Source organism: Variovorax sp. P1_H2, assembly GCF_056405295.1.
The window spans coordinates 55409-113079 of sequence record NZ_JBFUCJ010000003.1 but is presented as its reverse complement, the minus strand read 5'-3'; the positions used below and the strand labels follow the sequence as shown (position 1 = coordinate 113079).

The following is a 57671-nucleotide window of genomic DNA, read 5'->3' as shown; positions in this document are numbered from 1 at the left end:
TGTAGTCGCGCAGCACTTCGCGCAGACGGGTTTTCAGGATCTTGCCGGTGGCGCCGATCGGAATCGCTTCCACGAACACCACGTCGTCGGGAATCTGCCACTTGGCAGTCTTGCCTTGATAGAAGGCGATCAGTTCGTCGCGCGAGACCTCGGCGCCGGGCTTCTTCACCACCACCACGATCGGCCGTTCGTCCCACTTGGGATGCGCCACGCCGATGCAGGCGGCCATCGCGATCGCCGGATGGGCGACCGCGATGTTCTCGATGTCGATCGAGCTGATCCATTCGCCGCCGGACTTGATCACGTCCTTGCTGCGGTCGGTGATCTGCAGGAAGCCGTCGGCGTCGATGGTCGCGACGTCGCCGGTCGGGAACCAGCCCCGGCCCTCGGCATCGGGCACCAGCGGGTCGCCGCCCTCGCCCTTGAAGTACGCCTTGACCACCCACGGCCCCTTGACCAGCAGGTCGCCGTAGGCCTTGCCGTCCCAGGGCAGTTCCTCGCCGTTGCCATCGACGATCTTCATGTCGACGCCGAAGATCGCGCGCCCCTGCTTCATGCGGATCGCGGTCTGCTGCTCGGGCGTCTGGGCCAGGTGCTTGTTCTTGAGCGTGCACAGTGTGCCCAGCGGCGACATCTCGGTCATGCCCCAGGCATGCAGCACGTCGACGCCGTAGAGCTCCTGGAAGGCGTGGATCATGGTCGGCGGGCAGGCCGAGCCGCCGATCACGGTGCGCTTCAGGGTCGAGAACTTGAGGCCGTTGGCCTGCAGGTGCCCCAGCAGCATCTGCCAGACGGTCGGCACGCCGGCGGCGAAGCTCACCTTCTCGGTCTCGATCAGTTCGTAGACCGACTTGCCGTCCAGCGCCGCGCCGGGAAACACCAGCTTGGCACCGACCAGCGCGGCCGAGTAAGGGATGCCCCAGGCGTTGACGTGGAACATCGGCACCACCGGCAGCACCGAATCGCGCGCCGAGATGCACATGACGTCGGGCAGCGCCGCGGCGTAGGCATGCAGCAAGGTCGAGCGGTGGCTGTACAGGGCCGCCTTGGGATTGCCCGTGGTGCCGCTCGTGTAGCACATGCTCGAGGCCGAGTTCTCGTCGAAGGACGGCCATGGGTAGACCTTCGAGCGCTGGCCCATCCAGGCCTCGTAGCTCACGAGGTTGGGGACGCCGCTGTCGGCCGGCAGCTTGTCGGCATCACACAGTGCAATCCATTTCCGGATCGTGGTGCATTTGGCATGGACCGCCTGCACCAGCGGCAGGAACGAGAGGTCGAAGCAGAGGATCTGGTCCTCGGCGTGGTTCGCGATCCAGGCGATCTGGTCGGGATGCAGCCGCGGGTTGAGGGTGTGCAGCACGCGGCCGGAGCCGCTCACGCCGTAGTAGAGCTCCAGGTGCCGATAGCCGTTCCAGGCCAGCGTGGCGACGCGGTCGCTGAAGAGCAGTTGCTCGTCGTCGAGCGCATTGGCGACTTGGCGCGACCGCGAGGCGATCTCGCGCCACGTCGTGCGGTGGATGTCGCCTTCGACCCGCCGCGAGACGATTTCGGCGTCGCCATGGTGGCGTTCGGCGAACTCGATCAGCGACGAGATCAGCAACGGTTGGTCCTGCATCAAACCCAGCATCTATCAGCTCCTTGCATAAACATTCTTGGTAATTCAGGGGGAAAGCCAATGTAACCACCGGCGGCCCGACGCCCCCGAGGTTCCCTCATGTTCGGGTTTGCGGGCAATGCCGCAAACCCGCAGTCGCTCGCCCAGGAGACCGACTGCGGGCGGCCGCCTACTGGGTCGAGATGCTGGCCGCGCTGGGCGTGGCGTCGAGCAGGAGCCGGGAGGGCCACGGCGCCCAGGCCGTGCCCAGGGCGGCCGTGTTCGGATCCCCGGTGCGCATGAAGGCGGCGATGCTGCCCATCATCGCGTCCGACAGCGCTTCCCTGCCCGGCCGATTGGCCGCGCTGTTGGTCGCATTCGAGAACAGCGACGGGCCGAAATTGCCGAATACGAAGCCCAGGTCGAAGGCATGCGCGGCGCCGTAGACCTCGTTCCATGGGGCCGGCAGCTGCGCCCAGTCGAACTGGTAGTGCCACAGATCCGACTGCTGCGTCTTCATCGTGTTCAGCAGGTTGTCGCGGCTCGGCACCATGAAGGCGTTGGTGATCCGCGCGGTCATGGCGTCGTAGCCGGTGACCGGCGTCGTCACCGGCAGGTAGACCGGGTCGATGATGTCGGCCGAGCTCAGGGTGGTGGCCACGTCGGGGTTGAAGTTCTGCATCATCGCGAAGCGCGTCGCATCGTCGATCTTGATGCCGGGCTTGGGGCCGCCGACCAGCGGCAGGAAGGGCGTGAAGAGCTTGCCCTCGTCGCGCGTGACGCCCACCACGGTCGGCACCTTCAGGTACCGGCCGGCCGCGATCGCTGCGATCGGGTCGGTCGGCAGCACGGTGCCGTCCGGGATCGGCCCCGAGCCGGTCAGGCCCTTGGCCAGCACGGTGCCGAGGATGGTCTTGGCGTCCTTGGCCCGCAGGTAGTCGGCGACATCGGCGCTGCTCAGCCCGGCGGCGTAGGTCGCGGCACCGGCCAGGTCGGCCGCCTTGCCGTCCGCCACCAGCAGGTTCAGCAGCAGGCCGTTGCCCTGCGCCAGGTAGGCCGAAGCCGGATTCAGCGTCGGCAGGCTGCCGGGCGGCAGGTTGCTCGCCAGCGAGATGCCGCCGGACAGCGGCATGGCCTTGTGGAACAGGCCCTTCGACATCGGCGACGCCATCAGTGCCAGCAGGTTGATCGCGCCCGCCGACTGTCCCATTACCGTGACATTGGCGGCGTCGCCGCCGAAGCCGGCGATGTTCTTCTGGATGTAGCGCAGCGCCGCCAGGTTGTCGAGCAGCGCGAAGTTGCCGGAGTCGTCGCCCTCGCTGCCGCCGACGTGCAGCTGCGGCAGGTTCAGGAAGCCCAGCACGCCCAGGCGGTAGTTGGCCGTGACGATCACTGCGTTGGCCTTCTTCGCCAGGTTCGCGCCGTCGTAGACCGGGTCGGCGGTGTAGCCCGAGATGTTGCTGCCGCCGTGGATGAACAGCATCACCGGCAGCTTCTCGTCGAGGGTCGCCGGACGCCAGATGTTGAGCGTCAGGCAGTCCTCGCTGCCGACCGGCGTGTTCAGCGTGCTGGCGATCGTGGCGTCGTAGGTGTTGTTGGCGCCGGGGCCGTAGATGCGGCCGATCTGCAGGCAGGGGTTGCCGAACTGCTTGGCCGGGCGGACGCCGGTCCAGGCTTGGGGCTCGGCCGGGGCCCGCCAGCGCAGCGCGCCGACCGGCGGCTGGGCGAAAGGCAGGCCCTTCCACCACCAGGTGCCCGTGCGGGCACTGTCGTCGATGCCCTCGACCTTGCCCTGGGCGGTGGCACGCACCGTGGGTGCATCGGGCGTCGGGGTCTCGGGAACGGCAGTCACGGGCGTCGGGTTCATGGTCGCAGGAGTGGCCGCCGCGGGCGGCAGAACGGGAAAGGAGGGATCGGACGATCCACCGCAGGCGGCGATCATGGCGCACAGTAGCACCATTCCCGCGCCCCATTTCCGGGTTGTCAGGGTCATGTTTGTCTCCTTGTCGGGTTATTCGGAATGCCCTCCGTCGGGGCCGGCCTCGATACTAGGAACGACCCCTCCCATGCCCGCTATCGCAAGCACGCCAAATCAGTGACTTCAGAGACGCAAGCACCTGAATCGGTGCGCCCTGCCCCATCGCCGGCCCCGCTGCGCACCAGTTCGGGCGCCTGGCTCCGAGGCGTGCTCGACATGTTCGCGGCCGAAGGGCTGGACGTGCCGGCGCTGCTGCGCGACTGCGGCTTCGATGCCACCGGGCTCGACCAGCCAGATGCCCGCTTTCCGGCCGACGACATCAGCCAGCTGTGGCAGCTGGCCGTGGCCCGCTCCGGCAAGGCCACGCTGGGGCTCTCGCGCGAACTGGCCGCGCGCCATGGCAACCTCGACATGCTGGGCCACGCGATGACCTGCAGCCCGCATCTGCACGCGGGCCTGGAGCGGCTGGCACGCTATCTGGCGGTGGTCTCGGATGCCGCCACCTTCGAACTCGAAGCCGACCCTCGCGGCCATTGGCTGGTGCTCGGCCATGTCGGCAGCCGCCGGCCGGTGCCGCGCCAGCGTGTCGAGTACGGGATGCTGACCATGCTGGTGCTGTGCGGCTGGCTGACGCGACGCGCGCTGCATCCGCTGGCGGTCGAGTTCGTCTTCGCGGCACCACCGAACGACGCGGCCCATCGGACCGCTTTCGGTTGCGCGATCCGCTTCGGCGCCCCGGCCAACCGGTTGCTGCTGGCCGAGGCCGACATGCGCGCGGCGATCCCTTCGCAGCATCCGGCGCTGGCGGCATTGCACGAGCGCCTGCTCGACGAACAGCTGAACCAGCTGGCCGACAGCACGATCAGCCGCCGGGTCTGCGCCGAGATCACGCGCCGCCTGCCCGGCGGCGAGCCGCGCCGGCAGGAGGTCGCGGCCGGCCTCGGCGTCACCGAGCGCACGCTGCAGCGCCGGCTGCAGGCCGAGGCCAGTTCCTACCAGTCACTGCTCGACCACACCCGCCGCGAGCTGGCCCAGCAGTATCTGGCCGACCGGCGCCACACGCTGACGGAGGTCGCCGACCTGCTGGGCTTCGTCGACAGCAGCAACTTCTTTCGCGCCTGCAAGCGCTGGTTCGGGCTGCCGCCGGCGCAGTACCGGATGCGGTTGTGGGAGAGCGGCAAGGTGCCCATGCCGACCGTGCCGGCCGCCCTCTGAATCCTCGCGCCTGCGTCAAAGACGCCCGCATCGCGAGCTCGATGGCCCCTCCCGCCCGGGGTCTCCGCCCGCTGCGGGACAATCGCCCCCATGAGCATGCTTGCAGACGAAGCGGACCAGGTCGACCTGGGTCTGCACTGGGCCCCCGGCTTCTCGGCGCTGGGTCCCGCCTTCTTCACCGAACTCCAACCCCGCCCCCTGCCCGATCCCTACTGGGTCGGCCGCAGCGCGCGCATGGCGGCCGAACTCGGACTGGATCCTTCCTGGCTGCATTCCGACGAAGGCCTGGCCGCTTTCATCGGCAACTCGCCCATCGCTGGAACGCGCCCGCTGGCCAGCGTCTACAGCGGCCATCAGTTCGGCGTCTGGGCCGGGCAGCTCGGCGACGGGCGCGCCATCCTGCTCGGGGAAACCGAGGGCGGCCTCGAAGTCCAGTTCAAGGGCACCGGCCAGACCCCCTATTCACGCATGGGCGACGGCCGCGCCGTGCTGCGCTCCAGCATCCGCGAGTTCCTCTGCAGCGAGGCCATGCACGGGCTGGGCATCCCGACCACGCGGGCCCTGTGCGTGACCGGCTCCGATGCCCGGGTGCGGCGCGAGGAGCTCGAAACTGCCGCCGTCGTGACCCGCGTCGCGCCCAGCTTCGTCCGCTTCGGCCACTTCGAGCATTTCGCCGCCAACCAGCGCGACGCCGAACTGCGCGCCCTGGCCGACTACGTGATCGGCCGCTACTACCCGGGCTGCCGCGCGAGCTCGCGCTTCGGCGGCAACGCCTACGCCGCGCTGCTCGAGGCGGTCAGCGAACGCACGGCGGCCCTGCTGGCCCAATGGCAAGCGGTCGGCTTCTGCCATGGCGTGATGAACACCGACAACATGAGCATCCTCGGGCTCACGATCGACTACGGGCCGTTCCAGTTCCTGGACGGCTTCGACCCGCGCCACATCTGCAACCACAGCGACACGGCCGGCCGCTACGCCTTCAACCAGCAGCCCAACGTCGCCTACTGGAACCTGTTCTGCCTGGCCCAGGCCCTGTTGCCGTTGATCGGCGACCAGGAAATCGCGGTCGCCGCGCTGGAGTCGTACAAGACCGTGTTTCCGAGCGCATTCGAGGCCCGCATGCGGGCCAAGCTCGGCCTCGGCGAGGCCGCCGATGGCGACCGCGCCCTGATCGAGGGCGTGCTCAAGCTGCTGGCGCAGGAGAAGGTCGACTACACGATCTTCTGGCGCCGGTTGTCGCACTGCGTGGCAAGCGGCAATGCCGAGCCGGTGCGCGACCTGCTCGTCGACCGCCCCGGGATCGACGCCTGGCTCGAGACCTACGCCGGGCGCCGTGGCGGCATGCCGGCCGAGACGGTCGCCGAGCGGATGTTCCGTAACAATCCCAAGTTCGTCCTGCGGAACCACCTGGGCCAGCAGGCGATCGAAGCCGCCGGGCAAAAGGACTTCTCCGGCGTCGCCACCTTGCTGAGCCTGCTCGAAACCCCATTTGAAGACCATCCCGGCCACGACGACGACGCCGGCTTCCCGCCCGACTGGGCCTCCACGATCGAAATCAGCTGCTCATCATGACTTCACCCGTCCAGAAAACCGACGCCGAATGGAAAGCCCTGCTGGCCGAGAAGGGCGCCGAGCGCGGCGCTTTCGAAATCACCCGGCACGCCGCCACCGAGCGCCCCTTCACCGGCAAGTACGAAGCCCACTGGGAAGACGGCAGCTACCACTGCATCTGCTGCGGCGCCAAGCTCTTCGACTCGGCCACCAAGTTCGACGCCGGCTGCGGCTGGCCCAGCTTCTCGCAGGAGGCCGTGCCCGGCGCGATCCGCAACATCGTCGACCRCTCGCATGGCATGGTGCGCACCGAGAACGTCTGCGCCAACTGCGGCGCGCACCTGGGCCATGTGTTTCCCGACGGGCCGACCGACACCGGGCTGCGCTACTGCATGAACTCGGCCTCGCTGGAGTTCCAGAAGAAAGAGACCGACTGAGCGCGCGCCATGAAATTCGTCCTCGATTTTTTCCCGATCCTGCTGTTCTTCGGCGCCTTCAAGTTCTACGACATCTACGTGGCGACCGGCGTGCTGATGGCCGCCACCACGCTGCAGATGGCGATCATCTGGTTCATGGAGCGCCGCCTGCAGCCGATCCAGAAGGCCACGCTGGTGCTGATCCTGCTGTTCGGCTCGCTGACGCTGGCGCTGCACGACGACCGCTTCATCAAGTGGAAGCCGACCGTGCTGTACGGCGCCATGGCCATCGCGCTGGGGGTCGCGCTGTGGGGCTACAAGAGGAACTTCCTGAAGATGCTGCTGGGCGCACAGCTGGAGCTGCCGGTGCAGGTCTGGGGCAAGCTCAATGTCGCCTGGATCGCCTACTGCCTCTTCATGGCCGTCCTCAACGGCTACGTCGCGGCCTATTTCACGACCGAGGCCTGGGTCGATTTCAAGCTCTGGGGCTACGTCTTCCCGATCGTGTTCCTGATCGCGCAGGGCCTCTACATCTCGCCCCATCTCAAATCGGACAAGCCCGCAGCATGAGCCTTCCGACCGCCCAGGACCTCGAAACGCGGCTGCGCGAGGTGCTCCAGCCGACCGAACTCGAGGTGATCGACGAAAGCGCGGCCCACGCCGGCCATGCGGGCGCCGGCGCCGAGGGCTACGGCACGCATTTCCGGGTCCGCATCGCCTCGCCGCTGTTCGCCGGCAAGCCGCGTGTGGCGCGCCATCGGCTTGTGTATGATGCGCTGCAACTTTTCATCGCACAGGGCCTCCACGCGCTTGCCATAGAGACGCTTTAGGGCGTCGATTCCATCACCCGCACGGTCGTGCGGCGACAACTCCTCTCCCTTATGAAGAAAAACATCCTGAAGGCCGTCGCGCTCGCCACCCTGGTCGGCGCCATTCCGTTCGCCGCCCTCGCGCAGAACGCCGCCATCGTGAATGGCAAGGCCGTGCCGAAGGCACGCATGGACGTGCTGGCCCAGCAACTGGCCGCGGCCGGCCGGCCGGTGACGCCCGAGATGCAAGGCCAGCTGCGCGAGGAAGTGATCGCGCGCGAGATCTTCATGCAGGAAGCCCAGAAGCAGGGCCTCGACGCCAGCGACGACTACAAGGCCCAGCTCGAGCTGGCGCGCCAGGCGATCCTGATCCGCCAGCTGTTCGAGAACTACCGCAAGACGAACCCGGTCACCGACGCCGAGGTGCAAGCCGAGTACGACAAGTTCGTCGCGGCCAATTCCGGCAAGGAATACAAGGCGCGCCACATCCTGGTCGAGACCGAGGACCAGGCCAACAAGATCCTGGCCGACCTCAAGAAGGGCGCCAAGTTCGAGGACATTGCCAAGAAGCAGAGCAAGGACCCGGGATCGGGCGCCAACGGCGGCGACCTCGACTGGGCGGCGCCGGCCAGCTTCGTGCCCGAGTTCTCGGAAGCGATGATCAAGCTCAAGAAGGGCGAGACCACGGCCGTGCCGGTCAAGTCGCAGTTCGGCTACCACATCATCCGGGTCGACGACGTCCGCCAGGCGCAACTGCCGAAGCTCGAGGAAGTCAAGCCGCAGGTCACGCAGCAGCTGCAGCAGCAACGGCTGCAGAAGTACCAGGAAGACCTGCGGGCGAAGGCGAAGGTCGAGTAATCGAGCCAGGCGAGACGCCTCGCCTGCAGACAAAAAAAGCGGCCCGCGGGCCGCTTTCTTGTTTCACAAAGGCGCCCCGACCTTCAATTGCGCATTGATTTGCGCCACTTCCCCGGTGTCCAGCGCCCCTGTCGCCGCCTTGAGGCGCAGCAGCGCGACCAGGGTTTCGTACCTGGCGCGCAGCAGGTCGCGCCGGCTTGCGTAGAGCGAATCGAAGGCCCGGAGCACGTCCACGCTCGTGCGGCTGCCCACCTTGTAGCCGATCTGGATGGCGGACAAGGACTCGGCCGAGGTTTTCACCAGGCCCGTCAACAGGTCGATCCGCTGCACGCCCCACTGGAAGCGCGAGAAGTTCTCGCGCGCCTCGGCTTCCGCCTGCCGGGACGCCGACCGCCACTTGCCTTCCGCCTGGTCCTCCAGCGCGAGCGATTCCTTGAGCCGTGCCGGCGCCGCGCCGCCCGTGAAGAGCGGCACGGTGACGCTCAGCATCGCCGTCGCCGTCGTGGTCGGCCTGGCATAGCCGGAAGCCGCGCCGGCAGGCGTATAGCCGGCCGTCAGGTTGACGACCGGATAGCGCTCTCCACGCACCTTGCTGACCTCGAGTTTGGCGATCTCCCATTCGATCTGCCCCAGCTGCACCGGATAGCCCTGCGCCCGCGCCTGCGTCGCCCAACCCTCCGCATCCTCGGGCACGACACGCGGCCGCACGGCGAGCTCCGACAGGCGCGAGAGCGAGGAGAAGCGCTGGCCGGTCAGTTGCTCGATCGCGCGGTACTTGAGCGCCAGGTCGTTGCGCGCATCCATCTTCTGCAACAGCGCCTGCTCGCCGAGCGTGTCGGCCTCGCGCAAATCGATCAGCGTGGCCTCTCCCGCCGCCTTGCGCAGGCGCAGTTCCTCGAGGTGGCTGGCGATCGCGGCCGCGTAGTCGGTGGCCCGTGCGCGCTCGTCCTCGGCGGCCAGCACATCGAAGTAGGCGCGCGCGGCGCGCACGATCAGCGCCTGCCGGGCGCCAGCCAGTTCGACCGCACCGCGCGCCGCGACGAAGTCGGCCTGCTGGTAGCTCGCCCACCGGCTCCAGTCGAACAGGGGCTGCGTCAGGTTGACGGTCCAGCCGTTCTGCCAGTAGCTGGTGGCGGGCGAGTTCTCGCTGGCGATCCGGTTGAAGGCGCGCCCCCAGCCGCCGTCGATCCTCGGCAGCAAGGCCGCACGCGCCTTGGGCAGCGCCTGCTGGGCCGCCTCGTAGCCGGCACGGGCCTGGCCGAGTTCGGCATCGTGTTCCACCGCCTGCGCGACCACCGTCATCAGGTCCGCCGTCTGCGCGCGACCCGCGTGCGCGACAAGGCCCAGCAGGATCCCCACCAGCAGGCGACGGCTATGCATGGAGAAGCACACCGGACGTGGGTTCATCGGTCGATGCCTCGCGCACCAGCCGGCCGTCGACCAACCGGTAGCGGGTCTCGAAGGCCGATGCCAAGAACATGTCGTGCGTGATGACGACCACCGTGCGGTCCAGGCGCGCGAGCAGCGCCGCGATGCGCCGCACCGACACCGGGTCCAGGTTGGAAGTCGGCTCGTCGAGCAGCAACAGCTCCCGCTTCTGATAGAGCGCACGGGCCAGCAGCAGGCGCTGCCGCTGGCCGGCCGAGATGTTGGCCATGGTGTCGCTGACCATGGTGCGCGTGCGCATCGGCAGCCGCATGATGTCCGCCAGCAGCCCCACCTCGTCGAGCAGCGCATGAATCCGCGCTTCGTCGGCGTTGGCCTCGAACAGCGAGACGTTGTCGGCAATCGAGCCGTGCAGGATGATGTCGCCCTGCCGCATGTGGACCGCATGGCGGCGAATCTCGTCGACCGTGAGATTCGGCCAGAGGATGCCGTTCAGGGCGATGCGGCCCTCCTGCAGCGGCTCGGCCGCCGCCAGCAGCTTGAACAGCGTCGATTTGCCGCTGCCGGACGGCCCGGTGATGGCGATCTTCTCGCCCCGGCGGATGTCGATGCTCGCCCCCTTGAAGACCGGCTGGTCGGAGACGCCATAGCGGAAGGTCACCTCGTGCATCTCGATGCGCTGGAACTCCCGCACCTCGACGGTCTTGAGGACGTCACCGAGCGGCGTATAGCGCTCTCCCTCGCCCTTGGCGATGTCGTCGACCCGGCTGACCGGCACGCTCAGCATGAAGTAGCCGAACGCCGAATTGATCGATCGGGCCAGCCGCTCGGACATCAAGGTCTTGTAGATCAGGAACGAATAGAAGACACCGACCGAGACCGTGCCGCTCAGCATCAACCGGGCCGCGAGCCAGGTGATGACGATCATGTCGGCATAGTCGATCAGCTTGAGGATCGCGTCGCGCAGGCTGCCCAGGCGGCTGCCTTGCAGCGAGGCGGCGATGAACGCCCGGTACTTCGCCATGAAGATCGCGCAACGCCGGGTCTCGCCCTGGGACAGCTTGATCAGCGACGCAGCGCGGATGGTTTCGATCAGCGCGTCGTCGCAACGCGCCGAGTGCTCCATCACCAGCGCATGGGTGTCACGCATGCGCGTGAACAAGGCGAACGAGACCGCCACGTAGAACATGAAGATCAACAGGGCCACCAGCGTGAGAAGCCCGCTTTGCACCCCCATCAGCGCCAGCGCCAGGACGGCCACCGACAGGTCGATGTACAGCGCGATCCGGGTGCGCGTGGCGAACGCGCTGATCTCGTCCTGCGCCTTGACCCGGGCGAACAGGTCGCCCACGTTGCGCTTCTCGAACCACGGCATGGGGCTGCGCAGCAGGTGGGCCAGCAGCCCTTCGGTCATGCGGGCCCGGGTCAGGCCATGCAGCAGCTCGACCAGGTAGCTCTGCACGTATTGGCTCAAGGCGCCGATGACGAAGATGCTGCCGAAGGTCAGCGCCAGGACATTCAACAGGTTCAGGTTGTCCGTGGCCACGACCTGATCGAGCACCAGGTTGCCCAGGTAGGGCATGGCCAGAATCGCGAACTGGCTGCCGATCGCGACGAACATGAGCTTCGCGATTTGCCCGCCGAGTTGCGGATTGCTCGCGCGCACGCGGGCCAGCGCCGCCGGCACGCCCGAGCGGGCCCGGATGCGCGGCATGCTCGGCGTCGGCGCGCATTCCAGCAGGTAGCCCGACACATTGCTCCTGAAGGTGTCCAGCGCCACGCGTCGGCGGCCCGACGCCGGATCGATGAGGTGGACATAGCCGCGGCGCACCTTCTCGAAGACGATGAAATGCGCCCCGCCGAAGTGAATGATCGATCCCCGCGCGATGCCCGACAGGTCGGCCGGATCGAAGCGATAGGCCTGCACCGACAGGCCGAATTCGACCGCCACGTCGTACAGGTCCATGAGCGACAGGCCGTTGGCCGAGATCGGGCGGTGGAGCGACAACTCGCGCACCTCGGTCGACCGGCCCAGGGACGACAGCACCATGGCCAGGCACGCATAGCCGCATTCGGCGACTTCGTTCTGATAGAGCACACGCATCGTCATCCCCGCACCATCCGGAACAACGGCGCCAGGATCCACTCGGCGATCGTCCGGCGCTCGACGGCGATGCTCGCGGTCGCGCGCATGCCGGGCAGGATCTTGAATGTCTGCCGCTCGAAGTGGAAGACATCGCCGCTCAGCGTCGCCCATGCCATGTAGTCGTCGCCGCCCTCCGGCGGCTTCTCCTTGTCCTTCGGGTCGGAGGCGGCCGGCGAGGACATCGGGGACTGGACCGTGGTGCCCGAAATCGAGTCGATGCGCGCCTCGTGGCTGCCGAAGCGCTCGTAGGGGAAGGCATCGAACTTCAGCCGCACGGTCTGCCCAAGGTGTACGAAGCCGCGCCGCCGCGACGGAATGCGCAAGGCGGCGCGCAACGGCCCGGCTTCGCCCGTGCCGATGACCAGGGCCACATCGCCCGGCTCCAGCGAATGCCCCTGCACCAGGTTCGAGAAGCTCACGACACCCGCCTTGGGCGCGGAGATGGTGAGGGTCTGCCGTTGCTGTTCGAAGCGCACGTCGAAGTCCTGGCGTTCGCGGGCGTGCTGCGAAGCAAGCGCCTCGATCTGTGTCTCGAGTTCGGTTTGCGTGCTCCGAACCGTGGCCAGTTCCCCGAGCAACTGCTGGCGCCGCGCCGCACTCTGCGCCACGGCCACCCTGCCCTGGCGCGTTTCGGCCCGCGCCTGCTCGATCCGGTCGGCCGGCAAGTAGTCGGAAATGGACTCCAGCCGCGAGAGCTTTTGCTCCGATTCATTCACCAGATGGCCGTTTTGCGCGCTCTGTTCGCCGAGCGCCGCCAGTTCGGCCTGCCGGGCTTTCTGCATCTGCCGCGCGGCCTCCAGCTGGGATTGCAATCCGCTCTTTCGCTGGCCGTACTGGAGCTCGATGGTCCGGATCTGGTCGCTGCGCATCTGCTCGTCGAACACCGGGCGCTGGCGGCCATCGCTGGAGAGCGACAGGTTCCGGTCGAGCGTGAACAGCGGCGTGCCGGGCTCGACCCGCTCCGATTCCTGGACATGGATCTTCGAAACCAGCCCGCTCAGGCCCTGGATCTTGACGTCGGAAGGAGAGATGACTTCGCCCTGCACGTCCTGCTTGAGTTCGATCTCGTGCACGAATGCGAAAGCCGTGGCGGCAATGACAACCGTCGATGTGGCATAGGCGATCCAGCGCCAGGAAACATCCTTGAAGTTCGGAAGATGGGTCGGTTCCATGAAAACAATGACGCCGATGCAGTCGGCGTTTCAAATTACTAATAAGGAATGGCCACGCCTATTCACGCTAAATTCAAAGGCCCGGACCACGACCGAATCCGGTCACTCCCTTGTCATTTGACGGAAGCGAAGGCATACATGGACGGATGCCCGGCGGGAAGCCAGCTTGAATAATTGCCGACCAGCGCGGTCTCGATGTGCTGCGCCAGTTGCTGCGGGGCATCGGCGTCGGCGAGCGACAAGGGGCTGAGCAGCTCGGCATCGAATCGCCCGTTCTCGAAGCGCAGATAGAAAGGGAGCAGCATGGCGTCCAGCGGCGCACCCAGGCGAAAGACGCCGTTATGGACGCGCGCATGGCGCCCGAACATCGAGACATTGACCGTCTGCATCGGGAAGCGCTGGAACGAAAATGGCGGCACATCGGAAAACAGCACGGCAACGCCATGGCGCTTCAGCGCCCGGGCCACGCGCAGGCCCAGGCGATTGCGTTCGACATCGCCATCGCCGAAGGTGTACAGCACCTTCACGCCGGGTATTTGCGCATCGTCGTTGCCATAGATGTTCCTCGGCACGCCGGACACCACGGCCATGGACTCGATGCCCAGCAGGGCTCTCAATTCATCGATGACGTAGATGTTCGCGTACTGGGACACATAGTGGAACGGCGACACAATGACCGGGCGCCCCGGCCATTCGGCCTTCAACCTGGAAATTTCATTGGCGAGCCGGCCAGCCACCGCCTGCAGGTCGGGCCAGGCTTCGCTGCCGCAGGCACGCCGGCCGAAATAGATTCGCTGATCGATCAGGCTTTCCAGCCGATCGACCGAACGCGCTCGCCGCGCTTGCGCTGGCGACACGCCCAACACCTCGCGGCCGATTTCAGCGCGCGCGACGCCTTCGGCCCGGATCCGTAGATTGAAGACACTACCGATCCGCCAACCGGCCACTGCCAGAGGCTCCAACAGCGCACGGGGGACGCGAGCCATCCATGCGCCGCGCAGGTGGTATTGGGCGATTCTCGCCCAGTTCAGCAGCGTCGCTTTGAATACTCGCATTGACAAATCTTCACGCTCAAATAAAAACGGACCTTGCGGTCCGTTTTGAAGCGATTTAGGCCTTGGGGACCGCGACGAGGGGCTCCGTAGGAGGCGTCACGGTAGGCTTGTCCGTCTTGCAGCAGCCGCCTGCGATCATCGACTTGGCCAGTTCGCTTCGTTCAATCTTTTGCATTTTCAATACTTCCAATTTTGAGTTTAAACAAACAGTCATCGAGTGACTGCGGAATTAATGTACCAGCGTCACGAACCGATTTAACGGTCAGATCCATTTTCGGAATTTTCTGATCACCGTTCCGTAATGATCCGAAGGTATTGCACCGCTTTACCCTGCTCGTGCTTTGGCTCCATCGTTATTTGTAGCTGAGGGTGAAAGTTGCCGTGCCGTCGGCGCGGCCCGGCGTCACGGTGCTGGCGGTCTGGTAATAGCGCGCGGTATAAGGCAGCACATAGGCGCCGTCCTTCGACGGCCCCACCAGCACATCGTCCCCGAACGGAACGGGCGTGGCGTCCTTGTCCAGTACCTGGATGCCGACGCCGCCCGCGATGTCCGTGCCGCCCGTGATCTTCAGCACACCCGGCGCGCTGGTTGCCGGATCTTGCGTCGCGTCCATCCGCAGATAGACGAGGTTCTGGGCGTTCTGGCCCGGTTGGCAGTTCAACTGGATCTTGAACGGCTTGTCGCCGGCGGTGGTCCCCATGCCCCCGAAGCGACTGAGCGCCACATTGCCGAGCGGCACTGAAATGTTGCGCGAGCCCGTGCCCACGGTGCATGAGGGCGTGATGATCGTGATGCCGTTGCCCGAAAGCACGGTGGTGATCAACGGCTTCACATCGTCACCGGAATACGTGGTGTAGGTGCCGCTGGACAACGGACCGTTGCCGGTGACGGGTCCTATCTTGATCAGTTCGACCCGGAAATACGAATTCGCATAAAACTTGGCGGTGGCGCCCGCACTGAAATGTTGCGTGTGCGGGTAATAGACGATGGTGCCGGTGGCGCCGCCGGTGGAGTCGGCGCCGCCGTCCGGAATGAAGCGCGACAACCGAATGCCGATGCCCGTCACATTCGTCGTAAAGATGTAGGTCTCGCCYGGCACCACCGTCCCCTGCCACACCACCCCATTCGCCTGGCCACCGCTGGCATCGCACAGGAGCCCGTACGCCTCGGCACCGAGCGGGAAGTCCCTCGTCGCAATGACAGAGTTCAGCGCCTGGTTCTGGGGAATGATGACGGTGCCCATGTCCATGTTGATGGTGCGAGGGACGAAGGCGGGGCTTGGGGGGGGACCGACGGAACCGGGAAAGATGTTGCAGTTCGCCATCGCGCCCTGCGCGCCACCCAGCAGGCACAGGGCCAGCAAGGCCGCGCGCGCGGGGCCGCGCGACAGGGTCTTGATCGTTGTGAATCGGTGGTTGCTCATGTCATTCCTTAGGTTTGGCTTCGCCCGAAGCGACAGGCGTGGCGAGTGCGCCCGGTGCGCCCGGTGCGTCCGGCGCGGCGCATTGGCCGTCCAGCTGGCGGATCGGCGGCGGCTGCTCTTCGTCACGCAGGCTGTAGGGCACGGTGCAATGCTCGCTGTCGCCATGCCCCCAGATCACCTTCAGCCGGCCTGAACTGGCGGCGCCGGTGACGAAGGCCTGGCCGTCCGGGCCGACGATGCCGACCTCCTGGCCCGCCTCGTTCTCGATCTTCGAGCCCAGGGGCAGCATCCTGCCGTCCGGGCCGGTCAGCGTCATCAGCAGGCGGAAGCCCACCGAGGTGTCGAACTTCGCCAGCACGACCGCGCCGCGCGTCGGCACCACGTCCATGGCCGCGTTCTTCACCTCCACCGTGTCGCCCAGGTCGCCGGTGCGAAGGGCGACGCGGTTGATGCGGTAGGGGCTCAGGTTGGCAATGACGGCCTGGCCCTGCCCGTCGGTCATCACGCCCGGCTGCGACTCGAGGCCGACGCCCTGCGCCTTGGGCACCCGCACCAGCGCCATGGTCTCGCCGAGCGGCTGCGACAGCGTGGCGCCGCCGCCATGCACCAGCAGGCCACCCGACATGCCGAAGGTGGTCTGGCCGTAGCCACGGCCCTGCGACTGGCCGAGGTCGAAGCGGCCCACCGGCGACAGGTAGCTGGCGCTCGCGCTGCCGTTGGCGCCTTGCTGGTTCGAGTCGCCGGCCATCACGTTGTAGGTCAGGCGGCTGTCGTCGAAGGCGGAGCCATAGAGGCCGGCCTGCTGGTTGACGCGGCCATTGTTGTCATGGGTCACCGAGTACTGCGCGTTGGCGCGCGTGCTGCCCAGCGGGATGCTCAGCATCACCGTGATCTGCCGGTTCGACGGCGCGTTCAGGTTGGTGCTGTAGTTGTAGAACACGCTGTAGCCGAACTGCTTGTAGTTGCCCGAGTAGCCGACCTGCACCAGGCGATCGGTGGCGCTGGTGCCCCAGTAGCTTTGCTGCCGGGCCGAAACGAACAGGCTGCCCTTGTCGGCGATCTGCTGCGACAGGTCCAGGCGCAGCTCGTTGCGGCGGCTGTTGAACGGGGCCGCGGGCAACAGGTCCTGCATCTGCACGGCTTCCTGGAAGGTGCGGTAGCCGCTGGTCGAATAGCGGTAGCCCGCGACCCGGAAGTTGGTGCCCGACGAGATGAACGACTTGGCATAGAGAAATCGCAGCGACTCCCCGGTGTGGCTGGCGTCGTTGCGATCGGTGGTGCGCGCGCTCGTCAGGTCGACCGACACGGCGCCGAAGTCGCGCAGGTTCTTGCCGACGCCGGCCAGCACCGCCTGGTACATGTTCGCGGCCGTCAGGCCGCCATAGAGCGAGAACTCGTTGCCCATGCCGCGCGCCAGCGTGCCCTGGGCGAAGTAAGGCTGCGACAGCGCCGGACGCGAGCCGCCGTACGAGGTGTCGAGGTAGCTGTAGCCGTTGCGGTACCTGCCCGCGGTGGCCGCATAGCGCCAGGTGCCTTCGCGCAGCAGCGTCGGCACGGCGGAAAAGGCCTGGATGTAGCGGGTCTGCCGGCCGTCGGCCTCGGTGATGGTCACCTCGAGGTCGCCGCTCGACGCGGTGGGATAGAGGTCGTCGAGCACGAAGGCCCCGGGTGCCACGAAGGTGCTGTAGACGACGTAGCCGTTCTGCCGCACGGTGACCCGCGCATTGGTCTGCGCCACGCCGCGAATCGTCGGCGCATAGCCTTGCATGCTGTCGGGCAGCATCGCGTCGTCGGACGCAATCTGCGCACCGCGAAACTGCACGCTGTCGAAGAAGTTGCCGGGCGTGGCGCCTTCACCGACCAGCAGCTGGCCCTTGATGGACGCCAGGTCGCGCTGGACGTAGGAGTTGATGGACTGCCAGCGGCCCTGGCCGGCGACGTTGCTGTTGTAGGTCGAGTAGTTGCGAAAGCGCCAGTCGCCGGCATTGAAGCCGGCGCGCAGGCCAGCGAAGAAGGTTTCGCGCTGGATCTGGCTGCCCGCCAGGTTGTTGTTGAGCGCCGCATTCCCATCGAGGATGTTCTGCTGCACCTGCAACTGCTGCTGGATCGACAGGTTGTTGTTGTAGTTGCTGCCGGTGTTGTGCCCGTAACTGAGCTGGTAGTCGAGCATGCCGGCGGTGATGCCCTTGTCCCACTTCTCCGGCCCCACGGCACCGCGTGCCGAGCGCTTCAGCGCGGCTTGCGGGATGCTGACATACAGCCGCTGCTTGCCGCCGTCGTAGCTCACCGCCGAGTCGGGAATGACGCTGCCCAGGTCGATGCAGGCCTCGTCCGGGGCGCTGGCGAGCGCCGGGAATACCGGCACGTTGACGCCCCAGGCTTCGAGCAGGCCGCGCGTCAGGCAAGGCACGGCGTCGTTCTTGCCTTCCTGCTCGACGAAGCGGACTTCGCTTTGCCCGACGCCGCGTTCGTTCAGCGTCACGTCGACCAGGTAGGTGCCGGCCGTCACGCGATTGCCGAAGGCGAACAGCGACAGGTCCGCGGTGGGCTGGTCGCCGCCGATGCCGAGAAACTCCTGGTTGAAGGTCGAGGCGGCAAATTTCTGCTGCGCATGGCCCGGCGCGCCCAGCGCCGCCAGCAGCGCGGCGCACAGCGTCAGCCGGAACGGCGCGCGGGACAAGGCGAATTGGTGGTGGTGCACGGTCCGGCCTCTCACGGCTTGGCGGCGTCCGCGGGCGGCGCGACCAGTTCGGCCTTCACGGCCACGGGCTCGGTGCCCGCAGGCACCTTGACCGCCTCCCGGGGCGATTCGCCGCCGTAGTCATTGAGCGTGGTGTATGAGACCTCGATCGCCTGCGGCGTCTTGACGGCATCGAGCGGATACGACATCTCGCCGAACGGCGGCACCATGTCGGCATTGATCTCCTGCTGGCCGCCGTTGATCGTCAGACCGGTGAAGGTCACGTGATAGGCCGAGTCATTGCCGATCCTGAGCACAGCGCCCTGGCCACCCTCGCCCGCGCTCACAGCCCACTTGAGATGCGTGCGGGCGTCCCACGGCTTGCCGGGCAGGTTCGCGGGCCGGTAGAACAGCTTGATGCGGGTGCGCACCGCGATCTGCAGCGTGTTCTCTTTGGTGTCGGCCTTCTCGGGGATCTCCTTGACGTTGAGCCGAAAGACCGACTCGCGGTCGGCCGGCAGCCCGCCGCCCACGCGCATGATCCGCAGGATGTTTTCCATGCCCGGGTCGAGGCGCGACAACGGCGGCGTCACGAGCAGCGGGGTCTTGGTGTTGCCTTCGCCGGCGTCGATCCAGGTCTGGACCACGTAGGGCGAGGCACCGGTGTTCTTCACCGGAATGGAGGCTTCGCGATCCTTCTCGCCGAGGATCACGCGCGTGCCGCCCAGCATCACGCCGGCGCTGGCCGGCCACTGGAGGCTGAGCATCAGCAACGCGCCGATGGCCCACCGAAAGCAGTTCTTGTTGTGCATCACAATATTCCTCGGCGCGCATCGAGCGCGCAGGGCACGCAGGCCCAAGCACGACGGCGCCTCGATATCGATGCGTCATCGAGAAAACAGAAAACTTTGGGAAAGTCCGACACCGACCGGAGGCGCGCAGCCTCCGGCACAGCGCCGGACCTTGGTGAACATCACGCGGCAGCTCGAAGCGCCAAGCGCCCCTGCCAGCCGCGGATACTGCGGACCGGTCTACTTACTTGTAGTTGACCGTGAACTGCGAAACAGCGTTGGCCGTACCGACCGTCACCGCGGCCAGGGTCTGCACGTACACAGCCTGGAACTTGAGCGGGTTGTCGCCGACAACGAGGGTGTACTCGCCCGATTCCGAACCGAGGCCGATCTTGGTGCCGGCGGAGTCACCCAGCTCGATGGCAACGCCGGTGGCGGCAGCGCCAGCCACTTCACCCACGCCGATGCGCAGGTCGTCGGTCACGTTGGCGTCCGGCGTGCCGGTGAAGGTCACGGTGGCGCCCTTGGCGGTGGCGCCGCAGTTCAGCAGTTCGATGTTGAACTTGGCCGGGGTCGCTTTCTTGCCCAGGGCGGTGAAGTAGTCGCGCGCGACATTGCCGAGCGGCACGGTCATGTTCTGGCTGGCGGGCGAGATCGAGCAAGGCGTGTCGACGATCTGGCCGTTGAAATTGATCGTGCCGTCAGCGGCGAAAGCACCTTGCGACAACACACCGGCGAAAGCGATAGCTGCGAGCTTGGCGATATTGGATTTCTTCATGTTTCTTCCTGAGTATTTATAAAATTACGTAGTGATTAACCCCTGTATGGGGCGAATCGAACTTTAGTACCCATTCAGCCCAATAAAACGACCGCGCTTTAAATCCGGAATTGACCAAAGTCGAATTGGGAAATTTCACTCAGCGAAAACGGAAATTGCTCGCACCCGGTCATCAACCAAGGTGATCCGGTGTAAAAAACCGCACACCTATTCCGAGGTGTCACGCGAAACAGAAACGGAAAGGCATTTCGGCAGGGGTACCCAGGCCTGTCGCTCTGCAGCAACCGTACACATTTCACACAAACGTTTCAGATTACGTATAGAGTAACTAGATGAAACAATTTGTCGATCGATGGCCGTGTCGGCTGTTGCGGCGCCGGTTTCAAAAGGAGCTCGATATGACCCGACTTAGCGCGGTTTCCTCTCGGCTGGCAGTGCTCGCCGCTTGCTCGATCTGTGCGCTTCCTGCTGTTTCCCGCGCCGCCGATGGCACCATCACCTTCTTGGGCGCGATCGTCGAGCCCCCCTATGAGGTTCGGGTGACTGCCGCGGCGCCTTCCTCCACGTACGCCACTTCCATTTCGAAGCCGGAGGCAGAAATCAGTTTCTCGAGCAGCGGCAACCTGAGTGCGAGCGTGCACGCCGACGGCCTGGGCCCATTGCCCGTCGCCGTCCGTTGCACCGGAGCGACACCGATGCCCGCGGGTGGCTGCCATCTTGGCCCTCGGGGCGGTGCACTTTCGATCGCCGCGATGCCCACCGCCACAGCCGGTGTGGCGCGTGGCGCCATCTTGACCGTTGCCTACGACTGAGGCTTCGAACTAGCGCAAGGGAGCCGATTTGATCGACCGCCTTTGGACGATGGCGTTGCCCTCGTCGTCGATCAGCGTGAAGGCGATCTCCGCGTCTCCCGCCGCGTTGGCCGGGGGCTTGAGGTCCACGTCGAGGCTGCCGAAGGGGGCCACCATCAGCGCCTCCACCTGCTCGGCCGCCGGCGCGTTCGCATACTGGACCGCGGCGATCGATGCGTAATAGGGCGTCGGGTTGTCGATCTTGAGCGCGGGCCGCCCGGGCTCGGCCTGAAGCGACAACACGAGCTTGTCGGCCACCTCGCCGGCCGCCATCGGCAAGCCTTGGGGCCGCAGGAAGACCTTCATCTGGGTTCGGACCGCCACGGTCAGGGTCGCGCTGTCCGGCGGCAGATCGAGCGGCCGGGGCGGGATCTCGTAGAGGTTGAGCCAGAACAGCGACTCGCGATCCTTGGCCAGCGGCGCCCCCGTGTAGAGCAGCCGCAGGCTCAGCTGGTCGCCGGCGTTCATGCGGAAGATCGGCGGCAGCGGAATGACCGGCGCGGTGGAGTTCTCGGGCGCCGAATTCAGCTCCCCATCGTCCACCCAGGCCTCGACCACCACCGGGTAGGTGTTGAGGTTGACCAGTTGCAGCGATTGCTCCCTCGCATCGGGCGGGAAGATCACGCGGGTCGACTCGGCCATCACGCCGGCCATGGCCTGGGCCGCGGCCAGCACAAGGACCGACACCAGAAGGCCGGCACCGGCGAACGCCCTCGCGCGACCTCGGGGAGAGAACAACTTGGCGCTGCGGACCGTCATGAGAAACAAGCTTCCTATTGAATGCGAATCACGACTTGGGCGCGCGCGTTGAGCCGGCCCGGCGTCACGCTGCGGCCGGGAATCTTCGTCAGGGTCGCGTTCAGGCGCTTGGTGTAAGAGGTGATGCCGCCCGTCACGCCCGTGCTGCTGGCGCTCTGCAGCACCGGGTACCAGCCCGCGGCGGTGCCGCCTCCCGTCACCTGGTCATTGCCGAGGAAGTTGAGGGGCGTGCCATCGGCCTGCGTGAGCGCGACGCCGACTCCGCCGGCCACTCCGGCCTGGCCGTAGTCGTCGGACAGCAGGAAGGTGACACCGCTGCCACCGGTGGTCAGGCCCTGGGCGACGGCGCTCTGGTAGTTGGCGGCCGGCACCAGGACCCCCATCGCGGTGCGCCCGGCCTCCGTGCCGCTCGCGAAGGCGGTGAGTCCGGTGTTGGCGGGCGCGCCGGTCTGGCACTGGAACGAGATGTCGACCGGGAGTTGGCGGTTGGCGCCACTGTCGAGTTCGGCGACGCTGATGACCGGGAACTGGACGTTCGGCGTCACGTTGCTCACCGAGCAGGTCGCCGAGCGGTGCACGGTGAGCCGGTTGTAGAGATTGATGGCACCCGGCCAGGCGCCGTACCAGCCGGAGTAGTAGGACAGGGAATCCTGGCCCACACTCAAACCGCTCGACTGCCCTCCGCCCTTGAACGCGATGTAGGCGGCGGGTTGGGAGTTCGTGTAGTTGCCGGAGGTGTTCCACCCCCCGGCGGTGGCCTCGTTGCTGACCCGCAAGAGCTCGACACGGACGTCGCTGAAATTCTTGGCCTTCACCAGGATCTTGCCTTGTCCGTCCTTGTCCAGGTTCGTCAGTTGCCGCGCCTGCCAATTTCGCAGGAAGTAGTTGCCGCTCGCCGAGTGGGTCACGCGGATCAGCATGCCGTTGAAGGAGGTTCGATACGCCCCCGGCAAGCCGAAGGCAACGCCGTCCTCGTGCATGCCCCCCCAGGTGGAATCGCCATTGGTCGCGTAGAACTCGAAGAGGCTTCCCTCGTCCGTCGCATCGCAACGGAACAGCACCTGGTCCGCCGTGTACGCCTCGAGCCCCAGCGTGAGGATGCTGGCGCTGCCGCTGGCCAGCAGGGTGCCGTCAGGCTGGAAGGTGCTGGTGTTGATATTCACCGATGCCGGCACCCCGCTGGCGCCCGCGGTGTCGGTCGCGCCGGTCCAGGTGTTGTGCGTGCCCAAGGCCGGATCCACGTAGTAGACCGAGGTCGTCGGATACGTGGTGGCCGGCGCATAGCTGATCCGCGTGCAGGTGGCCCAGGCCTGCGCCGGCACACCCGCCAGGGCGGCAGCGAGCACGGCCCAGGCCGGCAGCGATCGCGGCAGGCGCAGGGTGGTGAAGAAACGGCGAAAAGACATCGTGGGTTCCGGGTGCGAGGATACGTTGCGTTCAGGGGCCGACCGGCCGGCAGGTGGCGTCGAACCTGTAGAGCACTTCTTCAGCGGCCTGCTCGCTGAGCTGGAAGGGAATTTCGCAGCGCTCGGCTGGCGAATCGCCCCATTTGACGGTCAGCCGGCCCTCGCGATCGGCCACCCGCGCGTAGACCTGGCCGCCCTGCCCCACCATGCCGATGCTGGCGCCGTCGCTGCCATACACCGTGGCACCCAACGGAAGCTGCTTGCCATCGTCCATCGCCGCGCGCACCAGCAAGGCATGGCCGGTCCGGGTGGCGAATTTCAGGCGGACCACGGCGCCGGCCGAAGGCGCAACGCGCTGCTGGCTTCCGTCCAGCTCGGCGTTGCGGTTGATGCCTTGCGAATCGAGCGCCACGTCGTTGTAGCGGTATGGCGAGAGCGAGGGAACGATCGCGAAGCCGGCGCCGTCGACCCGGGCTCCCAGCCCGTTGCGCACGCCGGCCCCGCTCGCGCCCTGGGCCTCGACCAGGCCGAAGGTGTCGCTCACGTAGGGCCCGAAGGTCAGGCCGCCCGCATGCACGACCGCCGCCCCGCGGGCGCTGGCCCCCGCCTGCCAGAAGCCCTGGCCCTGTGAAACACTGGCGCCGACGGTCGCGACCGGCAACCGCTTCTGCAGGTTGCCGCTCACGTTGGTGACGCCATCCGGCGTCTCGTGGCCGGCGCTCACGCCGTAGCTGAGTGTCTGCGCTTCGTCCGCCATGCCGGCCACCGAGGTCTGGTAGCTGGTGCCGCCGTCGCTGCGCCGCGCCACCGAGGCCGAGGCCGATGCGGCCCGCGGCCCTGTGCCCAACGGGACGGAGACCGTGAACATCACGATGTTGGCCATCGTGGCGTTCTGGGCCGGGCCGCCCAGCGGCTGCGAGGAGCCCAGGCCGAACAACGCGCCGGTGCGCTGCCGTCCGATGCTCACGCCATAGCTGACGGCACGGTAGCTGTTGTTGTAGCTGAACTGGAACTGCGTGTCGCGGCCCTTGTTGTCGCCGTGATAGTCGCTGACGCCCGCCGTCAGGAACAGCTGGCCGTAGTTGCCGAGGCTCTGGCTGACGTTGGCGACGATCTGGTTGCGCAGCTGGAAGGTGCTCGACTGCCAGACCTGTCCGCTGTCATGGGCGCTGAGCGAACCGAGCGCATCGGCCATCTCGCGGAATCCGCCGGTCGAGTAGCGGTAGCCCGCGAGAGCGAAGTTGGTGCCCGTGGGCTGGAAGGACTGGCTGTAGGTCAGCTCCGTGCGCCAGCCGGTCAGGTTGCTCCCGCCGGCCGGGTCCTTGGCGATCGAGTAGGTCGCATTGGCGCCGAGCGCGCCGATCGGCGTTCCCGTCACGACACCGGCCAGCAGCGCCTGGTAGTCGCCGGCCGCGCGGACGCCTGCGTTCGCGGTCAGCGAATTGGTGAGACCGCGCTGGTACGTCAGTTCGCCGAAGGCGGCCCGGCTGTCGGCCACGTTGCGCACGCGGCCTACCGTGGCGGCATAGCGCGAAGCACCCGGGCGCATCGAATCCGGCACTGCGGAGAAAGGCACCGTGAAGCTCGACACGCGGCCATCGGCCTCCGTGAGGATGACCTGCAGGTCGCCCTGGAAGCTGGTCGGGTACAGGTCGTCGATGACGAAAGGCCCGGGTGCGACCGTGGTCTGGTAGATCTCGTTGTTGCCCTGGCGCACCACCACCCGCGCGTTGGTCGAGGCGATGCCACGCACCACCGGGGCGAAGCCGCGTTGGGAATCCGGCAGCATGCGCTCGTCGGTGGCCAGCTGGGCACCTTCGAAGCCGACCGAACTGAACAGCGTGCCGCTGGTATAGCTCTGGCCGATGGTGAGTTCGCTGTCGAGCGAAGGCAAGGCGCGCTGCGCGTAGGCCCGGATCGAGTTCCAGTGGCCCCCGCCATAGCCCGGCCCGTTCTGGTAGTTGTAGCTCGACTGCTGGCGAAAGCGCCACATCCCCGCGTTGGCGCCGAAATTCATGCCGAGGTACGTGGATTCGCTGGTACTGCCGGCGTTGCTGGCGCGAAAGTAATTGGTGTCGTAGTTGAAGAAGCCCACGGGCACGCCCGGGTCGAGGTCGGCCTTGTCGACCGCGCCACGCACCGCGCGCTTCATCAGCGCTTGCGGGATCGACAGGTCCAGCCGCAGGCGCGGCAGGTCGAAGGCCGCGCGCGCGCCCGCGATGCGCTGGCCCAGCGGCAGGCAGACGGCACCGGAGGCGTCCTGGGCAGCACCCGGCTCGACGCCGTCGGACGAAATGTTGCTGGCGAGCACGCCGGCGCCGACCAGGAACGAGCTTTCCAGGCAGGGAACGACCTCCTTGCCAACGGCGCGGAACTCGACGGCCTTTCGGCTGCGAAAGGCGCCATTGACGAAAACGTCGACCTGGTAGACGCCCGGATCGATCGCGCTGGCTTTGTTGAAGCGCTCGAGACCACCGGCCCCGAGCGAGGACCCCATCAGGAATCCGCTGTCGAATTGATAAGTCGGCGCTTCATCGGCCGGAGCGGCCTGCAGGCGGGCCGAGAAAAGGGCGATGCCGATGACCACTGCGGAGCGCTTTGTCGACCTGTGAACGCGTCGCACCCGGCATTCGAAGAAACGCGCTTGCGCTTGCCTTGCAGCATCCACCGATTGAAGCCCTCTTTTTTTTTGGAGTCTATCGACGCGCGGCCAAAGGCAATTCCCCCTTGTTTTCGCCGCCGTAGTCGTTGACAAATTTGAATGTGATGCTGCGACCCGCCGATGCCAGGTTGGCGTTGCTCTTGATGCGCCAGTCGAAGGTGGCTTTCGGCGCGATCATGTCGGGTGCGAGGACGATGTCCTCTCCCGCCCCGGTGATCCTCGCGTCGATCAGCGAGATATGAAAGGCCGAGTCGTTGGTGGCGGTGATCTTCCATTCCGCGCCATCGCGCTCCACGCTGAAGCGCAGCTTGTCGGTGGCGCGTTCGGGGTCTCCGGCGATTCCGGTCGGACGGTAAAAAAGTTTGACCCGGTTGCGCAGCAGCAACAGCATCTTGTTGCGCTCCGCATCGGCCGTATTCATCGCCGGAATTTGCACCGTGTTGATGAAGAAGACCGATTCGCGGTCCTGCGGCAAATCCTTGCCCGTGAAGATGAGCCGGGCGGTCTGCCCGGACTTGGGCTCGATGCGAAAGACCGGCGGCGTGACCACGAAGGGTGCATCCGCGGTCTCGGGCGTCGAGTCGGCATTGCCGCTGTCTATCCAGATCTGGACCACGCTGGGCGCATCGTCCTGGTTGGTGAACTGGATGCTGCGCTCCTTGGCGCCGCCCGGGTAGATCACCCGGGTACCGGTCATGACGACGCTCGCGAGCGAGGGAATCGCACAGCCGAGAACGGCCAGAAACACCAACAGACACCGCACGCTCTTCAACATCGATTTCTCCTCGTTGGCCGGTCACGCGCTGACTGAGACCGCGATGATGCCAGGGTCATTTACGGGTAGGCAACCGAATACTGGACGGCACCGATGACCGTGCCGGCCGTGGCGGCAGCGCCTTCGGCGAAGTAGCGAACCGCAAAGTTGTGCGAGGCCGACGTTTCATTGGCGGCCACTTGCAGGCCCGGCGCCGCATAGCCGCCGGTCAGGGGAAATGCCGCCGCGGGAGCCGCCGGATCCAGCAGTTGCAGGCTGACATTCGTGGCCGTGCCGGTGTTGGCGATATTGCCGCCGACGGTGGCGTTGTTCGGCAGGAAGACCGTGCTGACCGCTTGCGGCGTCACGCTGGCGGTGCAACCACTCACCGAGACCGTGAATTCGGTCTGGCCGGCCGTCGAACCTGCCGCGCCGAGATCCGAGGTGCTGACCGTGGGCAGCAGCACGACCGGGCTGCTGGCATTGCCGTTCACCGCGACCGAGCAGGTCTGCTCGGCGACTTCACCGCGGAAAGTGATCGTATTGGCGCTTTGCGCGAACGAGAAAAATGGAACTGCGGCGAGGGCGGCGAAAAGGATGGACTTGTTCATGATGAATACCTTGTGAATGTAAATAGGTTGATTTCTTTGATGGCTTTATTATCCAATTGCCATCGATTTACTGCCAGGGAAAAATCCACACATTCCGAACAATCGTTCAATTGCAGACTTTTCTCGAATTTCAACTCGAATCGCAGCGCTTGGTCAATTGCATTGATCAATTTGAAAACAGGTTAATATTAATAAGAATTCACCACTATTGACATGAGAATGGTCTGAAACTCCACCAACGACTGGCGCAGCGAATCACCCGCGCGAGCCCGCAGGCGCGGTTAGACCCGCCGGGCCTCGCGGTCCGACGAACAACGGTTGCTTGGGGCTGGAGGCGCGCGCGCCGACCCGCGGGCCGCCTGGACGGCCGGGGCTGGTTATCGATCTACCGGAACTCCCGCGCCGCGGGAGTCGACGCGCAGCGAGGGGCTCAGCCCACCCACTTGCGCGCGTTGCGCCAGATCCGCATCCACGGGCTGAGATCGCTCGGATTGCCCGAGGTCCAGCTCATCTGGATGTTGCGGAACACCCGCTCAGGATGCGGCATCAGCGCCGTGAAACGGCCATCGGCGGTGGTCACCGAGGTCAGGCCGCCGGCGCTGCCGTTGGGATTGAACGGGTAGCGCTCGGTCGCTTCGCCGTGGTTGTCGACGAAGCGCATCGCGGCGATGGCCTTCGCGGGGTCGCCGCGGTGCTTGAAGTTGGCATAGCCCTCGCCGTGCGCGACCGCGATCGGCAGGCGGCTGCCGGCCAGGCCGGCGAAGAACAGGCTCGGCGAATCGAGCACCTCGACCATCGACAGCCGGGCCTCGAAGCGCTCGCTCTGGTTGGTCGTGAAGCGGGGCCAGGCTTCGGCGCCCGGAATGATGTCGGCCAGCTCGGCGAACATCTGGCAACCGTTGCAGACGCCCAGGCCGAAGGTATCGGCGCGGCCGAAGAAGCCCTTGAACTGCTCGGCCAGCTTCGGATTGAAGGTGATGCTGCGGGCCCAGCCGATGCCGGCGCCCAGCGTGTCGCCATAGCTGAAGCCACCGCAGGCGACCACGCCCTTGAAGTCGGCCAGGTCCGCCCTGCCGGTCTGCAGGTCGGTCATGTGGACGTCGAAGGCCTCGAAACCCGCCTCGGTGAAGGCGTAGGCCATCTCGACATGCGAGTTGACGCCCTGCTCCCGCAGGATCGCGACCTTCGGCTTGGCCAGGTTCAGGAAGGGCGCAGCCACGTTGTCGGTCGCGCCCGGTGCCAGCAGCACATGCGCGCCCGGGTCTTGCGGGTCGCCGGCCGCGGCATGCTCGGCATCGGCGCAGTCGGGGTTGTCGCGCTCGCGGCAGATCTTCCAGCTGACGGCATCCCAGACCTGGTGCAGGTCGGCGAGCGCGGCGCTGAAGACCGCCTTGGCGTCGCGCCAGACCTCGATCTTGCCCTTGCCGGCATCCATGGTCGAGCCGGCCGGCCGGGTCTTGCCGACGAAATGGCTGTGGGCGCTGAGGCCGTGGGCGCGAAGGGTCTGCATGACCTCGTTGCGCTCGGCGGTGCGCACTTGCAGCAGCAGGCCCAGTTCCTCGTTGAAGAGCGCCTTGAGCGTGAGTTCTTCGCGCCGCGCGCTGACCTGGCCAGCCCAGTTCTTGGCATCGCCGTATTCGGCGCGGCTGTCGCTGATGCCGTCGCCCTCGGTGACCAGCAGGTCGACGTTGAGAGCGACGCCGACATGGCCGGCAAAGGCCATTTCGCAGGCCGCGGCGAACAGGCCGCCATCGCTGCGGTCGTGCAGCGCGAGGATCCTGCCCTCGGCGCGCAGCGCATTGACGGCGGCGACCAGCTTCACCAGGTCCTGCGGATCGTCGAGGTCGGGCACCGTGTCGCCGCTTTGCCCCAGCGTCTGCGCCAGGATGCTGCCGGCCATGCGATGCTTGCCGCGGCCCAGGTCGACCAGCACCAGCGTGCTGTCGGGCTCGTCGGCGTCGAGCTGCGGCGTCAGCGTGCCGCGGACGTCGGCCAGCGTCGCGAAGGCGGTGACGATCAGACTCACGGGCGACGTGACCTTCTTCGCCTCGCCGCCCTCCTGCCACTGGGTGCGCATCGACAGCGAATCCTTGCCCACCGGAATCGAGATGCCGAGCGCCGGACAGAGTTCGAGGCCGACGGCCTTGACGGTCTCGTACAGCGCCGCATCCTCGCCGGGTTCGCCGCAGGCGGCCATCCAGTTGGCCGACAGCTTGACCCGCGACAGTTCGATCGGCGCCGCCAGCAGGTTGGTGATGGCTTCGGCGACCGCCATCCGGCCCGAGGCCGGCGCGTCGAGCGCGGCCAGCGGCGTGCGTTCGCCCAGGCTCATCGCCTCGCCGGCGAAGCCGCGGTAATCGGCCAGCGTGACCGCGCAGTCGGCCACCGGCACTTGCCAGGGGCCGACCATCTGGTCGCGGTGGCTTAAGGCCCCCACGCTGCGGTCGCCGATGGTGATCAGGAAGCGTTTCGAGGCCACGGTCGGATGCGACAGCACCTCGATCGCGGCCTTCTGCAGGTCGACGCCCGTGAGGTCCAGGGGCTTGAAGCGGCGCGCCACGGTCTTGACGTCGCGCAGCATCTTGGGCGGCTTGCCCAGCAGCACGTCCATCGGCATGTCGACCGGCTGCGCCTCGGCGCCTTCATCGGCCACCAGCAACTGGCGCTCTTCGGTCGCCACGCCGACGACGGAGAACGGGCAGCGCTCGCGCTCGCAGAAGGCGCGGAACTGCGCCAGCGACTCGGGCGCGATCGCCAGCACATAGCGCTCCTGGCTCTCGTTGCACCAGATCTCCTTCGGCGCCATGCCCGACTCCTCGAGCGGCACCGCCCCCAGGTCGAAGCGCGCACCGCGGCCGGCGTCGTTGGTCAGCTCGGGGAAGGCGTTGCTCAAGCCACCGGCGCCGACGTCGTGGATCGCCAGGATCGGGTTGGCGTCGCCCTGCTGCCAGCAATGGTTGATGACTTCCTGCGCCCGGCGCTCGATCTCGGGGTTGCCGCGCTGGACCGAGTCGAAGTCGAGTTCGGCCGCGTTGGCGCCGGTCGCCATCGAACTCGCGGCGCTGCCGCCCATGCCGATGCGCATGCCCGGCCCGCCGAGCTGGATCAGCAGCGCGCCGGCCGGGAAGCGGATCTTCCGGGTCTGGCCGGCATCGATGCTGCCGAGGCCGCCGGCGATCATGATCGGCTTGTGATAGCCGCGCTGCACCGTGCCCTGGTCGCTGTCGATCGCCTGTTCGTATTCGCGGAAGTAGCCCAGCAGGTTGGGCCGGCCGAACTCGTTGTTGAAGGCGGCGCCGCCGAGCGGGCCCTCGGTCATGATCTGCAGCGGGCTCGCGATATGGCCGGGCTTGCCGTAGCTGCCGTCGGCCGGCCACAGCTTCGACACCGTGAAGCCGGTCAGGCCAGCCTTCGGCTTGGAGCCCCGGCCGGTGGCGCCCTCGTCGCGGATCTCGCCGCCGGCGCCGGTGGAGGCGCCCGGGAACGGCGAGATCGCGGTCGGATGGTTGTGGGTCTCGACTTTCATGAGCACGTGGCTCAGCGCTTCCTGCTTGCGGTAGCTGCCCGATTCGGACGCCGCCACGAAACGCTCGATCCGCGTGCCTTCCATGACCGAGGCGTTGTCGGCATAGGCGACCACCGTGTGCTGCGGATTCAGGCGCTCGGTGTTGCGGATCATCGAGAACAGGCTCTGCGGCTGCGCCGCGCCGTCGATCACGAAGTCGGCGTTGAAGATCTTGTGGCGGCAGTGCTCGCTGTTGGCCTGCGCGAACATCATGAGTTCGACGTCGCTCGGGTTGCGCCCGAGCCGGGTGAAGGCCTCGACCAGGTAGTCGATCTCGTCCTCGGCCAGCGCCAGGCCGAAGCGCTTGTTGGCATCCACCAGTGCGGTGCGCCCGCCCCCGAGCACGTCGACCTGCGCCATCGGCTGCGGCGGCAATTCGGCGAACAGCTCGGCCGCCTGGTCGATCCGGCCCAGCACCGATTCGGTCATGCGGTCGTGCAGCAGGGCGGCCACCGCGGCCAGCTTGTCGCCTTCCAGGGCGGGGGCCTTGCCCAGCAGCGGCGCCTTGAGCACCAGGTGGTATTCGGTCACCCGCTCGACCCGGCGCAGCGCCAGGCCGCAGTTGTGGGCGATGTCGGTGGCCTTGGAGGCCCAGGGCGACACGGTGCCGAGCCGCGGCGTGACGATCACGGTCGGCCCGGCCTTGGCCGGCGCCACGAAGGGCTCGCCGTAGCCCAGCAAGGCGGCGAAGCGCTCTTTCGCGACGCTGTCGAGGGCATCGTCGGTGACCACGAGATGGACGAAACGGGCGCTCAGGCCCTCGATCCGCGGCTCGACGGCCTGCAGGCGAGGCAGCAGCTGCCGGGCCCGGAAATCGCTGAGGGCGCTGCCGCCCTCGAAGAAGCTCACCACGGGGGCGGCATGGACAGCACGATGGGAAGGCGGGTTCACGGGCAGCGTCACGTTCGGGTCGGCCGCAAGGGCCGCGTTGGGATTCATGAGAATGAGGCAGCGGCCGCTGACTGGGGCCATCCGCGCTAACCCTGAATTTTAGGCCACCGCCGGGCCGCCCCCAAGGTGGCCGCCAACCCCTCGGGGGTCGCGAGGACACGAAGTGCCGAGCTCGGGGCGAATTTTGCCCTCGGATGGGATAATTCCGGCCATGAGCATTACCTACAAAGACACCGAGGGCGTGGCCGGCATGCGCGTGGCGTGCCGACTCGCCTCCGAGGTGCTGGACTTCCTGACGCCCCACATCCTGCCCGGCGCGACCACCAACCAGATCGACAAGCTCGCCCACGACTACATCACCCAGGTGCAGGGCGCCATTCCGGCGCCGCTCAACTACATGGGCGCCAGCAGCACGCCCTACCCCAAGTCGATCTGCACCTCGGTCAACCACGTGGTCTGCCACGGCATCCCGAACGACAAGCCGCTCAAGAAGGGCGACATCATCAACTGCGACATCACCGTCATCAAGGACGGCTGGCACGGCGACACCAGCCGGATGTTCGTGGTCGGCGACGCCTCGATCGCGGCCAAGCGGCTGTGCGCCTTCACCTATGACGCCATGTGGCACGGCATCGTCAAGGTCAAGCCGGGCGCTCGCCTGGGCGACATCGGCTTCGCGATCCAGCGCTTCGCCGAGAGCAACGGCTTCTCGGTGGTGCGCGAGTTCTGCGGCCACGGCATCGGCCGCGGCTTCCACGAGGAACCCCAGGTGCTGCACTACGGCCGGCCCGGCACGCTCGAGGAGCTCAAGCCCGGCATGACCTTCACGATCGAGCCGATGATCAATGCCGGCAAGCGCGAGATCAAGGAAGACGCCAAGGGCGGCCAGTACGACGGCTGGACCATCGTCACCCGCGACCACTCCCTGTCGGCCCAATGGGAACATACGGTGCTGGTCACCGAGATTGGCTACGAGGTGCTCACGCTCTCTGCGGGCAGCCCGCCGCCGCCGGCTTTCGTCGCCGCCGCGGCTTGAAGCGGCCGCTTCTCCGGGCGCCGATCGTGGACATCACATCGCTGCGCGACGCCTATCGCACGCACAAGCTGGCGCTGTTCGACCAGCTGCGCAGCGCGCGTGCCCCCACGCGCAGCGTCCACACCGTGCTGCGGCAACTGGCGGCGCTGGCCGACGAGACCCTCGGTGCGCTCTGGCAGGACGCCGGCTTCGGCCAGCAGCTGGCGCTGGTGGCGGTCGGCGGTTTCGGGCGCGGCGAGCTGTTTCCCTATTCCGATGTCGACGTCCTGCTGCTGCTGCCCGAGGGCGACGGCACGGACATCGAGCCCGCTCGTCTCGAGGCTTTCATCGGCCGCTGCTGGGACGCCGGCCTGGAGATCGGCTCCAGCGTGCGCACGGTCGCCGAATGCCTGGGCGAGGCGGCCAAGGACGTCACGGTCCAAACGTCGCTGCTCGAAGCCCGGCTGGTGATCGGCGACAAGAAGCTCTACACCGCCTTCCGCAAGCGTTTCTTCGCGGCCATCGACCCGCAGGCCTTCTTTGCGGCCAAGTCGCAGGAGATGCGGCACCGCCACCAGAAGTTCGACAACACGCCGTACGCGCTCGAGCCGAACTGCAAGGAATCCCCGGGCGGCCTGCGCGACCTCCAGACCATCCTCTGGATGACCAAGGCCGCGGGTTTCGGCAACCGCTGGGACGACCTGGCGAAGAACGGCCTGGCAACCGCCTTCGAGATTCAGCAGATCAAGCGCAACGAGGCGCTGCTGGGCCTGATCCGTGCCCGCCTCCACGTCACCGCCAACCGGCGCGAGGACCGGCTGGTGTTCGACCTGCAGACCGCGGTGGCCGCCACTTTCGGTTATGTCGGCGAGTCGCGGCGCTTGGCCAGCGAGGCGCTGATGCGGCGCTACTACTGGGCCGCCAAGGCGGTCACCCAGCTGAACCAGATCCTGCTCCTCAACATCGCCGAGAAGCTGCAGCCGCAGGCCGATCAGCCGACCCCGATCAACGAGCGCTTCTACGAGAAGGGCGGCCTGATCGAGGTCGCGAGCGACGATCTCTACCTGAAGGATCCGCACGCGATCCTCGAGACCTTCCTGCTCTACCAGAAGACCATCGGCGTCAACGGCCTGTCGGCGCGCACGCTGCGCGCGCTCTACAACGCGCGCCACGTCATGGACAGCAAGTTCCGCAACGACCCCGTGAACCACGCGACCTTCATGCGGATGCTGCTGGAGCCGCGCGGCATCACGCACGCGCTGCGGCTGATGAACCAGACCTCGGTGCTGGGGCGCTACCTGCGCGTCTTCCGCAGCATCGTGGGCCAGATGCAGCATGACCTGTTCCATGTCTACACGGTCGACCAGCACATCCTGATGGTGCTGCGCAACGTGCGCCGCTTCTTCATCGCCGAGCATGCGCACGAATACCCCTTCTGTTCGCAGCTCGCGGCCGGCTGGGACAAGCCCTGGATCCTCTACATCGCGGCGCTGTTCCACGACATCGCCAAGGGCCGCGGCGGCGACCATTCGACGCTGGGTGCGCGCGATGTGCGGCGCTTCTGCCGCCAGCACGAGATCTCGCGCGAGGACGCCAAGCTGATCGAGTTCCTGGTCGCCGAGCACCTCGTGATGAGCCAGGTGGCGCAGAAGCAGGACCTGAGCGACCCCGAGGTGATCGGTGCCTTCGCCCGACGCGTCGGCAACGAGCGCTATCTCACGGCCCTGTACCTGCTGACCATCGCCGACATCCGCGGCACCTCGCCACGGGTCTGGAATGCCTGGAAAGGCAAGCTGCTGGAGGACCTGTACCGGCTGAGTTCGCGGGTCCTGGGCGGCCGCATGCCCGACCCGGGCGCCGAGATCGAGGCCCGCAAGCGCGAGGCGCTGGTCCTGCTGGCGCTGCATGCCGAGCCCTTCGAGGCCCACAAGTCGCTGTGGGAAACGCTCGATGTCGGCTATTTCATGCGCCACGACGGTTCGGAGATCGCCTGGCACGCCAAGCAGCTGTCGCGCCACGTGCCGCATGCCGGCGTGCCGATCGATCCGCTCACGCCGCCGATCGTGCGGGCCCGCCTGTCGCCGGTCGGCGAAGGGCTGCAGGTGGTGGTCTACACGCCCGACCAGCCCGACCTGTTCGTGCGCATCTGCGGCTATTTCGACCACTCGTCCTTCAGCATCCTGGACGCCAAGGTGCACACCGCGAGCAACGGCTTCGCGCTCGACACCTTCCAGGTCGTGACCACTTTCGTTCCCGAGCACTACCGCGACCTGATCAGCATGGTCGAGACCGGCCTGGCCAAGACGCTCAGCGAGGCCGGTCCGCTGCCGGCACCGAGCAAGGGCCGGGTCTCGCGCCGGGTGCGCAGCTTCCCGATCAAGCCGCGCGTCAGCCTGCTGCCCGACGAGAAGGCGCAGCGCTGGCTGCTCAGCATCTCGGCCAGCGACCGCGCGGGGCTGCTCTATTCGGTGGCGCGCGTGCTGGCGCGCCACCACCTGAACCTGCAGTTGGCCAAGGTCACGACCCTGGGCGAGCGCGTCGAGGACACCTTCCTGATCAGCGGGCCTGAGCTGCAGGGGCAGCGGGCGCAGCTGGCGATCGAGACGGAGCTGCTCGAAGCCTTGGCCGCTTGACCGGCGGCAGCAGATCGAGCATCACGGTCGTCTCGATCGGCACGCTGCTGCGCAGCACCCGCAGCCACTGCGTCAGCAGGTAGGCGAACTGGCCGGCATCGATGCGCAGCGAGCCCAGCGCGGCGACATCGTGGTCGATCCTGACCTGGCCGGCTTCGAAGCTGATCGCCAAGGCGTTGTGGCGCTCCACTTGCAACTGGTAGTCGGGGCTGACGCGGGCCCTGGTGGCGAACTCGATCGCCATTTCGCAGGCCATGGCATCGCGAAGGTTTCGATCGAGAAACAGCGCCAGCAAGTAGGCGAGACGCCGTCCGGCCGACTCTGCGCTGGATCGAAGCCCAGGTGGGGTCCGCCACATCCGTATCGCACTCATGGCCGCAGTGTGCGGCGTCGCTCGCACCTTGAACAGGGTTCGAGCCCACCCCATCGCCGTGAAACATCCCCGCGCCGCGCTGGGCTTCTCTCTAACCGGCGGCGAGCCTTCGCTCGAGCCATGCGCTGTAACGCGACAGTCCGAAGCACAGCACCCAGTACACCGCGGCGATGAACAGGTAGCCCTCGAGGTAGAACGGCCGCCAGGTCGGATCGCCGCCGAGCGCGAGGCCGAGCGCGCCGGTCAGCTCGAACAGGCCCACCACGGTCACCAGCGAGGTGTCCTTCAGGGTGCCGACCACGTTGTTGGTCAGCGCCGGCACCACCAGCCGCAGCGCCTGCGGCAGCACGATGTCGCGCTGCACCGGCCAGCGGCCGAAGCCCAGCGCCATCGCCGCATCGATCTGACCGTGCGGCACCGCCTGCAGACCGCCGCGGATGATCTCGGCCAGGTAGGCGGCGACGAACATCGACAAGCCCGCCAGCACGCGCAGCAGCACGTCGGGCTGCCAGCCCGCGGGCCACAGCAAGGGCAGCAGGAACGAAGCCATGAAGAGCACCGAGATCAGCGGAACGCCGCGCACCAGCTCGATATAGGTGGCGCAGAGCGTCCGGACCACGGGCCACTGCGAGCGCCTGCCGAGCGCGAGCACCAGCGCCAGCGGAAAGGCCAGCGCCAGGCCGACCACCGCCAGGCCGATGGTCAGCGGCAGGCCGCCCCAGCGATTGGTGGCGACCGCCTCGAGCCCCAGGACGCCGCCGCGCATCAGCACCACGAACAGGCCCAGAGACACGACCCACAGCGGCAGCAGCCACCAGCGCCAGCTGCGCGGCCAGGCGCTCAGCAGCGTGGTCAGCGACAGCAGCGTGACCGCGACCGCCGGTCGCCACTGGTCCTCGTAGGGATAGCGGCCGAACAGGATGGGCCGCCATTTCTCGGCGATCACGCCCCAGCAGGCGCCATGGGGCACGGCGCGGCAAGCCTGCGCATCCGGACGGAACACGGCCTGCAGGACGGCCCACTCCAGGGCATGGAAGCCGGCCCAGGCGAACAGCAGCAGCAGCGCCAGGGTGAAGGCGGCGCGCAGCGGCGAACCCCACAGCTCCTTGCGCCAGGCGGTCGTCGACCGCGCCACGCCGCTCATCGCCAGCCCCTGAGCGCGACGCGCGTGTTGTAGCGGTTCATGGCCCACGAGATCGCGAGCGAGAGCCCGAGGTACAAGGCCATGATCACCGCGATGCACTCGAAGGCGCGGCCGGTCGAGTTGAGCGAGGTGTTGGCGACCGAGACCAGTTCCGGGTAGCCCACGGCCACCGCCAGCGAGGAGTTCTTGGTCAGGCTCAGCAACTGGTTGGTGAGTGCCGGGACGATCACGCGCAGTGCCTGCGGCAGCACCACGATGCGCAACTGCTGCCATCCCGTGAGGCCGAGCGCCTGGGCCGCCAGCTTCTGGCCCTGAGCGACGGAAGCGATGCCGGCGCGCACGATCTCGGCGACGAAGGAAGCCGTGTACAGCGCGAGCGCGATCACCACCGCCAGGTATTCGGGGCTCAGCGCCGCGCCGCCGCTGACGTTGAAGCCGCCGCGCTCCGGCCATTCGAGCCGGTTGGGCCAGAAGGCGCCCTCTTCCCGCACCGGCCAGGGCAGCGAGAGCCCGCCCTTGCTGAGCCAGACATCCGGCAGCAGTTCGAGCGGCTCGGTCGAATCGGGCAGCAACTGGGTCAGCGCGAAGTACAGCATCAGCAGCTGAACCAGCAGCGGCACGTTGCGCAGCGTCTGGACATAGGCGCCGCAGAGGCCGCGCACCAGCACGTGCGGCGCCATTCGTCCGATGCCGATCAGCGTGCCGAGCGCGACCGCGATCGCCGCGGCCGGCACCGCCGCCCGCACGGTGTTGATCAGGCCGGCGAGAAAGGCGCGCCAGAAGGGCTGGCCGGCATCGAAATCGAGCCAGCCTTCGGAGATCTCGAAGCCGGCCGGCTGCAGCAGGAAATCGAAGCCCGAATGCACGCCGCGGCTGCGCAGCGTTTCGAGCGCATGGAGGACCAGCCAGATGACGCCGAACGCGATCGCCGCGATCAGCAGGGCCTGCAGGGCCCAGGCCAGCCAGACGGCACGGCGCCGCCCGGGCGGCCGTGCGGCGCTCACAGGACAAGCTCCGTGTTCGGCACCGCGGTGCGAGCTTGCTTGGGAGCGGCCCGGCGCGCAGCGCTCACCGCACCGGCAATCCGTACATCAGTCCGCCCTTGTTCCAGAGGTTGTTCGAGCCGCGCGGCAGCTTGAGCACCGACTTCGGCCCGACGTTGCGCTCGAACACTTCGCCATAGTTGCCCACTGCCTTGATCGCGCGGTACGACCAGTCCTTGTCGAGGCCCAGCAGCTTGCCAAGATCGTCGCCGCTGCCGACCAGGCGCTGCTGCGCCGGGTCCTTGCTGCTGGCCTTGAGCTCGTCGATGTTGGCCTGGGTGATGCCGAACTCCTCGGCCTCGATCAACGCGTTGGGCACCCACTTGGCGATCGCGAACCACTCGTCGTCGCCGCGGCGCACCAGCGGCGCCAGCGGCTCCTTGGAGATCAGCTCGGGCAGGATCACGTAGTCGTCGGGGTTCGGCGCCTCCTTGTTGCGCAGGCCCGCAAGCGCCGAGGTGTCGGTCGTGAAGGCCTGGCAGCGGCCCGCGAAGAAGGCCTTGAACGAGGCCTCGAAGCTCTCGAACACCACCGTCTTGACCGGGATGTTCTGGGCCTTGAACCAGTCGGCGACGTTCTTTTCGTTGGTGGTGCCCGCCTGGGTGCAGATGGTAGCGTTCTTGAGTTGCTTGGCGCTGGTCACCTTGATCTTCTTCGGCACCAGGAAGCCTTGGCCATCGTAGTAGGTGATGGTCGTGAAGTGGAAGCCCAGCGAGGCATCGCGGGTCATCGTCCAGGTGGTGTTGCGCGCCAGGATGTCGATCTCGCCGGCCTGCAGCGCCGAGAAGCGCTGCTGCGAATTGAGCGGCACGAACTCGACCTTCTTGCTGTCGCCGAGCACGGCGGCGGCGATGGCGCGGCAGGTGTCGACGTCCAGGCCCGACCAGTTGCCCTGCGTGTCGGGCGCCGAAAAGCCGGCCACGCCATTGGTCACGCCGCACTTGACGGTCCCACGCTGCTTGACGGCGTCGAGCGTCTTGCCGGCCAGGGCCGGGACGGCAGCGAAAGCCAGGGCGGTGGCGGCGAAGGCGGCGAGCGCCGGGCGGATGCGTGAATTCATGCGGTGATCCTCTTCTTCTGTCTTCGAAATGACGGCAGCGGGCAGTTTACGGGGCGGCGCGCAACTCTGCCAAAGAACCGCTCGTCAGGCGCACATTCCCGAAAACGACTTTCTGATCGACCACAATCGCGCCTGTTTCAAACAATGAAAGGTATCTCAAATGATCCGTTCCGATGACACCGGCAAGTTCGTCCTGCGACTGGCCCTGGGCATCCTGATCCTGCTCCATGGCATTTCCAAGCTCAGCAACGGCGTCGGCTTCGTCGCCAGCATGCTGAGCGCGAACGGTCTCCCTGGCGCGCTCGCCTACCTGGTCTACGTCGGCGAGATCCTGGCGCCGGTGCTGCTGATCGCCGGCATCTACACGCGCCCTGCCGCCTGGATCACGGTCATCAACATGCTGGTCGCGATCTGGCTCGTGCACATCAAGGATTTCTGGGTCATCGGCAAGACCGGCGGCTGGGCCCTGGAACTGCAAGGCATGTTCCTGTTCGCCGCGCTCGCCGTGGCCTTCCTGGGCGCCGGCCGCTTCAGCGTCGGCGGCACCAGCGGCAAGTACAACTGACTCAGTCGTCTTCGCCGGCATCGAGGCCTGGAAACAGGACCTCGGTGAAACCGAAACGCGAGAAATCGCGCATCCGCATCGGATACAGCTTGCCCAGCAAGTGGTCGACCTCGTGCTGGACCACGCGGGCATGGAATCCGCTCACGGTGCGATCGATCGGATCGCCATAGGGATCGAAGCCGGTGTAGCGGATGTTGGCGAAGCGCGGCACCACGCCGCGCAGGCCCGGCACCGACAGGCAGCCTTCCCAGCCCTCCTCTTCCTCGTCGCCGATCGGCGTGACGACGGGATTCAAGAGCACCGTGCGCGGCACGACCGGCGCATCCGGGTAGCGCGGGTTCACCGCGTCGGTGCCGAAGATAACGAGTTGCAGGTCGACGCCGATCTGCGGCGCCGCGAGGCCGGCGCCATTGACCGTGTGCATGGTCTCGAACATGTCGCGCACCAGCAGGTGCAGTTCGTCGGTGTCGAAGGCGGCGACCGGCTGTGCGATGCGCAGCAGCCGGGGGTCGCCCATCTTGAGGATTTCGCGGAGGGCCATCGCGGGATTATCGTGGCGGCCGGGATCCGAGGACGCGCCGGGTCGGCCCTATCGGCGACCGTAAACGCCGGCGCGGCCGTAATAGCCGGGACGGCCGTAATACCCTGGACGACCGTGGTAGCCCCCGTGGCCGTAGTAGCCGGGCCAGCCGTTGTAGCGGTAGCCGCCGTAGTAGGCCGGGCGCCCCCAGTAGCCTCCCCAGCCGTAGTAGCCGCCCCCGCCGTAGCCGGCCCCGATGTACAGCGATGGCGACACGACAACCGGACCCGGCTCGACGTAGTACGGGTAGGCCGCGCCGGTGTAGTAAGGCCCAGGCACCACGCAGCCGCCCAGCAGGACGGTAACGCCCCCGGCGATGACGGCCGACACAGAACGAAATCGCTTCATCCGGACCTCCTGAGCAATCTGGCGTTTCAACGGCCGCCGAGCTCGGCTGTTGACCGGGGAAACGCGAAAGCTCAGGATAAACCCTGCGCGAGGATCTCCAGCATCCGAGCCTCGTCGATCACGGCCACCCCCAGCTCGCGCGCCTTGTCGAGCTTGCTGCCGGCCTCGGCGCCGGCCACCACGTAGTCGGTCTTCTTGCTCACCGAACCAGCCACCTTGGCGCCGGCTTCCTCCAGTTTTTCCTTCGCTTCGTCACGGCTCAGCGTAGGAAGCGTGCCGGTGATGACGAAGGTCATTCCCGCCAATGGCCGGGGTGCGCGGGCGGCGGGCTCGCCCTCTTCCCAGTGCACGCCGCAGGCGCGCAGCTGTTCGACCACCTCGCGGTTGTGGGGCTGATGGAAGAAGGTCCGCAGGCTGGTCGCCACCACCGGCCCGACGTCGTTGACTTCGAGCAGCTGTTCCTCGCTCGCATCCATGATCGCGTCGAGCTTGCCGAAATGCTTCGCCAGGTCCTTGGCCGTGCTTTCGCCCACGTGGCGAATGCCGAGGCCGAACAGGAAGCGCGGCAGCGTGGTCTTTTTCGACGCCTCGAGCGCCTCGACGATGTTGTTGGCGGATTTGTCGGCCATGCGCTCCAGGCCGGCCAGCGTCGTGAAGCCGAGCTTGTACAGGTCGGGCAGCGTGCGGATCAGGTCGGCGTCGACCAGCTGCTCGACCAGCTTGTCGCCCAGGCCCTCGATGTCGAGCGCGCGCCGGGCCGCGAAATGCAGGATCGCCTCCTTGCGCTGCGCGGCGCAGAACAGGCCGCCGGTGCAGCGGTAGTCGACCTCGCCCTCCTCGCGCAGCGCATCCGAGCCGCAGACCGGGCACTGGTGCGGCATCGTGAAGACCGGGCCGCGCTCGGCCTCGGGCCGGGCCGCGCTCTCGGGCAGCACGCCGACCACCTCGGGGATCACGTCGCCGGCGCGCCGCACGATCACGGTGTCGCCCACGCGCACGTCCTTGCGCCGGGTCTCATCCTCGTTGTGCAGGGTGGCGTTGGTCACCGTGACGCCGCCGACGAACACAGGCGCCAGCTTGGCCACCGGCGTCAGCTTGCCGGTGCGTCCGACCTGCACCTCGATCGCCAGCACCTCGGTGAGCTGCTCCTGCGCCGGGTACTTGTGCGCCACGGCCCATCGCGGCTCGCGCGAGACGAAGCCCAGCTGCCGCTGCAGCTCGAGGCTGTCGACCTTGTAGACCACGCCGTCGATGTCGTAGGGCAAGGCGTCGCGCTGGCGGCCGATGGTCTCGTGAAAGGCAATCAGCTCGATCGCGCCGCGGGCCCGCGCGGTCTGCGCCGCCACCGGAAAGCCCCAGGCGCTGAACTGCTGCAGCCAATCGAACTGGGTCGGGTGCACCGGCCCGCCCTGCTCCGGCGGCGTCACCTCGCCCAGGCCGTAGGCGAAGAAGCTCAGGGGCCGCCGGGCGGCGATCGCCGGATCGAGCTGGCGCACCGCGCCGGCCGCCGCGTTGCGCGGATTGACGAAGACCTTCTCGTTCTTCTGGCCGGCGGCGATCTTCTCGCGCTGGCGCTCGTTGAGGGCGTCGAAATCATCGCGCCGCATGTAGACCTCTCCGCGCACCTCGACCACCGGGGGAATCGCAGATGCCTCGCCGCGCAAGCGCAGCGGAATCTGCTGCACCGTGCGGATGTTCTGCGTCACCTCCTCGCCGATCTCGCCGTCGCCACGGGTGGCGGCCTGCACCAGCACGCCGTTCTCGTAGCGAAGGTTGATCGCCAGTCCATCGAACTTGAGTTCGCAGACGTACTCGACCTGGGGCCCGTCCTCGGCCAGCCCCAGCTCCTTGCGCACCCGCGCGTCGAAGGCGCTGGCGCCGGCGGGCGTGATGTCGGTCTCGGTGCGGATCGACAGCATCGGCACCTTGTGGCGCACCTTGGCGAAGCCGTCGAGCGGCTTGCCGCCGACGCGCTGGGTCGGCGAATCGGGCGTGCGCAGCGCGGGGAATTCCTCCTCCAGGGCCTGCAGGCGCCGGAACAGCCTGTCGTACTCGGCGTCCGGCAGTTCGGGCGCGTCGAGCACGTAGTAGAGATGGGCATGGCGGTGCAACTGCTCGCTCAGCGCGGCGGCTTCCTTCACCGCGTCTTCACGCGTCGTCATGGGAATCTCCGGCTAGCTGAACAATCGGCGCGCCAGCGGCGAGCCGGCCGACAGATCGCGCGAATCGAGCGTGTCGTAGAGCTGTTCGAGGTCGACGCCGATCGCGTCCATGGTCTCATCGCGCAGCAGCTGGCCGTCGCTGTCGGTGACGACGCCGTCCATCTCGCGCACCAGCGCAGCAGCCGCCTCGCGCATCCGCTCGAAGGGCCGCTCGGTGCGGTCGACCTGCGGCACATCGAGGCTCAGCGTCAGCTCGCGGATCGCCGACTGCGCCGGATCGTCGGCCAGCGCGGCCTGGGTGTCGAAGGACAGGCCGAGGATCGGCGGCAGCCCGTGCTCGCCCGCCGGCAGCACCATGCGGCCCGGAATCAGGCCGGCCACGAAGCCGAGACGCGCGGCGTTCTGCTGCACGTAGCCCGGGCTCCAGGCCGCATGGCGCGCGCGCAGCACGAAGCTCAGTTGCGCATCGTGCGAACTGGCGAACTGGTCGAGCTCGCGGGCCCGCGCCACCTCGTCGAGCATCTCCGGAAACTCCGGCGCGCCATTGACCGCGTCGGCGAAGGCCTGGGCCTTGACCACGAACTCGGAGTACTCGATCTCGTTGAGCGCACCGGTGCGGTTGGCCATCTGGACACCGACCTGGAACGCGCCGTAGCGCTGGCCGGCCACCGCCGGCTCCCATTCGCCGGTGAACTCGTTGAGCCCCTCGACCGCCACCGGCTTGCTGCCGGCACGCCGGGTCGCGGGCATGGCCGCGATCGCGGCGTCGCCGGAGGCCAGGCCATCGAGCGACACGGGGGCGATCACATCGATCAGCGGATCGAGGCCGCCACGCCGCTCGGACGAGGGCGTGGCCAGCGCGGTCGGCGCCGGCAGGTCGGGGTCGAACAGGGGCTCATGCCGTTCGTGGCCAGGCACCTGGTGCGGATCGATGTGCAGCACGGGTTCGAGTTCGCCCTTGGGTCCGGCTTCGGCCTCGGCCGGCGCGCTGTCGGGCGCATCGGGCTGCTTCGGCGCATTGCGGCGCGACATCCAGGTGTTGTAGCCGACCACGGTGGCAAGAACCAGTCCACCGAGGATGGCGAGGGCGACGGTGAGATTGCTCATGGACCGCACCGGCTCAGACGCCGCCGGGCCGCCCCAAGGCGGCTGCGGCCCCCTCGGGGGGCAGCGACACACGAAGTGAGGAGCGTGGGGGTCACCAGACGCCGCCGGGCCGCCCCAAGGCGGCTGCGGCCCCCTCGGGGGGCAGCGACACACGAAGTGAGGAGCGTGGGGGTCATCAGACGCCGCCGGGCCGCCCCAAGGCGGCTGCGGCCCCCTCGGGGGGCAGCGACACACGAAGTGAGGAGCGTGGGGGTCGCCCAGGCCGGCGCCGGGCCGCCCCAAGGCGGCCTGCGGCCCCCTCGGGGGGCAGCGACACACGAAGTGAGGAGCGTGGGGGTCATCAAGCCGCCTCGACCATCGACACGGCCGATTCCATGTCGACCGCGACGATCCGCGAGACGCCCTGCTCCTGCATGGTCACGCCGATCAGCTGCTCGGCCATTTCCATCGCGATCTTGTTGTGGCTGATGAAGAGGAACTGGGTTTCGCGGCTCATGGCTGTGACGAGTTTGGCATAGCGCTCGGTGTTGGCGTCGTCCAGCGGCGCGTCGACCTCGTCCAGCAGGCAGAACGGCGCCGGGTTCAGCTGGAAGATGGCGAACACCAGCGCGATCGCGGTCAGCGCCTTCTCGCCGCCCGACAGCAGGTGGATGGTCTGGTTCTTCTTGCCCGGCGGCTGCGCCATCACCTGGACGCCGGAGTCGAGGATCTCGTCGCCGGTCATCATGAGCCTGGCGTTGCCGCCGCCGAACAGCTCCGGGAACATCCGGCTGAAATGCTCGTTGACGATCTTGAAGGTGCCGCCCAGCAGGTCGCGGGTCTCGGCGTCGATCTTGCGGATCGCGTCCTCGAGCGTGCCGATGGCCTCGTTGAGGTCGGCCGACTGGGCATCGAGGAAGGTCTTGCGCTCGCTGGCCACCGCCAGTTCGTCGAGCGCCGCGAGGTTGACCGCGCCGAGCGCCGCCACTTCGCGGTTGAGCCGATCGATCTCGCTCTGCAGGCCGGTCAGCCGCACCTTGTCGGTCTCGATCGACAGCGCGACCGCCTCGAGATCGGCCTCGGCGTCCGCCAGCAGCTGCTGGTATTGCTCGAAGCCCAGCCGGGCGGCCTGCTCCTTGAGCTGGAAATCGGTGATGCGCTGGCGCAGCGGGTCGAGCTCGCGCTCGAGCTGCAGCCGGCGTTCGTCGCTGGCGCGCAGCTTGAGGGTCAGGTCGTCGTACTGGCTGCGCGCCGCGCCCAGCGCGGTCTCGCGCTCGAGCTTGAGCGACAGCGCATCCTGCAGGCCGGCCTGTGCCGCGGCGTCGGACAGGCGTCCGAGTTCGGCGCGTGCGCGCTCGTCTTCGTCGGTCAAGGCGACGCTCTGCTGGGTCGCGGTCTCGATCGCGCGGCTCAGCTCGGCGCGGCGGGCTTCGAGGGTGCGCTGGGCGAAGGTCGCCTCCTGGGCCTGGCGTTCGAGGCTGCGGTGCTGTTCGCGGCTGGCCGTCAGCGCGCGGCCGGCCTCGATGACCCGTTCGTCCAATTGCGCGTGGCGCTCCTGGCTGTCGGCCAGCTGCATGTCGAGCTCTTCGAAGCGCGACTCGGCGGCGATGCGCCTTTCCTGCAGATCCTCGAGCTGGGCCGTCACCTCGCCGAGGTCGTTGGACAGTTGCTCGCTGCGGGCCCGCGTCTGTTCGGCCAGCTGCGACAGGCGCAGCGTCTCGACCTGCAGTTCGTGCGCGCGCGATTGCGTCTCGGCGGCCTCGCGCCGCGCCGTGACCAGCCGCTGCGCGGCATCGCCRTACGCCGCCTCGGCGCGCGCCAGGGCGGTGCGCGACTCGTCTGCGATCAGGGTCTGGGCGCGCAGCTGGCGCTCCAGGTTCTCCATTTCCTGCTGGCGCGCCAGCAAGCCGGCCTGTTCCGAATCGGGGGCGTAGAAGCTGACGCTGTGGGCCGTGACCCCATGGCCGCTCTGGACGTAGATCACCTCCCCCGGCTGCAGCTTGTCGCGCTGCGCCAGTGCCTCCTCGAGCGTCGCGGCGGTGAAGCAGCCGTGCAGCCATTCAGCCAGCAGCGCCTGCTGGCCGGCATCGCCAAGGCGCAGCAGGTCCGCGAGGCGCGGCAGCGTCGACGGACCCTGCGGCACGGCCGCCATCGGCGGCGAGTAGAAGGCCAGCTTGGCGGGCGGCGCATCGCCACCGAAAGCCCGGACCATGTCGAGCCGGCTGACTTCGAGCGCGCCCAGGCGCTCGCGCAGCGCGGATTCGAGCGCGTTCTCCCAGCCCTGCTCGATGTGGATCCGGCTCCAGAGGCCCTGCAGGCTCTCGAGTCCGTGCTTGGCCAGCCAGGGCGCGAGCTTGCCGTCGGTCTTGACCTTTTCCTGCAGCGCCTTGAGCGCCTCCAGCCGGGCCGAGAGTTCCGCATGCCGGGCACCTTCGGTGTTCACGGCCTGCTGCCGCGTGCGCCGGTCGTCGTCCAGCTGCGGCACCGCTTCCTGCAGTTCCTGCAGGCGGGCATCGGATTCGGCGGCGGCCTCCTGCGCCATGGCCAGCTGCTCCTGCTGGTCGCGCAGGCGGGCCTCGTCGGGCGCCGCGAGCGCGTTCTGGTCGGTGCGCAGCCGCTCGGCGCGCTGGTTGAGCTGGCGGCTCTGTTCCTCGATGTTGCGCTGGTCGGCGGCCAGCACCTGGATCTGCTGCTGCACCTGGACCACCGTGGCGCGCTGCGCGTTGGCCTCGTTCTGGGCGCGCTGCTGCGCGTCCTCGAGCTCGGGCATGCGGGCGTCGTGCTCCTCGAGCTGGGCGGCCAGCAATTCGGACTGCTCCTCGGCGTTCACGCCCTGGCCGGCCAGCGTCTCGATCTCGGCTTCGGCATCCTCGCGGCGCGCGTTCCATTGCGCCATCTGCTCGCGCAGCTGCACCAACCGCTGCTCGACCCGCTGGCGGCCCTCGACCACGAAGCGGATCTCGCCCTCGAGCCGGCCGACTTCGGCACTGGCCTCGTACAGCTTGCCCTGGGCCTGGTTGACATGGTCGCCGGCCGCGTAGTGGGCCTGGCGGATGGTCTCGAGCTCGGCCTCGATGTGGCGCAGGTCGGCGGTGCGCGACTCGAGGTCGTTGATTGCGCGCTCGGCATCGGCCTTGACCTTGGCCTGGTCGGCCTCGCTTTCGCTGCGCTTCAGGAACCACAGCTGGTGCTGCTTGCGCGTCGCGTCGCCGGTGAGCGTGTTGTAGCGCGCCGCCACCTCGGCCTGCTTCTCGAGCCGCTCGAGGTTGCTATTGAGTTCGCGCAGGATGTCCTCGACGCGCGTCAGGTTCTCGCGCGTGTCGCCGAGCCGGTTCTCGGTCTCGCGGCGGCGTTCCTTGTACTTCGAGACGCCGGCGGCTTCCTCGAGGAACAGGCGCAGTTCCTCGGGCTTGGATTCGATGATCCGGCTGATGGTGCCCTGGCCGATGATCGCGTAGGCGCGCGGACCGAGTCCGGTGCCGAGGAACACGTCCTGCACGTCGCGGCGGCGCACCGGCTGGTTGTTGATGTAGTAGCTCGAATTGCCGTCGCGCGTCAGCACCCGCTTGACCGCGATCTCGGCGAACTGGGCCCACTGGCCGCCGGCCCGGTGGTCGGCGTTGTCGAACACCAGCTCGACGCTCGACCGGCTGGCCTGCTTGCGCGTGGTGGTGCCGTTGAAGATGACGTCCTGCATCGACTCGCCGCGCAACTCGGAGGCGCGCGATTCGCCGAGCACCCAGCGCACGGCGTCCATGATGTTCGACTTGCCGCAGCCGTTGGGACCGACCACCCCGACCAGCTGGCCGGGCAGAAGGAAATTGGTGGGTTCGGCGAAAGACTTGAAGCCCGAAAGCTTGATGGAATTGAGACGCACGTCAGGTCGGCCCTAAGCCAGTTGTTTTGCCAAGGTTGGGTGCCAAGGTGTTGATTTGTAAGCAGATTCCGGCGGCCGACACCCCCAGGCCAGGCCGCCACCTGAGGCGAGGATGATAACGTGCAGACCATGCGCGTTTCCCCTCTTTCCCCGCCCCTCGGCCGCCGCGCGTGGCTCATCGGCGGTGGGGTGACGGTCCTGGCGCTGGCGGGCTGCGCCTCGACCGATCGCGCCGAGCCCTACGCCAGCAAGGAATGGCTCCAGACCGGCGCCAATCGCATCGCCAACCTCGCGTTGCGCGACAACCTGCAGTCGGTGCGGCGGGTGCAGCTCTCGCTTTACCGCCGCAACCCGCGCGAATGGCGCAAATGGTGCGGCAGCGCCGACGAGGCGATCCAGCGCACCTGGGACGCGATCTCGAACAACACGCCGCTGCCCCAGCTGCAGGGCGCCTACGGCATCGATGCCATCCGGCTGGCCTTCGAGACCGCGCCCAAGCCTTTCGAAGGCGACCGTGTCGCGGCGCTGGTGGTCGGCTGGGCGGCGCTGCTCAAGCAGGCCAACGGCAACACCTGGGAGCAGAACATGCTCGACGCGGTCAGCGCCGAGAACAGCTTCCGGGCGGCGCGCAACTTCGAGATCTCGCTCTGGCTGATCGGCTCGAAGACCGGCCCCGACGGCCAGCCGCTGCTGCTGGCCACCGAGATCAGCGAGCGCGGCCGCAACCTGCTGGTCGACCGCGAACTGTCGAAGGTGGTGGCCCGGCTGGACTTGCTGGCGGCGCAGGCCGACGAGCGGTACCGCCGCGCCGCGCTCGACTTCAGCCAGAACTGGTTCCTGGGGAGCCTCGGGCCGTTCTTTTCGATGGTGCCGAAGTAGGGCCGCCCCAAGGCAGCGTGGGGGCGGGGTCGAACCCGTCCGCGTCCGGGTGGCGCCGACGCCAGGCCACGACACTCGCGTTGGCCTGGATGTGCTCGACCAGCCGCGCGCGATGCGCGGCGGACAACGGCAGCGTGCGCAGCAGGCCTGGCCAGCTGCGCATCGCCCGGTCGACGCAGTGCGCCACCACCTCGCGCAACTGCTTTTCCGGAATGTCCCAGATGTTGGCGAGCTCGCGCAGCGTTTTTGGTGTCAGCAGCGTGCGCGGTGCCTGCTGCGGGAAGAACTTCAGGCCATGCCCCGAGCCCATGAAGTACGCACCGTAGGCAACGATGTCGTAGGCTTTCGACAGCTCGGGCCTGGCTTGCCCGGCCGGATAGATCAGGCTGAAGTTCTTCAGATGCGCGTCGTAGTTGCCCAGCAGCTCCGAGACCTTGATGCGGCGCAGAAGCTCAGCCACGTCGGCCTCGCCCCTGGCCGAGCGGCGCTTGAGCAGCAGGCCGATCGCGGCGTAGGTGCCGGCGTACTTGTATTCCGACGGCGTGCCCGTGACCTGGGCGAAATCCTCCATGTGGAGGCGCCCCGTGTCGGTGGGCGCGTCGCGGTCGAAACGCGACACCAGCAGGAACTTGCGCTCGTCGTTCTGCAGCGCGTAGGGAAGCCGGTCGGCGATCGCGGACAAAGGCTCGAGCGAGAACTCGCAGGTGTTCACGCCCGCCGCTGCCGCCAGCGTCAGCGCGCTGTATTCCACTTCGGGGAGCCGGTCGTATTCGCCGGTCGGCAGCTTGCCGATGAAATGCCTGCGGTCCGACTGCCTCGAACGCATCACATAGCGACCCGGGCCGCCGCCCGCCACCAGCGCCACCTTGGGCTGGACACCCGAAATCGAGGTCTGCTGCGGCGTCGGGATCTGGCCGGAACTCATTTCGTAGCTGTCGCGGCTCTGGCCGATCAATCGGCCCAGGGCCGGCTCGTCGAGTGTTTCCGCATCTGCGCGGACATCGCCCGGCAGGTCGCCGCCACAGGCCGCGAGCAGCCCCAGTTCGTCGTCGACCTGCAGGCCGAGGTCGGCGATCAGCTGCTTGCGCAGCGGCCCTTCGGGCAGCAGGTTCTGGAAGAAGGGCGGCAGACCGAATTTGCCATCGCCGCGGTTGACGTCGAGCGCCGGGTCCAGCAGCTGGGCCACCGTGGCGGCCTCGGCCTCGGCAAGGGCCTGTGACACCCTTTCGGCGCTGCCCTCGGTGGCCGGCGCCATCACGTAGAGCTGCGACAGCACGGGTCGCGACGGATTCTTCGCATAGGCATCGTCGAACCTGAAGTACACCCGGCCGTCGTCGAGTCCGAACAGCGAGCCGACGTCGGTCTTGCCAAGCCGGATGCGCAGCGAACGGACGACGCTCATAAGGCAAGCTCCGTGCTTCGCACTGCGGTGCGAGCGCCTTCGGGCGGCCGGGCGGCGCTCATAAGGCAACCTCCGTGCTTCGCACTGCGGTGCGAGCGCCTTCGGGCGGCCGGGCGGCGCTCATGGCAGGCGCCGCCGCGGCGGTGTCTGCATCAGGCGGCGCACCTCGTCCTGCAGACCCGTGGGCTTGGTGTCGGCGCCGAATCGGGCCAGGTCGGCCACCGACAGCGGAAGGAACTGCATCTCGAGTTCCAGGCACCGGAGCAGTGCCAGCAGCGTGTTCAGCTCGACGTTGCCCCGCCCTGCCTCCAGCGCACCCAAGGTGTTTCGGGAGATTCCAGCCCGGGTCGCCAGTTCCGACACGGTCATGGCGCGATCCTTGCGCGCCTGGCGCAGGAATCCGCCGATGCTGGCCAAGGTCGTCATGCGCACTATGTTGTGCATATGTTCCATATGCCAAGCATTTTGTGCGAACCCTGGCCCAAAATCAAACTTTGATTAATTAAATGAGCAATTTTCCTATTTGCATAATAAATTGTGCAATTCCACTGCTCTCCCACGACTCGGCCGCGTGGCGCTGCGCGCAATCCGGCCCCCTAGAATGATTCGCAGTTTTCACCCCACTCTGGCAGGAACCTCATGAGCTCCATCAATTTCATCGGCGGCGAAAAAGGCGGTGTCGGCAAATCGGTCACGGCGCGGGTCCTGGCGCAGCACTTCATCGACCACAGCCGGCCCTTCGTGGGCTTCGACACAGACCGTTCGCACAGCTCTTTCACCCGCTTCTATGAAGGCTTTGCCTCGCCGGTCGTGGTCGACAGCTTCGAGGGTCTGGACACCGTGGTCAACGGATTCGAAACCAACCCGCAGCAGAGCGTGATCGTCGACCTGGCGGCCCAGACGCTGGCCCCCCTGTCGCGCTGGATCAAGGAATCCGACCTGTTCGACGTCTTCGCCGAACTCGGGGTGGCGGTCAATTTCTGGCATGTGCTCGACGACGGCAAGGATTCGAGCGACCTGCTGGGGACGCTGATCGACACCTTCGGCGACCAGCCGAACTACATCGTGGTGCAGAACTACGGCCGCGGCAACGACTTCGGCCTGCTGCTCGCATCGCAGTCTCTGAGCAAGGCGACCGTCCATGGTGCCCGCGTCATCGCCCTGCCCCGGCTGCACGATGCCAGCATGCGCAAGATCGACGCGCGCAACACGAGCTTCTGGAAGGCGGTCAACGACCGCGAAGGTCCGCACGCGCTCGGGCTGCTCGAGCGCCAGCGCGTGAAGACCTGGCTGGCAACGGCTTACGCGGCCTTCGACACCTTGCCGCTCTGAGCTCGCCCCCAGGTTGCCCGCACTTCGTGTCGGGCGCCCACCCCCTACCGGGGGCAACACCAGAGGCCCGGCAAAGCCGGTTCCTCGGTGTTTCACCAACGGGCCTGGCTGCGCGCCGGCCGCGGAGGTCAGTAGGCTGTTCTGAACGCGGACTGGGCGGGAGCGCGGCGGAACAGCAGGACCAGCAGCAGGACGGTGAAAACGGCGAACGCGATGAAGGACCAGTTGGCGATCGACAGGCCGAGAAAGGTCCAGTCGACCTGCGAGCAGTCGCCGGCGCCGCGGAAGATCATCGGCAGCGCGCGCTGCAGCGGAAAGGTCTCGATCATTCCGTAGATATCGCGGCCGCACGAGACGACCTCGGGCGGGTACCACTGGAGCCAGCTCTGGCTCGCCGCCGTGTAGGCGCCGCCCAGCGCCGCGACCAGGGCCAGCAAGATGCCGACGACCCGCAACGCCTTGCCGCCGCTGGCCGCGCCAAGCCCGGTGAAGACGGCCACCAGCACCAGCGCATAGCGCTGCACGACGCACATCGGGCACGGCTCGAGGCCGACCACGTGCTGCAGGTACATGCCGAAGGCGAGCATCGCGATGCAAGCCAGGCTGATCAAAGCCAGGGCGCGCCGCGGCGCACCGAAATACCAGTCGATCACATTCAAGGTGAAACCCAATCCTCTACGAACACCCTCGCCTTGCGCGGCGTGGCGACCACCTTGTCGCCCTCGCGCAATGCGAGGTCCCGGAACTGTTGCGCAGGGAGTTGCGCCTCGATGATGGTTCCGGAGCCCGGATTATCTGGATTCGATTCGACCGGTTCGAGTTCCAGCCGCGCGATCGGTCCGACCACGATCGCCCGGCTCAGGGTCGCAACGATGCCGCTGGCGCCCGGCGCGTAACGCTCGACGCTGAGGTCGTGCGGCCGCACATAGGCCAGCGCCTTGCCGTCGCGCAGCCCCTGCTGGTCGCGGGTGTCGAGGCGAATGCCTTCGACCTGAACCTCGCCCTCGAGCGAACGGCCGTGGAACAGGTTCACGTCGCCCAGGAAGCCGTAGACGAAGGGGCTGGCCGGATGGTCCCACACCTGCTGCGGCGAGCCGACCTGCTCGATGCGGCCGCTGTTCATCAGCACCACGCGGTCGGCCACTTCGAGCGCCTCTTCCTGGTCGTGGGTGACGAAGATGCTGGTCACGTGCAGCTCGTCGTGCAGCCGGCGCAGCCAGCGGCGCAACTCCTTGCGCACCTTGGCGTCGAGCGCGCCGAAAGGCTCGTCGAGCAGCAGCACCTTGGGCTCGACCGCCAGCGCACGGGCCAGCGCGATGCGCTGGCGCTGGCCGCCCGACAGCTGCGCCGGATAGCGGTCGGCCAGCCAGTCGAGCTGCACCAGCTTGAGCAGGTCGTGCACCTTGGACTTGATCTGCGCCTCGCTCGGGCGCAGGCCGCGCGGCTTGACGCGCAGGCCGAAGGCCACGTTCTCGAACACCGTCATGTGGCGGAACAGCGCGTAGTGCTGGAAGACGAAGCCGACCTGTCGCTCGCGCACATGCACGTCGGTGGTGTCCTCGCCCGCGAACAGGATGCTGCCGGCACCGGCCGTCTCGAGGCCCGCGATGATGCGCAGCAGCGTGGTCTTGCCGCAGCCCGAGGGGCCCAGCAGCGCGACCAGCTCGCCCGAGGCGACGTCCAGGCTGACATCGCGCAAGGCGTGGAAATCGCCGAACTGCTTGCTGACGTTTCTGATTTCGATGCTCATGGTTTCACCGCCGGGCCGCCCCAAGGCGAAACGCACCCCCTCGGGGGGCAGCGAAGACACGAAGTGCGAAGTGTGGGGGTCATAGTTTCTCTCTTTCAGGTCGCCGGCGTCGGGCGCTCGGGCGGCAGTTCGGCGATCGCCTTCATCTCGCGCTCGTGGCGCCATTCGATGACCGACTTGATCACCAGCGTGACCAGCGCCAGGATGGCCAGCAGCGAAGCCACTGCGAAGGCGGCCACCGACTGGTATTCGTTGTAGAGCACTTCGACGTGCAGCGGCATGGTGTTGGTCTGGCCGCGGATGTGGCCCGAGACCACCGACACCGCGCCGAACTCGCCCATCGCGCGCGCATTGCACAGGATCACGCCGTACAGCAGGCCCCACTTGATGTTGGGCAAGGTCACGCGCCAGAAGGTCTGCCAGCCGGTCGCGCCGAGCACGATGGCGGCCTGCTCTTCGTCGGTGCCCTGGGCCTGCATCAGCGGGATCAGTTCGCGCGCGATGAACGGGAAGGTCACGAACACGGTGGCCAGCACGATGCCGGGCACGGCGAAGATGATCTTGATGTCGTGCGCCTGCAGCCAGGGGCCGAACCAGCCCTGGGCGCCGAACACCAGCACGTAGATCAGGCCCGCCACCACCGGCGAGACCGCGAACGGCAGGTCGACCAGGGTCGTCAGGACGGCCTTGCCGCGGAACTCGAACTTGGCGATGGCCCAGGCCGCGGCGATGCCGAAGACCAGGTTCAACGGCACCGCGATCGCGGCCGTCAGCAGGGTCAGGCGGATCGCGGCCCAGGCGTCGGGCTCCTTCAACGCTTCGAGGTAGGCGCCGAAGCCCTTGCGCAGCGCCTCGGCCGCGACCGCGGCCAGCGGCAGCACCAGGAACAGGAACATGAAGGCCAGCGCGAAGCCGATCAGCGTGCGCCGGACCCAGGCCGACTCGGTGGTGCCGGCCTGTGCGCGGCGAACCGTTCTCGACGGGGCGTTCATCGGATGACCTCCGTGCTTCGCACTGCGGTGCGAGCCCCCTTCGGAGCGGCCGGGCGGGGGCTCATTGCGTGGCCTCCGAGCGGCGCCGCTTCCAGCCCTGCAACCCGTTGATGACCAGCAGCAGCACGAAGGAGATCACCAGCATCACCAGCGCGACCGCGGTGGCGCCCGCGAAGTCGTACTGCTCCAGCTTGCCGATGATGATCAAGGGCGTGATCTCCGAGATCATCGGCATGTTGCCGGCGATGAAGATCACCGAGCCGTACTCGCCGATCGCGCGCGCGAAGGCCATCGCGAAGCCGGTCAGCAGCGCCGGCATGATCGACGGCAGGATCACCTTGGTGAAGGTCTGCAGCCGGGTCGCGCCGAGGCTGGTCGCGGCCTCCTCGAGTTCCTTCTCGGTGTCTTCGAGCACCGGTTGCACCGTGCGCACCACGAAGGGCAGGCCGATGAAGATCAGCGCGATCACGATGCCCGCGGGCGTGAAGGCCAGCTTGATGCCCAGCGGCTCCAGGAACTGGCCGACCCAGCCGTTGCCGGCCAGCAGCGCGGTCAGCGAGATGCCGGCGACGGCGGTGGGCAGGGCGAAGGGCAGATCGACCAGCGCATCGACGATCCGCTTGCCCGGGAACTTGTAGCGCACCAGCACCCAGGCCACGAGCAGCCCGAACACCAGGTTGACCAGCGCGGCGATCAGCGAGGCGCCGAAGGTCAGCCGGTACGAGGCCATCACGCGTGGCGCCGTGACCGCCACCCAGAACTGCTCCCAGCTCATGGTGAAGGTCTTGAAGACCAGCGCCGACAGCGGGATCAGCACGATCAGGCTCAGGTAGAGCACCGCGTAGCCGAGCGTGATGTGGAAGCCCGGCAGCACGCGCCGCGACACGCCGCGCCCGCCCCCGGACGCCAGCGGCGCTGCCGCGGACGACAGCGCCGATGAAGCAGCACCGCTCATTTACTTCGCACCAGGCGTGTACAGCTTGTCGAACTGCCCACCGTCATTGAAGTGCACCTTCTGCGCTTCGGACAGGCTGCCGAACAATTCCTGCACCGTGAACAGCTGCAGCGGCTTGAAGGTCGCGGCGTTCCTCTTGAGAACCGCTTCCGAGCGCGGGCGCAGCGCATGCTTGGCGGCGATTTCCTGCGCCTCTTCCGAGTAGAGGTAGTCGAGGTAGGCCTTGGCGAGTTCGCCGGTGCCCTTCTTGTTGACCGTGCGCTCGACGATCGCGACCGGGTTCTCGGCCAGGATGCTGATCGACGGGTACACCGCATCCACCTTGCCCGAGCCGAACTCGCGGTCGATCGACACCACTTCCGATTCGAAGGTGATCAGCGCGTCGCCGATGTTGCGCTGCAGGAAGGCGGTGGTCGCATCACGGCCGCCGCGGGCCAGGATCGGCACGTTCTTGAACAGCTTGCCGACGAACTCGGCCGCCTGGGCGTCGGTGCCGCCCTTCTTCTTCACGTAGCCCCAGGCCGCCAGGTAGGCGTAGCGGCCGTTGCCGCCGGTCTTCGGATTCACAACCACCACCTGCACGCCGGGCTTGATCAGGTCGTCCCAGTCCTTGATGCCCTTCGGATTGCCGTTGCGGGTCAGGAACAGCATCGTCGAGGTGGTCGGCGATGCGTTGTACGGGAAGCGCTTGGGCCAGTCCTTGGCGACCACGCCGGCATTGGCCAGGAAATCGATGTCGGTCGTGGTGTTCATCGTCACGACATCGGCGTCGAGGCCGTCGGCCACCGCCCGCGCCTGGGCGCTCGAGCCGCCATGCGACTGGTCGATCCTGACCTCCTTGCCCGTCGTCTTCTTGTAGTTGGCGACGAAGGCGGCGTTGTAGTCCTTGTAGAACTCGCGCGCCACGTCGTACGACGCATTGAGCAGCGTCTGGGCAGAGGCCGCGCCGCTGGCGGCGAGGACCACGGCGCCGATGAAGGTCTTGATTCTGGAAGTCATAGGGTTGCCAAGGTTTCTGGATTCTTGTGGCCGGCCATCAGGGTGGTCGGCTCGTCCGTCAGCGATTGCAGCAGCGCCAGGCCCAGGGGCCAGTCGCCGTGTCCGGATTCGATGTTGATGTGGCCGGCATTCTGCATGCGAACGAATTCGCTGCCCCAGGCGCGGGCATAGGCACCGGCCAGCCGCACCGGGCAGAAGGGGTCGTTGCTGCTCGCCACCACGACGCTGCGGTACGGCAGCCTGGCGTAGGGCACGGGGGCGAAATCGGACAGCACGGCGCGCCGTTCCGGGTCGGCCGGCGCCACCAGCAGCGCGCCGCTGATGCGCGCCGCGGCCGCTTCCGACAGGTGCGCGGTCGCGATGCAGCCGAGGCTGTGGGCCGCGATGATCACCGGCTGCGGACTCTCGAGAACCAGTTTCTCGAGCGTGGCCACCCAGGCGGCGCGGCTCGGCGTGATCCAGTCGTCCTGCACCACCCGCACGGCGCCCTGCATGCGCTCGGCCCACAGGCTCTGCCAGTGTCCGGGTCCGGAATCGCGCCAGCCTGGAACGATGATGATCGTCGGTCTGCTCACGCGCCGCCCGCTCGCTCGGCGCCGGCATGACGCGCGGGATCCCGGCGAAGTCGCGCTGGGCAGGTGATGGGGGAGCCGGTCATGGCCGCCATTCTGCAAACCATCGCTTAAACGACAAACGAATATCTACTTGTTTGGATATGAGCTTTTCGACATAAGCGCCTTATTCCGCCAGGTGGTGCGGTTCGGCCCCGTCCAGGTTCTCGGCCAGGAAGTCGATCAATCGGCGTACCGCCGGCACCAGGGCCCGACGGGCGGGGAACATGGCGTGGCAGATGCCGGGTTCCGGTCCCCAGCCCGGCAGCACCTCGAGCAGCTTGCCGGCGTTGATGTCCCTGCGGCACATGTAGTCCGGCAGCACCGACGCCCCGATGCCCTGGACCACCGCGAACTTCAGCGTCAGCAGGTCGTCGGCGACATAGCGTGGCGCGTGGGTGTGGACCACCACCTTGCCGCCGGGACCTTCGAGCCGCCAGTTGGCGCGGCCATCGCCGGTCGACATGGCGACGGAGTCGAGCCTGCCGAGATCCGCCGGCGTCGAGACCGGTCCCTGGCGCCGCAGCAGGTCGGGGCTCGCCACCAGGATGCCGCGGCTGCCACCGAAATTCTTGGCCACCAGCGTGGCGCTGTCCTCGATCGTCGGGCGCACGCGCAGGGCCAGGTCCACGCCCTCCTCGACCGGGTCGACCGGCCGGTTCAGAACCYGCATCTCGACCCGGACCTGCGGATAGCGCCGCATGAACTCGGGCAGCAGCGGGCCGACGCTGCTGTGCGCCAGCGTCACGGGACAACTCAGCCGCACGGTGCCGCTCGGCTCGGTCTGGATCTGCGCCACCGCCTCGGACGCCGCCTGCGCGGCATCGCGCATCGCGGCGCAGTGCTTGAGGTAGATCTCGCCGGCCGGCGTCAGCGACAAGCGCCGGGTGCTGCGCTGCATCAACTGGACGCCGAGTTGCACTTCGAGGTCGGCCACCCGGCGCGACAGGCGGGACTTCGGGATGCCGAGCGCCCGGCTGGCGGCCGCGAAGCCCCCGCGCTCGGCCACTTCGGCAAAGAACACCATGTCGTTGAGATCCTGCATCGAGTCACTGTCCTATTTTTGGAACGAAGTAGGCCATTTTTGCAGACTTATCAATCAATCGCCACAAAAATAGAATTCATCCCACGCCGACCGATTTCAGTGCCGGCGCTTTCAAAGAAAGCATTGATCATGAAACTCCTGCACGTCGATTCCAGCGTCCTCGGAACCAATTCCGTCTCCCGTCAACTGACCGCCGAAATCGTGGCCGACTGGCGCCGCGCCCACCCGAACACGAGCGTCGACTACCTCGACCTCGCGGTGGACACCCCGAACCATTTCAGTGCCGACGCGCTGGGCATCAAGGTCGGTGTCCAGGCAGAGCCGACCGAAGCGCAACGTCGCGAGAACGAAGTCTCCGAACGGCTGGTGACGCAATTCCTGGCCGCCGACGTGATCGTCGTGGGCGCTCCGCTCTACAACTTCACGGTGCCGACCCAGCTGAAGGCCTGGATCGACCGCCTGGCGCAG

The 57671-nt window shown here is 67.3% G+C and carries 47 protein-coding genes (2 of these 47 running past the window's edge); 13 read left to right on the top strand and 34 right to left on the bottom strand.

What is annotated here, in order from left to right:
* On the bottom strand, positions 1–1627 hold the 5' portion of the coding sequence (locus AC1D2E_RS02410; protein ID WP_478195908.1) for a 3-(methylthio)propionyl-CoA ligase. The gene continues 17 nt to the left of window position 1, outside the view; 1627 of the gene's 1644 nt are visible here — the first part of the coding sequence; it begins with the start codon at positions 1625–1627; the stop codon falls past the left edge of the window.
* 157 nt (positions 1628–1784) lie between these two features.
* On the bottom strand, positions 1785–3587 hold the full coding sequence (locus AC1D2E_RS02405) for a carboxylesterase/lipase family protein (protein ID WP_478195907.1): 1803 nt from the start codon (positions 3585–3587) through the stop codon (positions 1785–1787).
* Between the two features lie 201 nt (positions 3588–3788).
* On the opposite strand from AC1D2E_RS02405, the gene AC1D2E_RS02400 reads away from it, so the two are divergent.
* The 6 genes from AC1D2E_RS02400 to AC1D2E_RS02375 all read left to right on the top strand — a co-directional run bounded on the left by AC1D2E_RS02400 (position 3789) and on the right by AC1D2E_RS02375 (position 8421).
* Entirely contained in the window at positions 3789–4787 is a 999-nt protein-coding gene (locus tag AC1D2E_RS02400; protein WP_478195927.1) for an AraC family transcriptional regulator, read from the top strand.
* Positions 4788–4877: 90 nt separating this feature from the next.
* Complete coding sequence (locus tag AC1D2E_RS02395; RefSeq protein ID WP_478195906.1) at positions 4878–6359, top strand: protein adenylyltransferase SelO; 1482 nt, start codon at positions 4878–4880, stop codon at positions 6357–6359.
* Positions 6356–6775 carry a peptide-methionine (R)-S-oxide reductase MsrB gene (gene msrB / locus AC1D2E_RS02390; RefSeq protein WP_478195905.1) on the top strand — a complete coding sequence of 140 codons (420 nt, stop codon included), beginning with the start codon at positions 6356–6358 and terminating at the stop codon, positions 6773–6775. Before AC1D2E_RS02395 ends, msrB begins: the two co-directional genes overlap by 4 nt.
* Before the next feature lie 9 nt (positions 6776–6784).
* Positions 6785–7324, top strand: a complete 540-nt coding sequence (locus tag AC1D2E_RS02385) for a septation protein A (protein WP_478195904.1) — start codon at positions 6785–6787, stop codon at positions 7322–7324.
* Positions 7321–7584, top strand: coding sequence for a BolA family protein (locus AC1D2E_RS02380; RefSeq protein WP_478171613.1), 264 nt, complete (start codon positions 7321–7323; stop codon positions 7582–7584). Before AC1D2E_RS02385 ends, AC1D2E_RS02380 begins: the two co-directional genes overlap by 4 nt.
* Before the next feature lie 51 nt (positions 7585–7635).
* Positions 7636–8421 (top strand): foldase protein PrsA, encoded by a 786-nt coding sequence (locus tag AC1D2E_RS02375; RefSeq protein ID WP_478195903.1) that lies wholly within the window; start codon positions 7636–7638, stop codon positions 8419–8421.
* A gap of 63 nt (positions 8422–8484) precedes the next feature.
* Here the strand turns inward: AC1D2E_RS02375 and AC1D2E_RS02370 are convergent, their stop codons facing one another.
* The 8 genes from AC1D2E_RS02370 to AC1D2E_RS02335 form a co-directional block, all read right to left on the bottom strand.
* Positions 8485–9801 carry a TolC family outer membrane protein gene (locus AC1D2E_RS02370; RefSeq protein ID WP_478195902.1) on the bottom strand — a complete coding sequence of 439 codons (1317 nt, stop codon included), beginning with the start codon at positions 9799–9801 and terminating at the stop codon, positions 8485–8487.
* Positions 9794–11911: a peptidase domain-containing ABC transporter gene (locus AC1D2E_RS02365; protein WP_478195926.1), complete on the bottom strand. Its 2118-nt coding sequence runs from the start codon at positions 11909–11911 to the stop codon at positions 9794–9796. The genes AC1D2E_RS02370 and AC1D2E_RS02365 overlap by 8 nt, the downstream gene beginning before the upstream one ends.
* Positions 11912–11913: 2 nt before the next feature.
* Positions 11914–13125, bottom strand: coding sequence for an HlyD family efflux transporter periplasmic adaptor subunit (locus tag AC1D2E_RS02360; protein WP_478195901.1), 1212 nt, complete (start codon positions 13123–13125; stop codon positions 11914–11916).
* 113 nt (positions 13126–13238) lie between these two features.
* Positions 13239–14180, bottom strand: coding sequence for a lysophospholipid acyltransferase family protein (locus AC1D2E_RS02355; protein WP_478195900.1), 942 nt, complete (start codon positions 14178–14180; stop codon positions 13239–13241).
* 353 nt (positions 14181–14533) lie between these two features.
* Entirely contained in the window at positions 14534–15604 is a 1071-nt protein-coding gene (locus AC1D2E_RS02350; RefSeq protein ID WP_478195899.1) for a fimbrial protein, read from the bottom strand.
* Position 15605: 1 nt separating this feature from the next.
* Entirely contained in the window at positions 15606–18305 is a 2700-nt protein-coding gene (locus AC1D2E_RS02345) for a fimbria/pilus outer membrane usher protein (RefSeq protein WP_478195898.1), read from the bottom strand.
* Positions 18306–18316: 11 nt separating this feature from the next.
* Entirely contained in the window at positions 18317–19096 is a 780-nt protein-coding gene (locus AC1D2E_RS02340) for a fimbrial biogenesis chaperone (RefSeq protein ID WP_478195897.1), read from the bottom strand.
* A gap of 223 nt (positions 19097–19319) precedes the next feature.
* Entirely contained in the window at positions 19320–19853 is a 534-nt protein-coding gene (locus AC1D2E_RS02335; RefSeq protein ID WP_478195896.1) for a fimbrial protein, read from the bottom strand.
* Positions 19854–20185: 332 nt separating this feature from the next.
* Here AC1D2E_RS02335 and AC1D2E_RS02330 point away from each other — a divergent pair, with 332 nt between their 5' ends.
* Complete coding sequence (locus AC1D2E_RS02330) at positions 20186–20665, top strand: hypothetical protein (protein WP_478195895.1); 480 nt, start codon at positions 20186–20188, stop codon at positions 20663–20665.
* Between the two features lie 9 nt (positions 20666–20674).
* Here the strand turns inward: AC1D2E_RS02330 and AC1D2E_RS02325 are convergent, their stop codons facing one another.
* From AC1D2E_RS02325 to purL, 6 genes are all read right to left on the bottom strand, one after another.
* Positions 20675–21463: a fimbrial biogenesis chaperone gene (locus tag AC1D2E_RS02325; RefSeq protein WP_478195894.1), complete on the bottom strand. Its 789-nt coding sequence runs from the start codon at positions 21461–21463 to the stop codon at positions 20675–20677.
* 14 nt (positions 21464–21477) lie between these two features.
* A complete protein-coding gene (locus AC1D2E_RS02320) occupies positions 21478–22869 on the bottom strand; it encodes a fimbrial protein (RefSeq protein WP_478195893.1) in 1392 nt (463 codons plus the stop codon).
* 31 nt (positions 22870–22900) lie between these two features.
* The gene (locus AC1D2E_RS02315) at positions 22901–25456 is read right to left on the bottom strand and encodes a fimbria/pilus outer membrane usher protein (protein WP_478195892.1); all 2556 of its coding nucleotides are present in this window, start codon (positions 25454–25456) and stop codon (positions 22901–22903) included.
* A 109-nt stretch (positions 25457–25565) separates the two neighbouring features.
* Positions 25566–26306, bottom strand: a complete 741-nt coding sequence (locus AC1D2E_RS02310; RefSeq protein ID WP_478195891.1) for a fimbrial biogenesis chaperone — start codon at positions 26304–26306, stop codon at positions 25566–25568.
* 59 nt (positions 26307–26365) lie between these two features.
* A complete protein-coding gene (locus AC1D2E_RS02305) occupies positions 26366–26896 on the bottom strand; it encodes a fimbrial protein (RefSeq protein ID WP_478195890.1) in 531 nt (176 codons plus the stop codon).
* Between the two features lie 430 nt (positions 26897–27326).
* On the bottom strand, positions 27327–31400 hold the full coding sequence (gene purL / locus AC1D2E_RS02300; protein ID WP_478195889.1) for a phosphoribosylformylglycinamidine synthase: 4074 nt from the start codon (positions 31398–31400) through the stop codon (positions 27327–27329).
* Positions 31401–31563: 163 nt separating this feature from the next.
* Between purL and map the strand changes: the two genes are divergently transcribed.
* Positions 31564–32388 carry a type I methionyl aminopeptidase gene (map, locus tag AC1D2E_RS02295; RefSeq protein ID WP_478195888.1) on the top strand — a complete coding sequence of 275 codons (825 nt, stop codon included), beginning with the start codon at positions 31564–31566 and terminating at the stop codon, positions 32386–32388.
* A 23-nt stretch (positions 32389–32411) separates the two neighbouring features.
* Positions 32412–35000, top strand: a complete 2589-nt coding sequence (locus AC1D2E_RS02290; protein ID WP_478195925.1) for a [protein-PII] uridylyltransferase — start codon at positions 32412–32414, stop codon at positions 34998–35000.
* On the opposite strand, the gene AC1D2E_RS02285 is transcribed toward AC1D2E_RS02290, so the two are convergent.
* From AC1D2E_RS02285 to AC1D2E_RS02270, 4 genes are all read right to left on the bottom strand, one after another.
* Entirely contained in the window at positions 34924–35256 is a 333-nt protein-coding gene (locus AC1D2E_RS02285) for a hypothetical protein (RefSeq protein ID WP_478195887.1), read from the bottom strand. The two genes, AC1D2E_RS02290 and AC1D2E_RS02285, sit on opposite strands and share 77 nt — an antisense overlap.
* A 208-nt stretch (positions 35257–35464) precedes the next feature.
* Entirely contained in the window at positions 35465–36517 is a 1053-nt protein-coding gene (locus tag AC1D2E_RS02280) for an amino acid ABC transporter permease (protein WP_478195886.1), read from the bottom strand.
* Positions 36514–37521 carry an amino acid ABC transporter permease gene (locus AC1D2E_RS02275; protein WP_478195885.1) on the bottom strand — a complete coding sequence of 336 codons (1008 nt, stop codon included), beginning with the start codon at positions 37519–37521 and terminating at the stop codon, positions 36514–36516. The genes AC1D2E_RS02280 and AC1D2E_RS02275 overlap by 4 nt, the downstream gene beginning before the upstream one ends.
* A 64-nt stretch (positions 37522–37585) precedes the next feature.
* Positions 37586–38620, bottom strand: coding sequence for an amino acid ABC transporter substrate-binding protein (locus AC1D2E_RS02270; RefSeq protein WP_478195884.1), 1035 nt, complete (start codon positions 38618–38620; stop codon positions 37586–37588).
* 160 nt (positions 38621–38780) lie between these two features.
* On the opposite strand from AC1D2E_RS02270, the gene AC1D2E_RS02265 reads away from it, so the two are divergent.
* Entirely contained in the window at positions 38781–39185 is a 405-nt protein-coding gene (locus AC1D2E_RS02265) for a DoxX family protein (RefSeq protein WP_478195883.1), read from the top strand.
* A 1-nt stretch (position 39186) separates the two neighbouring features.
* On the opposite strand, the gene def is transcribed toward AC1D2E_RS02265, so the two are convergent.
* The 5 genes from def to smc form a co-directional block, all read right to left on the bottom strand.
* Positions 39187–39726: a peptide deformylase gene (gene def / locus AC1D2E_RS02260; RefSeq protein ID WP_478195882.1), complete on the bottom strand. Its 540-nt coding sequence runs from the start codon at positions 39724–39726 to the stop codon at positions 39187–39189.
* A 48-nt stretch (positions 39727–39774) separates the two neighbouring features.
* Positions 39775–40047 (bottom strand): hypothetical protein, encoded by a 273-nt coding sequence (locus AC1D2E_RS02255; protein ID WP_478195881.1) that lies wholly within the window; start codon positions 40045–40047, stop codon positions 39775–39777.
* A gap of 137 nt (positions 40048–40184) precedes the next feature.
* Positions 40185–42275: an NAD-dependent DNA ligase LigA gene (gene ligA / locus AC1D2E_RS02250; protein ID WP_478195880.1), complete on the bottom strand. Its 2091-nt coding sequence runs from the start codon at positions 42273–42275 to the stop codon at positions 40185–40187.
* A gap of 12 nt (positions 42276–42287) precedes the next feature.
* Positions 42288–43382 carry a cell division protein ZipA C-terminal FtsZ-binding domain-containing protein gene (locus AC1D2E_RS02245; protein WP_478195879.1) on the bottom strand — a complete coding sequence of 365 codons (1095 nt, stop codon included), beginning with the start codon at positions 43380–43382 and terminating at the stop codon, positions 42288–42290.
* Positions 43383–43722: 340 nt separating this feature from the next.
* Positions 43723–47238 (bottom strand): chromosome segregation protein SMC, encoded by a 3516-nt coding sequence (gene smc, locus AC1D2E_RS02240; RefSeq protein ID WP_478195878.1) that lies wholly within the window; start codon positions 47236–47238, stop codon positions 43723–43725.
* Between the two features lie 129 nt (positions 47239–47367).
* Here smc and AC1D2E_RS02235 point away from each other — a divergent pair, with 129 nt between their 5' ends.
* Positions 47368–48117: a hypothetical protein gene (locus AC1D2E_RS02235; protein WP_478195877.1), complete on the top strand. Its 750-nt coding sequence runs from the start codon at positions 47368–47370 to the stop codon at positions 48115–48117.
* Here AC1D2E_RS02235 and AC1D2E_RS02230 read toward each other — a convergent pair.
* Together AC1D2E_RS02230 and AC1D2E_RS02225 are read right to left on the bottom strand one after the other, a co-directional pair.
* Positions 48059–49519 (bottom strand): type II toxin-antitoxin system HipA family toxin, encoded by a 1461-nt coding sequence (locus AC1D2E_RS02230; RefSeq protein WP_478195876.1) that lies wholly within the window; start codon positions 49517–49519, stop codon positions 48059–48061. The two genes, AC1D2E_RS02235 and AC1D2E_RS02230, sit on opposite strands and share 59 nt — an antisense overlap.
* Positions 49520–49639: 120 nt before the next feature.
* Positions 49640–49945: a helix-turn-helix domain-containing protein gene (locus AC1D2E_RS02225; protein WP_478195875.1), complete on the bottom strand. Its 306-nt coding sequence runs from the start codon at positions 49943–49945 to the stop codon at positions 49640–49642.
* Positions 49946–50158: 213 nt separating this feature from the next.
* Here AC1D2E_RS02225 and AC1D2E_RS02220 point away from each other — a divergent pair, with 213 nt between their 5' ends.
* Complete coding sequence (locus AC1D2E_RS02220; RefSeq protein ID WP_478171578.1) at positions 50159–50851, top strand: P-loop NTPase family protein; 693 nt, start codon at positions 50159–50161, stop codon at positions 50849–50851.
* 128 nt (positions 50852–50979) lie between these two features.
* On the opposite strand, the gene AC1D2E_RS02215 is transcribed toward AC1D2E_RS02220, so the two are convergent.
* From AC1D2E_RS02215 to AC1D2E_RS02185, 7 genes are all read right to left on the bottom strand, one after another.
* The gene (locus tag AC1D2E_RS02215) at positions 50980–51504 is read right to left on the bottom strand and encodes a disulfide bond formation protein B (protein WP_478195924.1); all 525 of its coding nucleotides are present in this window, start codon (positions 51502–51504) and stop codon (positions 50980–50982) included.
* Between the two features lie 2 nt (positions 51505–51506).
* Positions 51507–52601, bottom strand: a complete 1095-nt coding sequence (locus AC1D2E_RS02210) for a sulfate/molybdate ABC transporter ATP-binding protein (protein WP_478171577.1) — start codon at positions 52599–52601, stop codon at positions 51507–51509.
* 95 nt (positions 52602–52696) lie between these two features.
* On the bottom strand, positions 52697–53593 hold the full coding sequence (cysW, locus tag AC1D2E_RS02205) for a sulfate ABC transporter permease subunit CysW (RefSeq protein WP_478195874.1): 897 nt from the start codon (positions 53591–53593) through the stop codon (positions 52697–52699).
* 61 nt (positions 53594–53654) lie between these two features.
* Positions 53655–54548, bottom strand: coding sequence for a sulfate ABC transporter permease subunit CysT (gene cysT / locus AC1D2E_RS02200; RefSeq protein WP_478195873.1), 894 nt, complete (start codon positions 54546–54548; stop codon positions 53655–53657).
* Complete coding sequence (locus AC1D2E_RS02195) at positions 54549–55547, bottom strand: sulfate ABC transporter substrate-binding protein (RefSeq protein ID WP_478195872.1); 999 nt, start codon at positions 55545–55547, stop codon at positions 54549–54551. It abuts the gene before it with no gap.
* Positions 55544–56122, bottom strand: a complete 579-nt coding sequence (locus AC1D2E_RS02190; protein ID WP_478195871.1) for an RBBP9/YdeN family alpha/beta hydrolase — start codon at positions 56120–56122, stop codon at positions 55544–55546. The genes AC1D2E_RS02195 and AC1D2E_RS02190 overlap by 4 nt, the downstream gene beginning before the upstream one ends.
* A gap of 163 nt (positions 56123–56285) precedes the next feature.
* The gene (locus AC1D2E_RS02185; RefSeq protein WP_478195870.1) at positions 56286–57203 is read right to left on the bottom strand and encodes a LysR family transcriptional regulator; all 918 of its coding nucleotides are present in this window, start codon (positions 57201–57203) and stop codon (positions 56286–56288) included.
* A gap of 129 nt (positions 57204–57332) precedes the next feature.
* Here AC1D2E_RS02185 and AC1D2E_RS02180 point away from each other — a divergent pair, with 129 nt between their 5' ends.
* Positions 57333–57671, top strand: the 5' portion of a protein-coding gene (locus AC1D2E_RS02180) for an FMN-dependent NADH-azoreductase (RefSeq protein WP_478195869.1). The gene runs 312 nt beyond the window's last position; 339 of the gene's 651 nt are visible here — the first part of the coding sequence; its start codon is at positions 57333–57335; its stop codon lies beyond the right edge, outside the window.

Bases quoted from the DNA above. Each gene is read 5' to 3' on its own strand.
- AC1D2E_RS02405 (WP_478195907.1), bottom strand. From the start codon at position 3,587: ATGACCCTGACAACCCGGAAATGGGGCGCGGGAATGGTGCTACTGTGC.
- AC1D2E_RS02400 (WP_478195927.1), top strand. From the start codon at position 3,789: ATGTTCGCGGCCGAAGGGCTGGACGTGCCGGCGCTGCTGCGCGACTGC.
- AC1D2E_RS02395 (WP_478195906.1), top strand. From the start codon at position 4,878: ATGAGCATGCTTGCAGACGAAGCGGACCAGGTCGACCTGGGTCTGCAC.
- AC1D2E_RS02385 (WP_478195904.1), top strand. From the start codon at position 6,785: ATGAAATTCGTCCTCGATTTTTTCCCGATCCTGCTGTTCTTCGGCGCC.
- AC1D2E_RS02380 (WP_478171613.1), top strand. From the start codon at position 7,321: ATGAGCCTTCCGACCGCCCAGGACCTCGAAACGCGGCTGCGCGAGGTG.
- AC1D2E_RS02375 (WP_478195903.1), top strand. From the start codon at position 7,636: ATGAAGAAAAACATCCTGAAGGCCGTCGCGCTCGCCACCCTGGTCGGC.
- AC1D2E_RS02370 (WP_478195902.1), bottom strand. From the start codon at position 9,801: ATGCATAGCCGTCGCCTGCTGGTGGGGATCCTGCTGGGCCTTGTCGCG.
- AC1D2E_RS02365 (WP_478195926.1), bottom strand. From the start codon at position 11,911: ATGCGTGTGCTCTATCAGAACGAAGTCGCCGAATGCGGCTATGCGTGC.
- AC1D2E_RS02360 (WP_478195901.1), bottom strand. From the start codon at position 13,125: ATGGAACCGACCCATCTTCCGAACTTCAAGGATGTTTCCTGGCGCTGG.
- AC1D2E_RS02355 (WP_478195900.1), bottom strand. From the start codon at position 14,180: ATGCGAGTATTCAAAGCGACGCTGCTGAACTGGGCGAGAATCGCCCAA.
- AC1D2E_RS02340 (WP_478195897.1), bottom strand. From the start codon at position 19,096: ATGCACAACAAGAACTGCTTTCGGTGGGCCATCGGCGCGTTGCTGATG.
- AC1D2E_RS02335 (WP_478195896.1), bottom strand. From the start codon at position 19,853: ATGAAGAAATCCAATATCGCCAAGCTCGCAGCTATCGCTTTCGCCGGT.
- AC1D2E_RS02330 (WP_478195895.1), top strand. From the start codon at position 20,186: ATGAAACAATTTGTCGATCGATGGCCGTGTCGGCTGTTGCGGCGCCGG.
- AC1D2E_RS02325 (WP_478195894.1), bottom strand. From the start codon at position 21,463: ATGACGGTCCGCAGCGCCAAGTTGTTCTCTCCCCGAGGTCGCGCGAGG.
- AC1D2E_RS02320 (WP_478195893.1), bottom strand. From the start codon at position 22,869: ATGTCTTTTCGCCGTTTCTTCACCACCCTGCGCCTGCCGCGATCGCTG.
- AC1D2E_RS02310 (WP_478195891.1), bottom strand. From the start codon at position 26,306: ATGTTGAAGAGCGTGCGGTGTCTGTTGGTGTTTCTGGCCGTTCTCGGC.
- AC1D2E_RS02305 (WP_478195890.1), bottom strand. From the start codon at position 26,896: ATGAACAAGTCCATCCTTTTCGCCGCCCTCGCCGCAGTTCCATTTTTC.
- purL (WP_478195889.1), bottom strand. From the start codon at position 31,400: ATGAATCCCAACGCGGCCCTTGCGGCCGACCCGAACGTGACGCTGCCC.
- map (WP_478195888.1), top strand. From the start codon at position 31,564: ATGAGCATTACCTACAAAGACACCGAGGGCGTGGCCGGCATGCGCGTG.
- AC1D2E_RS02285 (WP_478195887.1), bottom strand. From the start codon at position 35,256: ATGGCCTGCGAAATGGCGATCGAGTTCGCCACCAGGGCCCGCGTCAGC.
- AC1D2E_RS02280 (WP_478195886.1), bottom strand. From the start codon at position 36,517: ATGAGCGGCGTGGCGCGGTCGACGACCGCCTGGCGCAAGGAGCTGTGG.
- AC1D2E_RS02270 (WP_478195884.1), bottom strand. From the start codon at position 38,620: ATGAATTCACGCATCCGCCCGGCGCTCGCCGCCTTCGCCGCCACCGCC.
- AC1D2E_RS02265 (WP_478195883.1), top strand. From the start codon at position 38,781: ATGATCCGTTCCGATGACACCGGCAAGTTCGTCCTGCGACTGGCCCTG.
- def (WP_478195882.1), bottom strand. From the start codon at position 39,726: ATGGCCCTCCGCGAAATCCTCAAGATGGGCGACCCCCGGCTGCTGCGC.
- ligA (WP_478195880.1), bottom strand. From the start codon at position 42,275: ATGACGACGCGTGAAGACGCGGTGAAGGAAGCCGCCGCGCTGAGCGAG.
- AC1D2E_RS02245 (WP_478195879.1), bottom strand. From the start codon at position 43,382: ATGAGCAATCTCACCGTCGCCCTCGCCATCCTCGGTGGACTGGTTCTT.
- AC1D2E_RS02235 (WP_478195877.1), top strand. From the start codon at position 47,368: ATGCGCGTTTCCCCTCTTTCCCCGCCCCTCGGCCGCCGCGCGTGGCTC.
- AC1D2E_RS02230 (WP_478195876.1), bottom strand. From the start codon at position 49,519: ATGAGCGTCGTCCGTTCGCTGCGCATCCGGCTTGGCAAGACCGACGTC.
- AC1D2E_RS02225 (WP_478195875.1), bottom strand. From the start codon at position 49,945: ATGACGACCTTGGCCAGCATCGGCGGATTCCTGCGCCAGGCGCGCAAG.
- AC1D2E_RS02220 (WP_478171578.1), top strand. From the start codon at position 50,159: ATGAGCTCCATCAATTTCATCGGCGGCGAAAAAGGCGGTGTCGGCAAA.
- AC1D2E_RS02210 (WP_478171577.1), bottom strand. From the start codon at position 52,601: ATGAGCATCGAAATCAGAAACGTCAGCAAGCAGTTCGGCGATTTCCAC.
- cysW (WP_478195874.1), bottom strand. From the start codon at position 53,593: ATGAACGCCCCGTCGAGAACGGTTCGCCGCGCACAGGCCGGCACCACC.
- cysT (WP_478195873.1), bottom strand. From the start codon at position 54,548: ATGAGCGGTGCTGCTTCATCGGCGCTGTCGTCCGCGGCAGCGCCGCTG.
- AC1D2E_RS02195 (WP_478195872.1), bottom strand. From the start codon at position 55,547: ATGACTTCCAGAATCAAGACCTTCATCGGCGCCGTGGTCCTCGCCGCC.